Genomic DNA, 57,671 nt, shown 5'->3' on the forward strand with positions numbered 1-57,671 from the left:
CTCAACCCACGTGGAGGTGCCATCGCGCTCGGTCATCCGCTCGGCGGATCCGGCGCCCGCATCGCGACCACGTTGATCCACCACATGCGCGACAACGGTATCCGCTACGGCCTGCAAACGATGTGCGAAGGGGGCGGTCAGGCCAATGCCACAATCTTCGAACTGCTGTGACGCCGCAGTATTCCGACGTAATCTCCCACGCTGCGCAGCCAACGGATTCCGAATTGCGCGCCGACCCTGCCACCAAGCTTTAATTGACGGTGATAGATTAATCTATATCTGCGTCTCTGACAGGGGGGGTTCCGGCAGTGAGCGAGGAAGCCAGAGCCGACGTGAGTCCCGCTCCGAACGCCGCTTCAGCACTGGCAGCACGAATCCGCAAGCAGATCGTAATGGGCGAGCTGGTCGAAGGCGACGCGCTACCGTCCGAGGTCGAGATGGTGAAGTCCCTCGCGGTGTCGCGCCCCACTCTGCGCCAAGCACTGAGGATTCTGGAGAACGAGCACCTGATCTCCGTCCAGCGTGGTGCCCGCGGCGGAACCACTGTGCGCGGTCCCTCGGTCCCGTTGGCCAGCCGCTATCTCGGGGATCTCCTGCGCTTCAGGAAGGTCACCTTCGGCGACGTCCTACAGGCTCGCCTGATGATCGAACCCGCGGCGGTCGGGTTGTTGGCGCGCCGCCATGACGACAAAGCACTCGACGAACTGCGGGCTGGCGTCGACGCGAGTCCCGTCGCAACATCGACGGCGCCGTGCTCGGATGACTTCCACGAGTTGGTGGTTCGGCTGGCGGGCAACGCGACGCTGGCGCAGTACACGATGCTGGTCCACCACTTGATTGGCGGGCACACCAAGCGCGGAGACGCTGCGCGGTCCGGCGGTGTCGCGCCGGAGAGCGATGGCTCGACCGATGCCCACGCCGCACTGGTCGACCTGATCCGGGCCGGTGCCGTCCACGCGGCAACCACGCTTTGGCGCGAGCACCTCGAGAACATCAACGAACAGTGGTCCCGGCAGTTCGATCTGCAGGGACTCCTCGAACAGCCCAGCTGACCGCAGCTCGGCTGACCAATTCCCAATAAGTGGACGTCCCAACCCTGTTGGGAGTACCGAGCGGCGCTGACACGCATGCCCGGCACAACTGAGAAGGCTGCCGCCGACTGCATTTCGCGTCGATGCACCCACGACCCTGCAGAGGACCAGACCGTGAACCATCCCCTGAAATCCGATGCCGAAGTTCTCGTCGAACAACGCGAGCATATTCTCGTGATCACCATCAATCGCCCCAGCGCACGTAACGCCGTCAACGCCGCCGTCAGCTGGGGCCTCGCCGACGCTATGGACTTCCTCGACAGCACCGCACAGCTCTACGTCGGGATCATCACCGGCGCTGGCGGAACATTCTGCGCAGGAATGGATCTCAAAGCATTCTCGCGCGGAGAACGTGTGGACGTGGAAGGTCGCGGCCTGGGCTTCACGCAGCGCCCTCCGGTCAAACCGCTGATCGCCGCGGTCGAAGGCCACGCACTGGCCGGCGGCGCCGAGATTGCCTTGGCCGCCGACCTCATCGTGGCCGCCGAGGACGCCTCGTTCGGCATTCCCGAGGTCAAACGAGGGCTCGTCGCCGGCGGTGGAGGACTGTTGCGGTTGCCTGAGCGGATCCCGCGTGCGGTGGCCATGGAGCTCGCTCTGACCGGTGCGAACCTTGCCGCACCGCGTGCCTACGAACTCGGCCTTGTCAACGCTGTGACCCCACGGGGGGAGGCGCTAACGACCGCCGTGGCGATGGCCCAGGGTATTACCGCCAATGGACCGCTGGCGGTCGCGGCCACCAAACGGATCATCGTCGAGGCGTCCGACTGGCCCGCCGACAGGCGTTGGGAACTGCAATCCCAGATCCTGGAACCGGTGTTCGCTTCGAACGACGCCCGCGAGGGCGCTGTGGCGTTCGCCGAGAAGCGCGCTCCGCATTGGACCGGAACGTGACGGCCCCTCGCGCGCCACGCGTCGACAACGACCCGTTGGCTCACCGCCAGCGACCGGTCCAGGACCCGCTCAGCGAATTCTTCTGGCGCAGCGGCGCCGACGGCGTTCTGCGCATCCAGACATGCGCGGACTGCGGGTACCGCACCCACCCCCCGGGCCCGGTCTGTGCTCGCTGCTTGAGCGCCGAATGCACCCCCTTGCCGGTCTCGGGCTACGCCACGATACTGACACTCACCGTGAACGTTCAGCCCTGGACGCCGGGTCTCGATCCCTACGTGATCGCCTTGGTCGGTCTCGACGAGCAGGACGACCTGCGGTTGACCACGAACATCGTTGACGGAGATCCCTGGTCGGTGAATGTCGGCGACCGCGTCCGTGTCACGTTCCTGGAACGTCACGGATTCTTCTATCCGCTCTTTGCGAGGAGCAGCTGACCATGGCGACACATCGTTTCGAACACGACAGCATCCTGTCCGGGGTCGGCCAGTCCGATGTCGGCCGCCGGCTGGGGCGTTCGTCCCTTGACCTCACCGTGGAGGCCGCACTGGCCGCCATCGCCGATTCTGGGCTCACCCGCGACGACATCGACGGCATTTCCACCTATCCCGGCGGAGATCCCGTGTCCACCCACGGTTACGGCGGACCGCCGAGCTTCGAGGTCCAGGAGGCGTTACGCCTGCAGCTGAACTGGTTTCAGGGCGCCGCCGAGCTTCCCGGACAGCTGGGAGCGGTCATTGCGGCTATGACGGCGGTCAGCGCCGGTCTGGCCCGCCATGTCCTCGTCTATCGCACCGTGGTGGAATCCAGCGCCCAGGGTTTGGGCGGCCGTGGGGCGGTCTTTGACGCCGACGGGCACGCCACACCGCTGGCCGGTTGGCTCACCCCCTTCGGAGCACCTTCGGCGGTCAACTGGCTGGCCCTGCTGGCGACACACCATTTCGCGGAATTCGGCACCACCCGAGAACAACTCGGCCAGATCGCGCTGACCTGCCGTCGTAATGCAGGGCTCAATCCGGCTGCGGTGTATCGCGATCCGATTGCCATGGCGGATTATTTGCAAGCCCGGATGATCTCGACTCCGCTGTGCCTGCTCGACTGCGACGTTCCCGTCGACGGGTCGACCGCGTTCATCGTCTCTCACGCTGACTACGCACCTGACGCGGCGGCCCCCCCGGTCTACGTCGAAGCCGTTGGTACTGCGATGAATCAGCGGTTCACCTGGGATCAGCAGCATGACCTGAGTGCGATGGCGGCCACCGGTGTCAGCGAACACCTATGGAGTCGCACGGCGCTGCGCCCGGCCGACGTCGACACGGCGCAACTCTATGACGGCTTTAGCATCCTGGCATTGGTGTGGCTAGAGGCGATGGGCTTCTGCCCACGTGGCGCAAGCGGAGAGTTCGTCGAAGGGGGACGTCGGATCGCCCTGGATGGCGAGCTGCCGATCAACACCGGCGGCGGTCAACTGTCCGGCGGACGTCTCCATGGATTTGGGCTTATCCATGAAGCGGCCCTGCAGCTGCGCCGACAGGCGGGCCACCGCCAGCTACCCAAGGCCGAGGTGGCAGCCGTGGGTAACGGCGGAGGACCGATTGCCGGGGCGATGCTTCTGACGTCGGCGCGGTACTGACGGGGCGCTATAGGCCGAGGTTACGGCCGATGAGTTCCTTCATGATCTCGGTGGTGCCGCCGTAGATAGTCTGGATTCGCACGTCGACATAGTCACGCGCCACCCGGTACTCGTTCATGTATCCGTACCCGCCGTGAAGTTGTACACACGCATCGACGGTCTTCTTGGCGAGTTCGGTGCACCACCATTTCGCCTTCGCAGCTTCCACCGCGGTGAGTTCACCGTCAACGACCGCGCGTAAACACCTGTCGATGTACTGCTCGGCGATATCAAGCTCGGTGTCGAGTTCGGCAAGAGTAAACCGGCTGTTTTGGAATGTGCCGATGGGTTGCCCAAAAGCAGTGCGGTCCTTGGAATACTGCAGCGTCTCGCGCCACGTAGCCCGGGCGCCGGAAATCGCGTGAATGGCGATTGACAGTCTCTCGGAGGGAAGGTTGTGCATCAGATGGTAGAAGCCCCTTCCCTCCTGCCCGAGAAGGTTGGCACCGGGTACTCGGACGTTCTCGAAACTCAGCTCGGCGGTGTCCTGGGAGTGCAGCCCCATCTTGTCGAGCTTGCGGCCGCGGGTGAAGCCCTCCATGCCGCGCTCGACGACGAAGAGCGAGAAGCCTTTGTGCCCGGCGCCGGGGTCAGTGCGGGCCACCACGATGACCAGATCGGAATTGATCCCCGCCGAGATGAAGGTTTTGGCGCCGTTGATGATCCAGTCTTGCCCGTCGCGCACAGCGGTGGTCCGAACGCCAGCCAGGTCACTTCCCGCACCCGGCTCGCTCATCGCGATCGCGCCGATGGTCTCGCCGGTGATGAAACCCGGAAGCCAGCGCTGCTTCTGCTCTTCGGTGGTCAGTGATTTCAGATAGGGGCCGACGATGTCGTTTTGCAGGCTCAGTGTCGGGGTGGCCGAACCGAACGCCGCAAGTTCTTCGACGATCACCGCGTTGAAGCGGAAATCGTCAGAGCCGCCGCCACCGTACTCTTCGGGCATGTTGAAGCCGATCAGACCGTACTTGCCGGCCGCGGCATACGCGGCACGGTCGATCAGCCGGTCGCTCTCCCATTTCTCGGTGTTCGGAGCGACTTCGCGTTCGATGTATTGACGTGTGGTTGCGCGCAGTTGCTCGTGCTCGTCTTCATAGGCCAAACGCTTCATTCTGGCGTCCCTTTCTTATTGTCGACAAGTTCGACCCACATCTCTGGAGTCTCGAAATCGATTGTCTAAGTGGATAATTCGATGATACAGTGGTTCAAGGTTCAACAGATTCGAGGCGACCGTCGTGAAGATCACTGTGGACAAGTCCAAGTGCCAAGGCCATATCCGATGCCATTCCCTTGCCCCGGAGGCCTTCGATATCGACGACGAGGGCTACCCTGTGGTAACCGCGGGAGCAGACGAGGCGCCCCTGGCGACATTGCGCGATGCCGAAGCGGCCTGCCCCGAGCAGGCGATCACGCTCACTCCCTGATCCCGCGATCGGCGAAACGCCCTGCCGCTCTGCGGTTTGCGCGCTCACCACTGGCGGATCAATCCCTCTTGGGCCACGCTCGCGACGAGCGTGCCCGCGCCGTCAAACAACGCGCCCCGGCACAGCGCGCGGGCACCACCGGTCCAGTCGGTGCGTTGCTCGTAGAGCAGCCAGTCGTTAGCACATAGTCGATCGTGGAACCACACCGCGTGATCGAGGCTGGCGAGTTGGAGCCCCGGCTGACCCAGGATCAGTCCATGGCGGGCTGCTGCGTTCGACAGCAACAGCAGGTCGGAAATATAGGCGACGGCGGCGGCGTGGACAAACTGGTTCGACGGCAGTATGTCTCGCGACCGCACCCAGTACCGAAAGGTACGTTCCGCCCCGGAGCGGCTGGCGGCGACCCGGGGCGGTGGGTCCACAAAGCGGACCTCAACGGGAAACTCTTCGGACAGACGGCTCAGCCAGCTTGCGTAGCCACCGTCGGCGTCGGCGAGTTCGCTGTCTGCGAGTGGAGGGGGATCAGGTGCCGGCGCCGTGGCGGTCAACGCCTGATAACGGGGGCCGTCCTCCTCGCGATGAAACGACGCCGTCATGGTCAGCAACTCGTCTCCGTGCTGGGTGGCGACGACTCGGCGAGCGGTGAAGCTCGTCCCCGACCGCAGGTCCTGCACCTGGTACAGCACGGGTACGGCTGGATCGCCGCGGCGGAGGAAGTAGGCATGGAGTGAGTGCACCAACCGGTCGGCGGTGACGTCCGTACCGGCGGCCAGCAGGGCTTGCGCGACTACTTCTCCGCCGAAAATGCTGGGCCGCAGCGACATCGAACGTCGCGGCCACCCGCGAAACATTCTCTGCTCGATGCGCTCCAATTCCAGCGGAAGCCCAGGCGCGCCCGGCCCCTGCTCGCGTGTGGCCGTCATCTGGGGCCAAACCGCTGCCCGGCGTCCAGGCGGATGCATTGACCGTTGAGCATCGGATTCTCGATGATTGCTGCCGCCAACCGTGCATACTCGATCGGCTGGCCCATTCGATGCGGGAATGCTGCTCCCGCAACCAGTTTGGCCTTCTGCTCGTCAGGTATTCCTGTCAACGCTCCGGTGTCGAAGAGGCTCGGGGCGATCGCGCAGACCCGAATTCCCAGACCCCCGAGGTCGCGGGCCATGGTGAGACACATTCCGGCGATCGCCGCCTTGGCCGCACTGTAGGCGACCTGGCCGATCTGACCTTCGAACGCCGCGATCGATGAAGTGTTGACCAGCACGCCACGCTCGTCGTCGACCGCATCGTTGTCGGCCATCAGCGCCGCCGCGATACGGCAGATGTTGAATGTAGCAACGGCGTTGAGGTCCAGCACATCTCGAAAAGTCTGGAGGTCGTGAGGCCCGGACTTGGACAGCGTACGGGCGGCCACCCCGCCCCCGGCTGTGGTGACGACGATGTCGAGACCCTTCAGTCGGCCGTGTGCCGAGCGCAGTGCCCCTTCAGCCTCAATGAAGTCGGTGATGTCGACGGGCTCGAATAGGCCGGACAGTTGCGAGGCGATGTCCGACCCGGCGGAATCGACGCGATCGAGGACCGCGACCGATGCGCCGCGTTCGGCGAGCAACTGGGCGGTGGCGCGCCCCATGCCCGACGCTCCGCCGACAACTACAGCCTTTTTTCCGGCTATCTCCACTCAAAGGTCCCTTCAACTGGTTGAACTCAACACCTGACAGCCGGTACCGGCCGACGTTATTTGACGATTAATCTTATAGCGAATAATTTGATCCCAGAATGGAGGCGGTACGGTGCAGCTGTCAAGTGAGGAACAGGACCTGGTGACCACGGTCCGACATTTCGTCGACAAGGACGTCCGGCCCTCGGCCCGCGACCTCGACCACGCCAACACCTATCCCGAAACACTCATCGAGACGATGAAGGAGATCGGGATATTCGGACTCGCGATACCCGAGCCCTACGGGGTCGGAGCAGTATCGATGCCCTGCTACGTCGCCGTCACCGAGGAGCTGGCCCGCGGCTGGATGAGCCTGGCCGGCGCTATGGGCGGCCACACCGTCGTCAGCAAGCTGATCACCACGTTCGGCACCGATGACCAGAAGCAGCGCTACTTGCCGCGGATGGCCACCGGTGAGCTGCGTACCACGATGGCGCTCACTGAGCCCGGCGGCGGGTCGGACCTGCAGGCGATGCGCACCGTGGCCCGCCGCGTCGGCGACGACTACATCATCAACGGCAGCAAGACCTGGATCACCAACGCCCGCCGCGCCGGATTGATTGCGCTGCTATGTAAGACGGATCCCTCGGCGCAACCCGCGCACCGCGGAGTCTCGATTCTGCTTGTCGAAAAGGTTCCCGGCTTCGAGGTTTCCAAGGACCTGCCCAAGCTTGGCTACAAGGGCGTCGAAAGCTGCGAACTCACCTTCACCGACTGCCGTGTGCCGGCGAGCGCGCTGTTGGGCGAGGCCGAGGGCGGCGGCTTCGCTCAGATGATGAAGGGACTGGAAGTGGGACGGCTGCAGGTTGCTGCGCGCGCCACCGGGGTGGCCCGCGCAGCGTTCGACGACGCCCTTCGCTACGCCCAGGAACGAGAAAGCTTCGGAAAACCGATCTGGGAACACCAATCGGTCGGCAACATGCTCGCCGATATGGGAACGAAGCTGTCCGCTGCGCGCGCTCTACTGCACAGCGCCGCAGCGAAATTCGACACCGGCGCGCGCTGCGACATGGAAGCGGGCATGGCCAAACTCTTCGCCTCCGAAGTCGGTATGGAAATCGCCCTCGACGCCTTGCGGGTGCACGGGGGCTACGGCTACTCCACCGAGTACGACGTGGAGCGTTACTTCCGGGATGCCCCCTTGATGATCGTGGGCGAGGGGACCAACGAGATTCAACGCGGCGTCATCGCCAAACAGTTGGTAAAGCGGGGGGGCCTGGACCGATGACGTCCTCCACGTCGACCGACGCAGTGTTGTTCGACGACCTGAACCTCTGGCGGCCACCCTCGGTAACGTCCACCGATCTGGTCGACGCCGGGCGCCTGCAGGCGCTGGCCGCTGTGCTGGACCGCGAGGACCAGGCGATGACCAGCGTGCCGCCCTTGTGGCACTGGGTCTACTTCACCGAATGGCCCGCCTCCGCCAGCCTGGGCCCCGACGGGAATCCACGCACGGGTGACTTCCTGCCGCCGATCCCGCAGCGACGACAACGCCTTGCAGGCGCCCGGTTTACCATTATCGGCCCCCTGCTTCTCGGGCATCGCGCAGTCCGCGTGTCCGAGCTCGTCTCGGCCAGGGTGAAACACGGCCACACCGGACACACCCTCTACGTCACGGTGCGCCACACCCTCAGCCAGAGCTCTCAGATCAGAATCATCGAAGAGCACGATCTCGTGTATCGCAGCGCCACCACCCCATCGATGCCGTGCCCGCGGATCTCCGAACCGCTGAGGCCCTCACCTGCGCCGTGGACGTCCACACCCGTAACCCACCCCGCACTGCTATTCCGGTTCAGTGCCTTGACCGCGAACACCCATCGCATTCATTACGACCAGTCCTACGCACGCGACGTCGAAGGATTCCCGACACTCGTCGTGCACCAGCCACTACTGGCTCTTTACCTGGCCGAGCTTGCCCGCACGAACTCGGCGCGGCAGCTCTATCGTCTTGATATCCGCTTTCTCACAACAGTATTCGCAGGAGACCCGTTTCGCATCGACGGCACCCCGTCGCTCGACGGGGCCGCCGCCGAGCTGTCGGTGAATTCTGGTGTCGACACCGTGCACGCCATTGCGCGTGCCGAGTTCGCATGAATGCCATCGGGCTTAACGATGTTGCCGCGGCCCGCACCTTCCTGTTCGTCCCAGCAGATCGGCCCGACCGGTTCGCCAAGGCAGTAGCGACCGGCGCCGATGTCGTCGTGCTCGACCTCGAAGACGCCGTGGCGCCCATAAACAAAGACCTTGCCCGCGACCACGCGCGCACCTGGCTTGCGGCAGGGAACACCGCGATGGTGCGGATCAACTCGAGTCAGACGAGCTGGCACAACGCTGACGTCGAGCTCATCAAGGCCTGCGGCCCACCCGTCATGCTGCCCAAAGCTGAGCGGTCGGCACACGTCCGCCGACTACTCACCGCTGGCGCACCGGCGGTGGTGCCCCTCATCGAGACAGCGCTCGGCGTGCACCAGGCTCGCGCGCTGTGCGCCGTCGCGGGTGTGCCGCGCATCGCGTTCGGCAGCATCGACTTCGCTACACAGCTTGGCATTCGTCCCGACGATCAGGACGCGCTGCACACCTACCGGTCGCTGCTCGTCCTCGCCTCGGCTGCCGCCGGGCTGGCGCCGCCGATCGACGGAGTGACGACAGCATTCACTGACCCCGAGAAGCTGATCGCTGACGTCGCCTACGCGCGGCGACTGGGGATGACAGCGAAGCTGTGCGTCCATCCGGCACAGGTGAGTATCGTCCACGCCGCCAGCGTGCCGTCTGAAGACGAGATCCTGTGGGCGCAGGCCGTACTCGGCGCCGACACCGCCGACGGCCACGCTACGACGGTAGCGGGAGAGATGATCGACACCGCCGTGGTGGAACGGGCCCGCCGCATCGTCGCCGCCGCCGCACGCCGCGGCTAGCGTCCCCGACTCGCTAGCCGCAGCGCGGATCTTAGACCGCCGCCAGTTGCGTTGCCCGCGGGAAGCGCAGCATCCGTCGGGCGTTCTCCTCCACGATCAGGGTGCACTCGTCGTCGGGTACCTCAGCGAGCACCTCGGCGGCACGCTTGCGAGAGTTAGGCCAGTTCGAATCCGAGTGCGGGAAATCAATTTCGAGGGTTATCCGGTCGACGCCCACGATGTGGCGGTTGGCGAGCCCATGCTCGTCATCGATGAAGCATCCCCAGAAGTGCTTGCGGAAAAGATCCGACGGCCGGGTGTCGAAATCGATGGGCTGGTAATAACGATGGCGTTCCCACACGTAGTCCGTGCGCTCCAAAATGTAGGGCAACCAACCGATGCCGCCCTCGGCGAGAGAGAACTGCAGCTCGGGAAACTGCTGGAGCTTGCCCGAGAGCAGCAGGTCGACAGTCGACCACATCAGGTTCGTGGAGAACAGCGCAATCGCTACCGCGAACGGCGCGTCATTGACCGCGTCGGGCTTCGCGCTGGCCGCCAGCGAGGCGAAGGAGAAGCCCGGTACGTAAGAGCCAGAACCGAAATGCAAGGAGACCGGCATCTGCGCCTCTGAGCACACGCGCCACAATCCGTCCCAATGATCGGAGTGAAACGACGGCAACCCCAGGGGCACCGGACTGTCCGGGAACGACACTGTCCGGGCGCCTTTATCTGCGAGCCGTTCGGCTTCGGCGACCGACGCATCGATGTCCCACGTGGGCAGGATGCCTAGCGGGATATATCGATCCGGCGCGACCGCGCACCATTCGTCGATGTAGAAGTCGTTCCATGCCTTGACGCAGAGAAGCGCCAGGTCCTTGTCGGCGGCCCGGTGGAATGTGCCGCCGGCGAATCCGGGGAACGACGGGAAGCATAGAGCAGCCTGCACCCCGTCGAGGTCCATATCCGCGATGCGCGCGTGGGGGTCATAGCAGCCCGGGATCATGTCCTCGTAGCGCACTGGGTCCAAGCCCCATTCTTCCTGCGGCTTACCTGCTACAGCATTCAGCCCGATGGTCGGATACGTCTGACCGTCGTACACCCAAATGTGCTTGCCGTCCTCTTCGACGATGCGCGGACCGCGCTCTCGCAAGCTTGCGGGTAGGCGGTCCGACCACACCCTCGGATGCTCGACTAGGTGGTCGTCGACCGAAACGATCTGCATGTGGTCTTGCAGCGGCATTGCTGGCCTCCCTAAATCTGACGCTATGTCTTGATTTCTGACGATCAATCTCACACGATGGTAAAGACGAAAGACGAACCTGTCTATAAGGAGTTGTTGGACGATGAGCGCGAACGATCCCGGCGGAGATGCGATCGAACGTGGCAAGCTCGACGAGGATGATCATGATCTGTTGACGTTCGTCGAGGTGGCCGAGCGGTTGTCGGAGGAGGTGCGCGATGCCGAAAGGCGCGTAGCGCAATTGGAAGCAGAAGGCGGTGGGGCGCTCCAGCTGGCGCGCACCAGGCTGTCCGAGTTGCGTGCGGCAGCCGAACGAAACACGGCCAGCAACATCAACGACGCGAATTTTGAAAAGTTCTTCGGTTACCCTGGCAAGGCCAAGCGCAATTTGGCTACTCCGCCGACTGACCCGTAACCATGGAATGGCGCTGGGCGTGACGAGAATGCGATGACGAGCCCCAAAACACTGCGACGCGCCGGCTATGCGCCAGACACGACATCGGTCGGACGGCGGGGCCAGCACACCCGCGAGCGCATCCTCGCTCGCGCCGCCGACTTGTTCGTCGCGCACGGCTATCACGACACCTCGATCGAAAGCATCGCCAAAGCCGTCGGCGGTTCGCGCGCGGTGATCTACCAGTACTTCCCCAGCAAAGTGGAGATATTCAACGAGCTGGTGGCCGCCTCCGAACCCGCCGTTCTCGCGCACATCACGAGTCTGGACGGCCTAGGGCCCGACGAACGCGGGATCGATGCACTTCATCGCTGGCTGACCGGATGGGCGACGCTCTACGACCGGTACGCAGTCGTCTTCGCGGCCCTGCCCGGAGTGGGCACCGTCGAGAACAGCGCCGGATCCACGGCCGGAGTCGCACCGGGACGCCACACCGAGATCATCGCCGCCACACTGGCGCGTTCTGGGGTGCACGGCATGGAGCCCACCGACGCGGCAGCTGCACTCCTGCGTATCTGTCACATGCTGAACCTGGCGCGATTCCGGGCAATGTTCGGCCTGGACAACGCTTCTGGGGTTCCCGCATCGCTAACTGCGGCAATGCAGCGCCTGCTGTTCCCAGAGACGCCGGCTCCTGTCATAGCCAGGGTCGCCGAGCCCTCCCCCGTCCGTTCCTCGGGCGCGGGCACCGAGGATACGATGGCCGCCGAGTGGACTACCAGCGAACCGGACGACGCCGCCGTGTCGCCTATCCGCCAAGACATCCTTTCGGCAGCCTCTGTCGTGTTCGCTGAACGCGGGTACTTCGCCGCGTCCGTGGACGATATTGCCGCAGCTGCCGAGGTAAGCCGTGCCACCCTTTATCGGCATTTCCGCAGTAAGGCACTCATTCTCGATGAGCTGAGCACGTGGGCGGCCGTCGAATGCGCTCACTTAGGTGCTGATCTACGGGGGAGCGCACAGCACGCCGATGTCGATGAATTGCATTCGTGGCTCAGCCGATACGTTCGCTATCACCGTATGTACGCAGGCGTGATCCGCGCGTGGTATGACGGGGCGATCAGCGGACTACCCTCGGGCCCAGCCATTGTCGCGAGCATCAACGAGCTCCACCGAGCGGCGCAGTCGGTGTTCGACGCGTTCACTCCGCCACCGTCGATTAGACGCGAGGTGGCAGCAGCGATCTTCCTCGCCGTGCTCGGGCGGCTCTCGGAATACGCGGTGGCCGAGTACCCCAGCGATAATGATTACGACGCTGCGACTTTCATGCTGCTTGTCCTGCAGCGCGCGCTACTGACCTAGCGATACCTCACCCTGGGTCACACCAGTGTGAGGAAGCGTGCCAATCGGCCGTTGATGATGTCTTCTGCCTCGCCGACGATCCGCGCGACCAAGTCTGCGACCGTCGGAATGTCGTTGATCAGACCCATGGCCGTCCCGACCGTCCAGATCCCGGCGTCGATGTCGCCGTCGTCGAAGACCTTGCGGCCGCGCACACCGGCCACCAGATCCTTGACGTCCTCGAACTGACCGCCGCCCTTCAGGATGTCGACGACCTCACGCGACACCACGTTGGACGCCACCCGCGCCGTGTTGTGCAGGCTGCGGAAGATAAGTTCCGTGCCGCGCTCGTCACCGGCGACGATGGCTTCCTTGACGTTCTGATGAATGCAGGACTCCACGGTGCACATGAACCGCGACCCCATGTTGATGCCGTCGGCGCCCAGCGCCAGCGCCGCGACCAAACCGCGGCTGTCGGCGAACCCGCCCGAGGCGATCATCGGGATCTCTATCTTGTCGGCCGCCGCCGGGATCAGCACCAGGCCGGGAACGTCGTCCTCACCCGGATGACCCGCACACTCGAAGCCGTCGATGCTGATGCCGTCCACACCCAGGCTCTGCGCCTTGACCGCGTGACGCACCGAGGTGCACTTGTGCAGCACCTTGATTCCGTTGTCGTGGAACATCGGAAGGTGCGGCGCCGGGTTGGAGCCCGCTGTCTCGACGATCTTGATGCCGGCATCGACGATCACCTGGCGGTACTCGTCATAGGGCGGCGGGTTGATCGCGGGCAGGATCGTCAGGTTCACGCCGAACGGCTTGTCCGTCAGATCCCGCGTCTTGGCAATCTCGTTGGCCAGATCCGCAGGCGTCGGCTGCGTCAGCGCGGTAATAAAACCCAACGCGCCCGCATTCGCCACGGCCGCAACGAGTTCCGCGCGGCCCACCCACTGCATGCCACCCTGGGCGATCGGGTGCTCGACACCGAACGTCTCAGTGAACTTCGTCGCCAGCATGGATTCTCTACCTTCCGCTCTGATTGTGCCCGGGGCGTGCAGTCCGCGCCGACATAATTCGATAGACATTAGTATGCATTACCGGCTTGACTCCGCTCGCGGGGATACTGCGCCGGGCGTGTGATTCGACTATGCGGCCATCGCCACCACGGACCACCCGACGAGCCAGGGCGGGCGTCCCCAGCTGTGCCCTGAGGCTGAATAGGAGTACCCGCAAACGATTTCCGCGCGACGCCCGACCGCCCTCAATGATGGCATCTGGGAGGCTCGCCGTGGAACCGATGGGCCTGTTGTGACCGAGGGGAATCAAGCGTCGCGCAGGCACGTCCGTGTGGAAACCGACATAGGTTGATGTAGCCGTAAATTTTTTGGCAAACTGACCTCATCAATCGATTTAATCTGTAACGATTTATGCGTAAGAAGTTACACAACAGGTGAGGAGCCCGCATGACCCCCAGCAACAAGCAGTGCCAGGTAGTGGCGCCGGCACTGCGTGCGCCCGAATGCACCACCCGGCGCAAGCCCCGACGAACCCTGTTCGCAGGGCTGCAAAAGGCCGCCATCCTCGGCGCGGTCGCGGTCCTGCCCATTCCGGTGGTTGCCGGAACCGCCAACGCCCAGGCGGTGCAGGTGATCTCACAGATCCACTCTGTCTCCCAGGAGGTCGTGCTCGTAAACTCCTACCAGGACATCAGCAATCTGCATTACCGTTTCATCGAACTGCTCGACGCGCGCGATAACGCTGGCATGGCGGCACTGTTCGCAAATGGCACCTTCGAGCTGAACTTCCGCAACACGTTCACGGCCACCGGAGAGGAGGCCGTTTTCGCGCTGCTGCAGCGACTCTTCCCGACCAAGCCCACCGCCGAGGCGTGGAGCCGCCACTACGTGACAAACCTCATCATCGAAACTGATGACGAGCTAGGCACGGCGACGGACCGCCTGTACTCGTCTGCGTGGGGTGTGCGCGCCGGAAAACCCGCGCACTTCGTCGGCATGGGGCGACACGTCGGCGATTTTGAGCTCATCAACGGCGAATGGGTGTTCAAGAAGCTCGTAATCTACGCCGACGTCGACTATCCCTACCCTGTTGACCAGCCGGAAGAACCGCCGCAGATCAGCTTCGAAGAGGCATTGAACGCCTTCGTGCAAGCGGTGGCGGCAAAGGTGAGCACCTTCGTGTCCGCGGTCAGCGACGTCTTCAACGCCGTGGTTTCGACCGCGGTGCGAATCGTCAAGGCTGTGCTCAATGCGGTGTTCAACCCCGGACAGCAACCGCAGACCGCAACAGCCCTCGCAACCGTCGCGGACGACAGTCAATCCTCTGCCGACGCCTCGGCCGCAGATGCGACAGAGACCGAAGGCGAGGATGCCGCCGAAAGCATCGAAGACGGTGCAGCCGCGGATAGTGCGGACGTGCCCGAGAATGCCGAGCAGGTCGGTGAAGTCACTGACACGATCGAGGAAGCCGCAATCGTCGAGGAATCCGACGCGGCCGCCGTGTCTGCCGGGCAGTCCGAAGCCGAAAGCGCCGACGCTCCTGACATTTCTATCGACGCCGAGTCCACCGACGATGACTCGGCCAGCGACGCCGGTGCCGAGGCTGAAGACCAGGCTGCCGACACCGGAGATGCCGACGACACGGATTCTGCTGACACTAAGTCAACCGATGCCGGTACGGACGACAACGGATCGGACGACTCCACCAACGCCGAGTAACTGCAGTAGGGCAGTCCGGTAGGTCCCCTTCCCCGTCATGGTGGAGGGGACCTACTGGCGTTTACCTCCATCATCTGGAATCCCGTGTATCCCGGTAGCGACACCTGAGACGTGCTCATGACGGTGCAGGTCGTATGTGAAGTCGCCGCAACGTTCCGACCAACCGGAGTCAAGTCTGCGCCCCTCCATGGGCATCGCCGATGCGATCAGCGCCATCCTGCCGTCGATTCTCTTCAACGGTGTGACGGCGGCAGGGATCGCTCAACCGATTGGTAACTAGCAGACCTCGGTCACCGCGCACGGCTCGCAGCTCGCGATACGTGCGCACCGACCAGTATCGGACGATCGAGCGGTGATGAGGTGTAACAGTCTCGCTGACGGGCGTACCCTGACCGCTTCGTCAGTCCGAGGTCATGGAAGTGCCGTCCTTGGAGGGGTTTTCGCGCCACACCACGCGCAAGTAGTTAAGCTGCGTGATCACATTTGAAGACTGCGGGCTCGCGTGCTCGCGTTGCTTGAGTGCCGCCTTGTGCCAGGGCGATGCCAAGTGGCTGCTGCCCTGGTCAGCGACGTGTTGTCCTTGAAAGCAATCATTGCTCACGCAACTATGCGGGGTGCGCGCGCCGAGAGCTCGCAGTCTGCCCCGACAGCGGAGGTCGAGCCTCGTGCAGCAACGATCATCGCCCGTAAGCCGGATGCTAAGAAGTCAGCCAACCGGAATCGTCAGCTTGCTCGGAGGTGACAATTGCGAGCGTTACCAAACACTGTCATGGATATTGACTTATCCATCGCTCATAGGGCAGCGCCGGCTGACTGCAACCGTCAGTGCAAACACGACACCTTCACAGGGACAGCGTCGGACCGCAGCTGTGGCATTGAGATTGGGAGTTCGCATTCTCCGACTGACAAGATGACGACTAGGAAGCCCCTCGGGCGCTCGCTGCCGGTGCTGTGGTGGGATCGGCTGAGGACGAAACTTATGCGCGGTTGCGTTGTCGATCAGTTGTTGTGGAGTGAGGCGGCGATTCCGAAGTCGTCAACCGTTGGCCACGGCCAACGCTTGCAGCGGACGGGGTGACGGTTCAGGAATATGCAGGAATGGAATATGCAATGTTACCAGTACAACTTAGATCGCATGTCTCCCAACGGATTTGTTGATGGTTGTTGTTGTCGTTCCTGTTCCCCTCTTGTTGTTGGTTGGTGTCTACCGATGTCTTCGTCATCGTTGTCCCTGCTTCATCATCCGGCTATTGTCTGTTATGGATCGGCTGCATCAATATGGTACGACGATCTCGGTCGGCATCGAAGGCACGGCGCCCGCAGCCGTCACCTATGCCGGCCCCGCATCAACTCCGTCGAATTGCCTTGCCCGAACCGCAAACTCTGCAGAAACAACGGCGAGAGCGACCCCGCCGAAGCCGCCGCACGCGCCGTCCCGGCACGTCACCAACTCAGCGACCTCAAGCACGGTGGCGGCCCCATCGAATCAATTCGGGCGCTCAGGGTCGCCAGAGAAGGCGCCGTCAAACAATTCAGACCAATTAGTTCAGCCGAATAGGAAAGCGTCGAATCGACCGTGCCGCGAAGTCATTGGCGTAGGAGAGCTCACCGTTCAGCTTGGGTAAGCGAGGAAATCGCGCGATCATCTGACGGAAGAACACATCAGCCTCGAGCCGCGACAATGGCGCCCCGATGCAGTAGTGCACCCCTGCCCCGAACGCCAGATGTTGATTGTTGGTACGCAGGATATTGAATCGATCAGCATCGTCGAATCGGCGAGGATCACGGTTGGCCGCGGCAATACCGAGCATCACGAAAGTACCCGGAGCAAACTCGTGGTTGCCGACCTGATCGCGCTCCGTCACCACGCGGACGTCCCACTTCAAAGAAGGCTCGAAACGCAGGACCTCTTCGATCGCCGCATTCACCAGGTCGGGATTCTCGACGAGCATCTCGTACTGATCGGGATGGTCAAGGAACAATTTCATTCCGTTGCTCAACAAGTCGGCGGTCGTAATGTTTCCTGCTGCCAAGAGCACCACGATGGTGCCCACAAGCGCTGCCTGGCTCTCGAGTTCTCCATTACCTTGCGCGGCGACAAGGATGCTAATGAGGTCGTCGCCAAGGTCTCGCCGCCGGTTCGCGACGAGATCCTCGAGATAGTCTATAAATTCGGCCGTGCCGCGCAACGCGTCACGCCGCTGCGCCCCGGTAACAGCGGGGTCGAGCGCAGTACCCACAGCCATTGTCCATAGTCGTAACTGCTGCCGGTCGGCGACTGGAAATCCCATCGCGTGTGCGATGATCCAGACTGGTAGCTTCTCCGCAATATCGGTAACGAAGTCGAGCTCTTGTCCGTGGTCAAGTTTGGTGAATATCTCCTCAGTGACCGTATCGACGGCTTCCCTTAGCCGCCCGATGGAGCGCGGTGTGAATGTGTGCCGTGCGAGGTTCCTCAGACGCGTATGCACAGGAGGATCCTGGAACTGGGGGAAGCGTCGGATGTGCTCGAATGCTTTGAGTTGCGCCGGGTCGTTGGGGTCGTGCTCCACGAGCGGTGTAGGTGGAACGAGTACTTTGCTGGAGTACGTTCCAGCATCTTTGAGGATGCGCGACACGTCGGCGTACCGAGTGACAAAGGCTACTCCGGTGTCGGCGTCTATGTCCGTACCGTCGCCCGATTCACGCAAATGACCATAGGCCTGATGCACGAAGTCTGGTGGGGTTGCCAGCAGCTCGTTAAATGTCACGGTCATGTTCCGACTCCGTTCGCTCGGTGGTAGGTCCGACTGTGTTCATCCGTGATGGATGTTCAAGGGAAATGGATGTCACGGTCGACAACTGCCAGCCTTCGCCGATCGCAAGGGCCAAGAGACAGTTGGGTTGTTCTGTGTTGAAAGGTATAGAGCACGTGCTGCATCGAGGCGTGTCAACGGTGGGTGATGGCACCAGATCTCGGCGAAGATGTCTGCTGGTCACCTAGGGCACGTGCGCACCCTCTCCCGATTCGACCACAGAGCTAGACCTACGGGCGTGTCCGCGGAAATGCCTCCTGCACCGAAGGTTTCGGCATCACCCTCGTTGTCGCCAAGACAAGATCGCTGGATCCGGCAGGCAAGCCCCTCCCATCGGCGGCATCGGGTGGGCGGCGTTGCCCGCGAGACGCGCACGCTCGTAAACGAAGTCGAGGTCCAATAGCAAGCAATGCTGACCGCACGAGCCGACACGACACGGACCTCAAAGTCGAAATTAAAGCGCCTATTCCGACACAGCACCTCCCGCGCATTCTGCCAGCCGGCGGCATGCCCTGACGTAGGCAAGGACATGCCTGGCTCGCAGAAGGTGCACATGCGGAGTGGCCCGCCGGCAGCGTTCACTATCGAATGAGTATTGCCCTGAGTCACTGAACGCCCCTCTCCGCCAGTGCCCCGACCTGAGCAGTAAACAACATCTGTTGTTGGTTAGTGAAGCACAACACATGTTGTACGGCAAGAAGCCACGGACTTCAGATGAACCGAAATCTGGCGGACCCGAGGTGCGGGCAGGGCGAACATCAGCGAGGAGCGGGCGGTTCGGGCAGGCTGCGTTCATCGGCCGCGTGACGCGTCCGGCCTCGGGCATCGTGCGCACTGGATCGCGACCCCTTGGGCTGTTGCAGGTGCGAATGTGCCTTTAGCTCAATGAGACTGGTACCAATGAAAGCGGTGATCCGGTAATCAATGTTCCTCTTGTCTGCGGTGACCGCGGCAGCAGAATGGTGTCGGCCGCAGAAGATTCGTGGGGCTTGCCCATCACGCACTCGGGGCGGCTGGAAAGGAGCTCGATGACGTCGACGCGTGACCTCTATATGAGGGATGAGCCTGAGGGACTCCGCCTGAGTGCGAGAGAATCTGCGCACCGGGACACCCCGCACCCGTCAGCACTGCGCGAGACAGCGCCTGACCTGGCTGGTGAGCTTCCGGAGATCGACGGGGCCGTCGTTATAGAGCAATTGGTTAAGGAGTAGGCCCTCCATCATGGCGAGCAGATCGTGTGCGTGCGACTTTGCCTTCTTGCAACCCACATCGGTCAGTACTCGCGCGACGATATCGACGAAACGTTGTCGTGCGTGGTCGATTTCGAGGCGCAACTGTTGATCGCGAGCCGACTGAAGCAGTACCTCGTGGTGCGCGATATAACGGTGCCTCGCACCGTTGACAACTGACGCCGCTATGCGTTCGGCCAGTAAGGTTGCTGCGCGAGCTCTGCTCAACCGTTGGTGTGGAATCGATTCCCACAAGGCAATTTCGATTTCGAGGAGGCGTAGATTCACGGCGCGTAGCAAGGCCGTACGCGTACTGAAATAGTTGGCTGTTGATCCAAGAGGTAATTCGAGGTGGCGGTCAATTGCGCGATGGGTCAGCCCACGTCCACCCTCAGCCGCCAAAACCTCAATCGCAGCGTCGGCGATGGCAACCACGCGCGGCGCCGGCGTCGAAGGCTTAACTTCCACGGTCTTAGGCTACGCAACACAGTCCGGCACGAACAACACCTGCTGTGTCGCACTGCACGTCTCCAGTGCAAATGACCTAACCGCAAGGCTCCGGCTGCCTGTTCGGCATCAAGGGCGGCGATCATGCGGCTCTGGAGGCTTCAGTGTCCACTCCCGCCGGTTGCGGCTTGTTCGATGGCGGCGATCAGCAGCGGCGCTTTCCCTCCTTTGATTGCGAGAAAAGTGATACCCGATCCTGGCTGTTGTCACCCGCGGACTTCTACTATCTGGAAGGCTCCTTCGGCGTGTTGCGACCGAAGCGCACGCTTGTCGAACTTGCCCACAGACGTCCTGGGCACCGCCTCCACAAACGCCCACCTTTCAGGCACCCACCACTTCGCAACCTTGTCGCTCAGAAACTCTCGAAGGTGTTCCGGCGTGACCGTGTGGTTCTCCTTAATGACAACAATCGCCAGAGGCCGCTCTTGCCACCGGTCATCATGTACGCCAATAACACTGGCTTCCGTGACGTCAGGATGGCTGGCGATCAGAAGCTCAAGTTCGACTGAGGATATCCATTCGCCGCCCGACTTGATGACATCCTTGATGCGGTCGGTGAGCGTCAGGTATTGGTTCTCGTCGATGCTGCCTGCATCCCCTGTGCGGAGCCATCCGTCGTGGAATCGGGCCGGTTCGTCATCGCCGAAATACGAACCGGTGATCCACGGTCCCCTCACCTCAACTTCCCCGACTGCGACCCCATCGTGAGGCAGCGAGTCCCCTACTTCATCGACGATGCGAGTTTCGACTCCAGGCACGGGTCTGCCTTGTGTGATGCGAATCGTCCAGCGGTCCTCCCCTTCCAGGATGGACGAGGGACGCGCAATCGCCGCCAATGGCGACGTTTCGGTCATTCCCCAAGCCTGAGTCAGGGTGACACCGTGTTTCTCCAGTTCCTCCATGAGGTGTCGCGACGCAGCCGATCCGCCGACAGCGACGAATTCGAGCGATGAGATGTCGAACTCCGTGTGCGTCTCAAGATAATTCGCAATATCGGCCCAGATGGTCGGGACGCCGATTGCGATACTCGGACGGTAATTGTGGATTGCTCGGACCAGCGATTCGGAGTGCAGGTAACGGTCCGGCAACAGCAGCTCTGAACCGGCCATATATGCCGCGTAGATAGATCCCCACGCGTTGGCGTGGAACTGCGGGACGAGCGCGAGCACGGTGTCGTTGGCGCCAAACTGAAATCCGTCCTTGGCCATCACGGCCATGGAGTGCAGGAACGTGGACCGGTGACTGAATGCGACACCCTTGGGGTTGCCTGTCGTGCCTGAGGTGTAGCACAGAGCTGCGGCGCTTGATTCGTCGATCTCGGGCCACTCGAAGTCTGCGGGCCTGTCTTCCAGGAGCGTGCGGTATCGATACACCGTCTTCCCGGAGCCTTCGAGCGCTCTCGTGTCCCCTTCGCCCGTGACAATGACGGCCCTGACGCTCTGCAACTTCGGGAGGATCGGGGCGAACTGTTCGGTGAGGGAGCCGTCCACGAGGATGATCTGGTCCTGAGCATGATTTGCGATGTAGGACACCTGATCAGCGCTGAGCCGGAGGTTGAGCGTATGAAGCACCGCACCGATCGACGGGATGGCGAGGTACGCCTCGACGTGTTCTTGATTGTTCCACATGTAGGTACCGACGCGGCCGTCACCGTTGACTCCAAGCTCGAGGAGAGCGTGCGCCAACTGAGCTGCACGGTGCCCGACTTCGGCGAACGTTGCGCTGCGCGCTATACCGTCAGCATCCAGGGTCAAGACGCGGCGAGCGCCGTGGACCTGTAGGCCATGACGAAGGATCGCAGGGATTGTGAGCGGGAAGTCCTGCATTGTGCTTTTCACCATGAATCTCCTTACCTTGCTTCCGAGCGTTTTGATGCCAACAGGTCGTCGGTAATGGGGCTCGGTGTGGTCGACTGTCAGGAATGTGTTTAGCGGTCTGGCCGAGCTACCCCGCCGGGTTCCGCTGCCGACGGAATCAGGTGCGAGCCCGCGCAGTTGGGCGCGGGGGCCACATGCCACGACCACAACTGGCGCCGAACCGATCGAGCGTGCAAACCGCGATGCGCTGATTCAGCGCGTCGGCTAGGCGAACCGCAATACTCATGACGTCCATTCAGTCTGACAGTCTCGTCAATGGCCCAACTGCACGGCTGCAAGGGAGATTAGGCCAGAAGCGGGCTCCTTTTCTTGCGTCCATACAGCACTAATCGACATCCACGTTGAGCGCGTCGCGCAGTAGGCCTGCGTCGCGTTCGGTCGGGTGGAGCGACGTGTGGCTCCCGTCCGGAGATACGTAGACCATGGACTTACGCCTGCCGACGGCTTTAGTCGCCGAACCTCAGGACCTACACCATCGCCCTGGCGGCAACGCCCAGCGGCTACCGGCGCGATAGATCGGGACCGGATAGGGCTGCGGCACAAAGCTAATGCCGTACTCGATCACTGAACGTAACCTCCCAGCGGTGGTAGTGATAGACCCTGGAAGTTATCGGAGGACGAGTTCCACAAGCGAACGTCAGCAGCAAAGCCCAAGTCGATCAGCGGATGTCCTGCACACCCACGACGTTCTACTGCGAATTTTGTGAGGCGAGTCCACACCCAGAAACTGCCGGATCAGGTCGCGATACGCAGCGCACCGAGAAGCACGGGGGTGACCATACGGGAACGGGGTCATTCAGTTCCCCTGGCACTGGTCGCAGGGAAACATGTTTCTGTACAGCAGCTTCCGCTACCCGCTCCTGTTGGCCACGCGTACTACAGGAGGGAAGTTGTTGAGGTGGGGGCACGAGCCAATGTCGGGGCTGGCGATGTTGGTTCGAAGGTCGAAGCTGACCACTGAATTGGGTGATGGTCATATCAAAAGCTCAGGCACAGCACTAAACTGGACATCGTGACTGAAGTACCGTGCGGTGTTCTGCGCAAGGACGCCGAGCGCAATCGGCTGCGCATTATCGAAGCCGCTCGGGACCTGTGTGCGACACGCGGGTTGGAGGCGACGCTCAACGAGGTTGCGCACCACGCAAACCTGGGTGTGGGCACCGTGTATCGGCGATTCTCAACCAAAAGGGCGCTGTTCGAGGCCATCTTCGAGGACGGCATTTATCAGTTGGTGGCGCACGCCGAAACCGCGCTGAAGTCCGAAGATTCGTGGGAAGGGTTGTCCCAGTGGGTATGGCAGATGTGTGAGCTGACGGCGACCGACCGCGGTCTGCGTGAGATCGCCTTCAGCAGGACCGATTACGGGGCACGCGTGGACGCCGGGCGCACCCATTTGCAGCCCCGGATCAGAGAACTGGTGGATCGGGCCAAGCGTGACGGGCACCTGCGGCCCGAGGTTTCGGCCACGGATCTGCCGTTGTGCGGTCTGATGGCCGGTGCGGTCGTCGAGTACGCGGGCGGGGTATCGGGCGACCTGTGGCGCCGCTATGTGGCGGTGCTCTTGCAAGGTATGCGCCGCCAATCGGTTCAAAAGCCGCTCCCGGTGGGACCACTCAGCGAAGAGGAGATGGAAGCTGCGGTGTCCACGTGGCACCCGGGGCCGCGTTAGCCGAACGCTGGCATCACTCCACCCACGGGGTGAGATCCATCCGTCGACGTTATGTCCAACCCTCGTCCGATCAAGTTCACGGGTTCTGCCGCATGCGCCTTTGGGCACGCGAGGCGGCCCCTACTTGCCGGTCCCAGGCGACCCGAATGCCATACCGGGGCCTTCGCTGGCCAACACTCCACCTTGGCTGGAGTGGTGCGGCGCAATTTCGTACAGCTTGACTTTCACGACGTCAGGTTGGACACCAAGAGCATCGGCGACAGCGTCCGTCACCTTCGCTACGAGATCTGCTTTTTGGCTGTGGGTACGTCCAGGAAACATCTCGATCGACACAGTGGGCATCATGACCGCCGTGCGAGATGAATGTCGAAGCGGGCCTCTCGGTGCGGATTCGGAAGCCCTTTCTCCGCTGCAGATGTTTGGTCATCGACCCACGAGAATGGCACCACGAGGCTGCGCTTTGTGGCGAACACGGCATCGGCCTCGATCCAGTCGCTGCCTTCTACGAACATGTGGGTCGTCAGTGAGTGGTAACCCTGGGCCTCGGCGATGAAGTGGATATGCGCGGGCCGGTTGGGGTGTCGGTTAGTGGCCATGAGTAGCTCGCCGACCGGGCCGTCGGTCGGAATTGGATAAGGGGCGGGCACGACAGTGCGGAAGTAGAAGCTTCCTTGTTCATCAGCGGTGAACAATCCCCTGCCCACTCCGACGTCGACCTCGTCGAGTATTTGTACGTCATAGAAACCTTGGTCATCGGCCTGCCAAACATCGATGGTGGCACCGGGAATCGGCGTTCCGTCGATGTTGAGCACGCGGCCTGCAACCCAACACGGGTCACCCACCTTCGGGGACATGATCGCTGCGCCGAGTTCACGCCGAGGGCTTTCCACCATGTGGAAGGGTCCCAGCACAGTCGTCTCTGTAGCGCCTTCGTTAGCGTGCCGAGATTCCAGTTGATCGACGAGATTGGTCACCCCGAATACGTCAGACAGCAGCATGAACTCTTGGCGTTTGTCGTCGCACATGTGCCCGGTCCGGGTGAGGTAGTCGATGGCGACGTTCCATTCGTCCATGGTGGGGTCGATCTCTCGGACCCAATCATGCAGGTGGCGGGTCAAGGAAATCAGTGCCTCGCGGAGGCGAAGATTCGGCGTGTTGGCGAATGCCTCGACGACAATGTCGGTGGCTTGGTCTAACGAGTTGTCCATAGTCGCCTTCTTTTCGTCAAGCGGTTCTATATCTGCGTTTGCGGTATCCGAATATCGGACTGCCGCACCGATCCAGCCTTCTCGGCGAGCTCCGGTGCGAACGCCACCGGAGCACCGGTCGCTTCGATGACGGTTTGCGGGTCCACACCATCGGCCAGTTCGACGACGAGGAATCCGTTGTCGGTGACGTCGATGACGGCGAGGTCGGTGATGATGCGGTCCACGACGCGTGGACCGGTAAGCGGAAGGGAGCACTCGTTTTTAAGTTTCGGCGTGCCGTCTTTCGAGACGTGTGACATCAACACGAGCACGCGCTGGGCGCCAACCGCGAGATCCATCGCCCCGCCCATACCCTTCACGAGCTTTCCCGGCACCACCCAATTCGCGAGATCGCCGCGTGGCGAAACCTCCATGGCACCGAGGATGGCGAAGTCAAGATGGCCGCCACGGATCATCGCGAAACTAGCACTGGAGTCGAAGAAGGCGGCGCCGTCTCGCGCAGCTACCGTGTGCTTGGCTGCGTTGATGATGTCGGGGTCGTACTCTTCGAAGGTCGGATGCGTTCCTACGCCGAGGATTCCATTCTCGCAGTGGATGATCACATCGATATCGGGCGGCAGGTATTCGGGTACCAGGGTCGGTATGCCGATTCCGAGGTTCACGTAATCGCCGTCGCGAAGTTCGGCGGCGGCTCGGCGGGCGATGTCCTCACGGTTCCAGGTCATGCGATCATCTCCTCGCGGATCGTGCGATACTCAACGGGCTTCTCAGCAGCCTGTTCTGGGGTGAGCTCGACAACATGGTCGACATAGACCCCGGGGAGGTGGATTTCGTCGGGCGCCAACTCACCCGGTTCGCAAAGATCTTCGACCTCTGCGATCGTGATGCGCCCCGCCATTGCGCATAGCGGATTGAAGTTCATCGCGGTTCCGTGGAAGATCAGATTCCCGTGGCGGTCACCGCGCATGGCGCGCACGAGGGCGAAATCGGTCCGAATCGCGCGTTCCAGTACAAAACTCGCGACTCCCCCGTCGATGTCGAAACTGCGCACTTCCTTGGCCGGGGAGGCAACGGCGACGCTGCCGTCGCGACGATAGCGCCACGGCATTCCGCCCTCGGCGACGACGGTCCCAACGCCGGTAGGGGTGAAGAACGCCGGTATGCCGGCTCCACCGGCGCGTAAGCGCTCGGCCAGGGTGCCCTGCGGGGTGATCTCTACTTCGAGGTGGCCATCCAGATACTGGCGGGCGAAGTCCTCGTTGGTGCCGAAGAAGGAGGCAATTACTCGCCGAATGCGTCTGTCAGCCAGCAGCTTTGCCAGCCCCCATCCCTGTGCGCCGCAATTGTTCGAGACGATCTCGAGATCGTCGACGCCTGCGGCGCGTAGCGCGTTGATGAGGACCAGGGGTACGCCACACATTCCGAACCCACCGACGGCGATGCTGCTGCCCGAGTGGATCGCGCAAATTGCTACTGCAGCGTCTGAAATAGTCTTATCCAAGATTCGCGTCCTCGTCTTCAGAGTTGTCGGCTTCGTTCAAAACGTGTTCCCACACCTGCTTGGCTATTGGTTCGGTTTGCTCTTCGAGCAGGTGAGCGATCAGCCCTCCCGCGCGGGCGGCCAGGGCGATGCCTCTGCCCATCTCCGCTGGAAAACCCAGCGCGGCGATGGACGCCCCGATTGCGCCGGCGTTGTTGAGCGGAAGTGTTCGATGCTTTTGGCGCGCGAAGGCGTCTGGCAGGGCGTCGAGTAGACGCCAATGCAACTCGTAATATCCTTCGGCTCTTACGATGGCCCGCATGCGGTCCACCCGCGGGTCCGAGCCTGTATGGACATTGTGTCCAAGACCGGGAATCTTGCGCCCGTCCATGAGACGGCTGGTGACGAGATCATCAGCGGCTTGGGCGACCTCGGAGTTGGAGGCCGCTTCGTCAAGATCCGCTGCGCTTGCCCGCAAGAGGGTGGTAACCCCGGTCATACCGCCCAGAAAGGTGTTGCCCGCCCCGAGGAGTCCGGCCGCGACCGCGGCTTGAAACGACTCGGGAGCGCCGAGAAAGGTCAGCCGCGCGGCTAGCGAGCTCGGGGTCAGGCCGTGATCCATCACCGACACCGCGATGGCCTCGACGATGCGTTTCTCCGCTGTCGACGGCAGCCGACCCAGCGCAGTGAGCACGAGCATGTCGGTGTAGCCCACCTCGCCCATGAGATCCTTGGCCAAATTACGACCTCGAATAAGGATATCGTCGGCCCTCGTCGTGGCAATTCGGGTCCTCATAGGGTGCTCACTCGCTGCTTCGACGAACCTGGCCGAATTACTGGCGCCGTGCCGTTGGCGCGATGGGCCGCCCCAGCGAGTGCGCCACGCGCAATGGCCCGTGAATCCTCTTCAAGCCGGCCGCGCTCATCATCCGCGATGAGGGTGCCCGGGTGTCGCAGAATGATCGCGTCTACTCCAAGGTTCAGCAGCCGCTGATGGCTATGGCGCGGACCGGTGACCATCTCGCAGGCCCGCATGGCGATGGCCCTTATGCGAAATGAGTTGTGCCAAAACCTGTTACCACGCCTCGACACGTTCACGCTCCTGACTTCTCGTTGGGTGTTGACACGACCGCTGGGTGACTCGGTCCTGTGGGTGTGTCGGGTTCTTCCCATCGGGGGGTACGGGTTGTGGTCGGGTGGCTCACTCGACCGCGTGTCCCTCGTATGCGGCCTGCAGGAGTGACTCGACAGCCTCGTGATCTACCGGTCGCGGGTTGGAAGGGGGAATCGCCTCAAGGCAACGCCCCGCCGCCTCAACGATCTTGTCCCTCGGGAAGCCGATCTCGGCCAATGTCGATGGCGCGCCGGTAGCGGCGGCCAGCGACTTGAGTCCTGCTGCAGCACTTGTGGTGTGGAGTGTCTCGGCGATGCGCTGGGCGGCCGACGGTGCCGCGTGTGCGTTGAACGCGGTGACGTAGGGCAACATCACCGCGTGCAGTTCGGCGTGCGGGAGCAAGAACGCCCCACCCAAGACATGGCAGATCTTGTGGTGCATGCCCGAACCCGAGGAAGCAAACGCCACCGCAGCCAGGTAGGCCCCATACAGCGCGGATTCGCGCGGTTCCCCGGAGTTGGGCTGCTCCGCCATCTCCGTGATCGCGGGTATGAGAACCCGCAAACTTTCCGCTGCCAAGGCCCGATTGATCGGATCGGCACGTGGGGCCCAGAGCCCGTCGACAGCGTGGGCAATGGCGTTGAAGACCGACGAAATCGCGACTGACACAGGTAATCCAGCGAGAAGTGCAGCGTCATAGATCACCGTGCGGGGCAGCACCGCGAGGTCGGCGCCAGTGTGTTTGCGGCCTTCTACAGTCATTCCCCACATATCGGTGGCTTCCGAGCCGGAGAAGGTAGTGGGGATCGCCACGATCGGTAGACCGGTCATTAACGCAACCGCCTTGGCTAGCCCCGTGGCGGAGCCACCCCCCACACAGATGATCGAGTCGGCACTGCTGGCGACAGCTTCCCGCCGTGCAGCATCTGCCCGCTGCGTCGGCACGTGTTGCACGACACCGTCGATCCGTCTCGCGACGGGAGTTTCCATGGCAATGGCATCGGCCACTTCCGAAGCCGAATCGCTGGCAATCAGCAGGCTCGCACGAACGTCGAGTTGCTCGATTGCCTTGGCGGTATTGTCCACGACGCAGCCCGTGCCGAATATCACCCGCTGCCGATGTGTTTGATGATCGAACCGAATTACCACGGCTTGTCTGTCCTTTTCGAACGGGGCATCCTGTTCCCTCGTCGAGATCGCTGTTTGGTCGCGCACGTGGCGCGACCTCGACGTCGCGAAGGCGTGCACCTTAATCCACTGCCAGGCTTGGGATTCGATGAGGGTGGACGCTACGACTGGGCCGCTGGCTTCTGGGGCGGTTCATCAGGCCAGAAACCCAGCGACAAGACCGGACGTCACATCTTCGCGCTCCACCTGGGGCATGTGCCCGCAGTTGCCGATGGTTTCGCTGCGGCAGTTGGGGATGCGGCGTGCGAATTCTTGTGCGTACCCGTGCGGAATGAGCGAATCCTGTTGGCCCCAGATCACCAATGTGGACGCTGCGACACGGTGCAGGCGCCGCGAGAGGCCGCGGTCGGGTACCGGCCACGAGAACTTCGCTACGCATCCCAGTGCCCAGATCGACTGCACAGCAGCCTCAAGCGCCCGCTCCGGAGTGTCGAAGACCGGAAGCAGAGATCGCGCTGCCTCACCCTCGGGGTCGTTGAACAGATATCCCAGCATCTGGTCGGGGCGGGCGGTCATGAAGTTCAGACTCCACGGCATGGCCTCGGTCCATAGGCCACTTGGCGCCAAAAGAACCAGTTGCGAACAGATCTGAGGGAAATGCGCCGCCAGTTCTGCTGCCAACATGCCGCCGAATGAGTGGCCGATTATCGGGGCGCCAGTGATCTTCAGCGACCGCAGGGCCTGCTCGTAGGCCAAGACGACGTCGCTGACGTCGTCGAGTTCGTGTATCGCCATCGTGTCGGAAGGATCGAAGCCTGGAAAGACAGGCGCATACACCGTATAACGCTGAGCCAGGTCGCGGAGAAAGCCGTCCCAGACGAGTCCGCCGGCCGCGTGCAAAAAAACGAGTGGCGGTCCGGCACCTTCGATTTCGAATCGGAGGGTCACCCGGTCGCCCCATGTCTTGACTGTTGTCGATCGACTTTGCGTGGTGCTCGTCATACCAGATGTGCTCCAGCCATTTCTGAGTTCGTGTGCGATGTCGAGCGTCCGCCCAGACGCGCCGGCCACCAGCGATTACCGGACTCGTATTCCGACCACAGACTGCGTAATGGCGGTATCACCTTGGTGGTGAACAGATCGATGTTCGCCTTCGTCAGTTCTGTTGGCATGGAACCGATCATCAAGAACACAGTCATGTTTCCGACGCGCAATCTCGTTGCCATGTCTTCAAGTCTGTCGCGAACTGTGGCAGCACTGCCCGCCACGATCGCTCCCGATTCGACGAGTTCGCCGTAGGTTGGCGGCTCCGAAGGTCCGGCGGCACCGCCGTTTACTCCGCCCAGCAATGCGCGCAAACCCGGCGGGCTGATTCCTCCCGGTAGGAGAAGCCGCTCAATTCCTACGGTTCCGATGCCGCGCCGCACACTGTATGCGACGTGTTGGGAGTACAGCCGTTCAGCCTCGGCGTCGGTGTCGGCCACCAGTACTTGCTGCACGAAGTTGGCCCTGAACGGGTTGTCGTCGGCCCCCACTTCATCGGCGATCCGCCAGAAGTCACCGAAAATGCGTGGCGCCGCGCTCGGATCGCCACCGGTGGTGGTCAGGTTGAAGCCGAAGTCGCGCTGCAGCGCGAACCGGCTGGTGTTCGGATTGCCTGTGCCGGTGATGCTGACTGGCGGATGCGGTGCCTGATAGGCGCGCGGCCAGACGTTGACGTTTCCGTACTGCGCGAACTTGCCGTTCCAGGCGAAGGGTTCGTGCGCTGTCCACGCCTTCAGGATGAAGGATAGGTTCTCGTCGAAGCGCGGTCTCGTCTCGATCGGCGGAATGCCGGCGTTGATGTTGGCGTCGTAGGGCAGTCCAACCGGAAACCCGGTCATCAACCGACCTTCGCTGAGTGTGTCCAGCCAAGCCAGCTCTTCGGCTACTCGAAACGGTTCGCGTGTTTTTCCTAAGCTGCGACCCACCACCCATATCCCGCACTCAAGCCCCTCCGACACGAAGGCGTGCGCCATGATGGCGGCGCCCAAGTCGGGATTGGGGCTCATGTCGTAGGCGCTTTGGCCGTGTTCTGTGAGGGCAACTGCGTCGAACCCTGCTCGGGCGGCGTGAATCAACTCCTCAAACCCGGCCCGCAAGTCGGCGTGGGCGGACTGCGGGTCGACTAAGCCGAAGTACGGTGTTGAAACCACCGCCTCGGCCGCCTGCTCCTCGAAATCGTCACCGAAGTGGCGGTAGGGGAAGTGCTGCGCGTAGGTGAATCTCATTCGTTAACCCCAGTTTTCATTGACTGCGTGGTGACGATGGTCAGCGTGCTGCGGAGCCATCGAATGCGTCTACGGCGCCGCCGAGCAGCTTGAAGCTGCCCGATGCGAAGAGGAGGGGTTCATTCGGCGTGCTGGAGTGATCCACCACCCGCCCGACGACCAGGACGTGATCGCCTACCTCGACCTGCGAATGTGGATCGCAGGCGACCCACGCGACACTGCCCTGTAACCGAGGCACGGTGGGACTTGACGACCAGGCAACGTCGATGTCGTCTTGTCGTTTCCCGGCGAACTGCAGCGCCAACGGGAGCTGCTCAGAAGCCAATACGTTGACGACGAACGGAGCGTTGACAAGGCCGTCCATCGCCCTGGCTTTGCGTGAGATGGACACGAGAATAAGCGGGGGACTCAGAGAAACCGGTGTGAACGAGTTGACGGTGAGCCCGCGGGGCTGACCGTCAAGCAGATAGGTGACAACGGTTACCCCAGTAACGAATCGTCCGAGCGTATCCCTGAGGCGGCGCAGATCGAGTGCAGGGTGCGGTGAGTCGTCGCTGTTGACTAGCTCCTGCGCTTCTGTGCTCATGGCAGCCTTTCGGGGTGTCTGTGGCCGATCGAGTAGGTGTGTTTCTGAACCATTTGCTCACCGAAAGTGTCTCTTGGAATTAGCGATAGGGGCTTGCGCCGGATCGACAGCATCCCCCCGCTCAATTGGGCGGGGTGCGCAGAGCGCACGAGGATGTTGTCATTGAGTAGACGGGGAACGCAGAGCGCGCGCCAGAATGAGCGCGGCTCGCAGTTCGGGCTGCCGGACGTCGATGGGACGCCCTAGGTGCTCCGCGGCTCTGCGCAATCGGTAGGCGACAGTGTTGCGCGCGATGAACAACTGTTGCGCAACCATCAGCGGACTGTGGCAGTCCAGATACGCCTCGAGGGTTTCCCGCAACCGGCCGGTGCCATCATCGTGCTGGGCCAGTGATCCGAGTTCCCGCTCCACGAATTGCCTAGCGGCCTCGGTATCGGCGCTGAGCAGGCTGATCAAACTGACGTCTGAAAAGTGCACTGCTGTATCGCGTTGTAAAGCTGGAAACTTTGTGGCAAGGAATGCGGCCTGCCGCGCCTCGCGGGTGGTGGCGCGGAAGCCGGCGACGTCGGTGCCCGGCGTTCCGACAGCCAGGTGGACCCCCTCGCGGCGATTGAAGTCGGTGAGGGGCTCGGCGAGAGCTCCGCGCGCGTTACCCCAGACGGTCAGGGTCGAATTGGGATCGTGCAACACCATCGTTTGTGCGGCGCCGTTGTGTCGCAAGTAATCTAGGGCGGCGACCTCCAGGTCACCGGGGGCAACCGATGACGCTCGATCGGTCCAGGCGCACACGGCAAGGTGGTGGCGGTATCCGATCTCAAAATGCAATGTGGTTGAGCAGCCTGCAAGTGCGGCATCGTCTCCGGCCAGGATTCGGTTGACGAGGGCGACGCGCGCCGCCAACGGGTCGTTCAGCCACCGATGGCGCTCATTTTCGTAGAGTTGGGCGAATTGCGTGGCTAGTGCGTCGACGTGGGTGAAGCTCAGCTCTGATATGAGCTGGTATTGCGGGTACTGCTCGCCGATGTCGACCAAGGCACGGCACTGCTGCATCAAGCGTTCGACCATGACGCCTTGGCCGCGCCGTATAGCAGTGAACACCGACGTGAGTTCGATGCCGGTTCGGGCACAGACACCCATGATTTCAAGTTCAGCGTCGCCCATCGATGCAACGATTGCGCTGCCGCGCCTGAGCCCGACGAGAACCGAGAGCACGGACTTCTGCATGCTGGCCGGGAGAACGTTGGTAAGAGTGCCCTGCCCGAGCTGTGGAACATGTCGGCTGACGATATCCGCCACCTCGCAGCCGGTCGCCAGAGCCCAATTGACCGCCGACTCACCGATTTCTGAGGCGGCTTCTCGAAGCTCGGCGTCAGAAAGGGACCTCTGCACCCGACTCAGCGGAGCGGGACCGAGCCGCTCAACCCACTGTCCTGGCGCCGGCCCTACCGCCATGTGGGTCCACGGTAGCCATCGCTAGCTCGACGCGCGGCGCGGTTTGGCGTTCTGGCCGCCGTCGGGCGATTGGACCGTCCACAGCAGTTCATCGCAGCAGTGCGCGGGACATGACCACCCGCTGGATCTGGTTGGTCCCCTCGTAGATCTGGGTGATCTTGGCGTCGCGCATGAACCTTTCGACCGGGAAGTCGACGGTGTATCCGTACCCGCCGAACAACTGCACCGCGTTGGTGGTGACCTCCATGGCCACATCGGAGGCGAAGCACTTCGCGGCCGCCGAAATGAAGCCCAGGTTCGGTTCGATGCGCTCGGCGCGTGCCGCCGCTGAGTACACCATGAGACGTGCCGCCTCGATCTTCATCGCCATGTCGGCAAGCATGAACTGGGTGTTCTGGAAGTCGCTGATCGACTTGCCGAATTGTCTGCGCTCCCTGGTGTAGGCGATCGTCGCCTCAAGCGCGCCTTGGGCGATGCCCACCGCTTGCGCACCGATCGTCGGACGCGTGTGATCGAGCGTGGCCAGCGCGGTCTTGAAACCGGTGCCGGGCTCGCCGATGATGCGGTCGCCCGGGATGCGGCAGTCCTCAAAGTACAACTCGGTGGTCGGTGAACCTTTGATGCCGAGCTTTCGCTCCTTGGTGCCCACGGCAAAGCCGGGGTCGTCCGCGCGGACGACGAACGCCGAGATACCGTTGGCGCCCTTGTCTGGGTCAGTCACCGCCATCACCGTGTACCACTGCGAGTGGCCGCCGTTGGAGATCCAACATTTGGAGCCGTTGAGTACCCAGTCGTCGCCGTCGGCCTTGGCGCGCGTGCGCATCGAGCCGGCATCGCTGCCAGCCTCCCGTTCCGAGAGCGCGTACGACGCGGTGGCCTCCCCCGCCCCGATTGACGGCAGTACCTGTTTCTTCAGCTCCTCAGAGCCTTTCATCAACAGGCCCATCGTTCCGAGCTTGTTGCAGATGGGAATCAGCGACGACGACCCACAGACCCGCGCGACCTCCTCGACGACGATGCACGCGCTGATCGAGTCGCCGCCTTGCCCGCCATACTCCTCGGGGATGTGGATCGCCGAAAAGCCCGACGAAGTCAGCGCCGCCAGCGCCTCGTCGGTGTAGCGCGCCTTTTCATCGACGTCCGCCGCGTACGGCGCGATCTCTTTCTCGCACAGGCTGCGCAACACGGCGCGCAACTCCTCGTGCTCCTCGGACAACTTGAAGACATCGAAAGACGGTTTGTGTCCCAAGATTAGCCCCTTCCGTAGGCCTCTGTTTATGTGCAGGGAGCTGCCCAAGCTGTCGCTCGGTTAAAGGCGCAAGCGTTCTCATCGACGCGTTCGTGGCTTCAGAACCCGCATCTCGGCATTTCCAGGTGCCATGGGGTGCCCCGCGAGTCGCGCTGTTACCGATCCGGGGTCGGACGGGATCGATGGAGTTAGCTCGCGGTCCGAGGCAGAGGGTGCCGCCTAGAGGGCACTGAACTCACGTCGTCCATTGAAATGTTACTCGACTCTAGTGACATTTCAAATAGTCAGCCCAATAAAAGAGAGTCTCAGCCACAGAGACGACAGGTCTCGCCGGGCCCGGGGCCGATGTACGGCTGGATCTGTGAAGAAGTGGCCGAGTTCCGTTGTTACAAACCGAGATCGCGGCCGATGATCTCTTTCATGACTTCGGTGGTACCGCCGAAGATCGTCTGGATCCGCACGTCCACATAGTCGCGCGCAACCTTGTACTCGTTCATATAGCCGTAGCCACCGTGCAGCTGCACGCAATTGTCGACTACCCGCTTACCGAGCTCGGTGCACCACCACTTGGCCTTGGAAGCCTGCACCGCCGTCAACTCGCCGTCGACGACTGCCCGCAGGCAGCGGTCGATGTACTGCTCAGAGATCTCCAGCTCAGTGTCCATCTGCGCCATCAGGAACCTGTTGTGCTGAAAGGTTCCGATCGGCTGTCCAAAAGCTTTGCGGTCCTTCACATACTGCAGGGTGTCGGTCCACGTCTGCCGGGCGCCAGCGATCGCCGCGATGGCGATCGACAACCGCTCGGACGGCAGGTTGGCCATCAGGTGGTAGAAGCCGTGGCCCTCTTTGCCGAGCATATTGGTGCCGGGCACCCGGACATTTTCGAAGTGCAGCTCGGAGGTGTCCGCGGCGTGTAAACCCATTTTGTCGAGCTTGCGGCCGCGCTCGAATCCTTCCATCCCGCGCTCGACGACTAGCAGAGAAATCCCTCTGTGACCGGCCTCGGGACCGGTGCGGGCCACCACGATAACCAGATCGGAGTTGATCCCGGCACAGATGAACGTCTTGGAGCCGTTGAGGATCCACTCGTCGCCATCGCGGACCGCGGAGGTCTTGATGCCGGCTAGGTCACTACCCGCTCCGGGTTCGGTCATCGCGATTGCGCCGATCAGTTCGCCGGTGATGTAGCCGGGCAGCCAGCGCTGCTTCTGCTCATCGTTGGCCAGCTGCGCGAAATAAGGTCCGACGATATCGTTCTGCAGGTTCAGACCCGGCGCGGCCGGACCGAATTTAGCGAACTCCTCGACAATGACGGCGTTGAAGCGAAAGTCGTCGACACCACCGCCGCCGTACGCCTCGGGCAGGTTGAACCCGATCAGCCCAACTTTGCCCGCCGCGACGTAGGCTTCGCGGTCGACAAGGCGTTCGAACTCCCATCTCTTGACATGCGGCGAGCATTCCTTCTCCAGGAACTGCCGTGCCGTCAGCCGTAACTGCTCATGCTCGGCTTCGAAAACCAGACGCTTCATTGCGATTTCGTCCCTATCTTGCTCAATGGGCTCTCTATTGAAGAGCTCGGCTCTCGACGAGCGTCATCGGTTGCTGGCGAACATCACGATCCGTGGCTACGGATGATCTGGAGGTAGCCCTCCAGCGACACCCGATCTATCGGATGCTTCGGCCGAGGCCAACGGCTATCACTCACCGGTGACGTTTGCACCGACAGCGGGAGAGTCTTCGTGCAGCGTTGGGGTTCATTGAATTCCGCGGTGTGCACAATCAACGCGCAGTGCGTCGCCAAATGCGCTGCACGGGCGATCATCCGACGACGGCTGATCCGACGACCGCAATCGCGAGTAGGGCACAAACCGCGGCAGGCGCGACAGCCATTAAGCCATCATTCGCGCGCAAATGGGTGGCGGCTGCTCCGATCAGAAGCAGGGTTAGGCCCACGCCTGCTGCAATCGCTAACGGGGTCCACCACAGACCCAGAAGCAGAGCCGCCGACGCTGCCAGCTCTAGGACGCCGATGAGCCGAAAACTGCGCGTCGAAAACCCAAGATGCGCAGCAGTGTTCGTTACACCCTGAGGGGCGATGACCATGGCGAAGCCGGTCACGGCAATAATCGCCGCGAGGATCACCGATAGAATTAGATTGGCCTCGGCCAAGTTCCCTCCTGAAGTTGCATCTCCCGCACTGCGACCACCGCGGATGTCAGCACATCCCCCACGCTCAGTTGCTATGTGGGAGCCGTGCGATGGTTTGGCTCGCTTGTCAACGCCGATGAACGAAACCTGACACAGCGCCGGATCTAGATCTCGTTTCCAACATCGTCGCCACCGAATCGGCGTGCACCACGCCCCGGTGTGCCCGTGGCTAGCGAACTTTTCTGTGTGGTACGACGAGCTTTCAATGCGCAGCGCTCCATCGTGGCTCGTCCGATCCGGTGCGGACGCCACCACCTTAAGAGGCTCGTTGACTTTGTGTCAATGACTTTCAATCGCTGCGTGTTGGACGACGATCGTTCGTTCGGCGGTGCCGCTGGCCTCGGCGGTGCGATGGCGGGTTACCACCGTTTGCAGTTCGCTCGGGTGTTCTCGGGGGATCCCCCATGTCGTTTGCCGGCTGGTGCCTACCTAGAGGGCTCGCTGCGGAACCACTTCGCTCATCATCACCGAGGGCCACCTCATCAAGGTCTGGGCGACATGATCGTGGCAGGCGTTGATGTAATCGCGCGCTTTCTCAGACAGGCCCTCGCCATCGCGTTGGCGAAGAACTTCAGACCAGTCGCTCACTTTCCACAGCTTCTTTGGCGTCGTGAGATCGGCGTCGGTGATGAGGGTGAAAACCCGCAACATCTCGCCGGAAAGCTTCGCGTAGGCAGCGCTCAGGTACGCGTTGCCCGCGGCGTCGGCCAACCTGTTGAACAGATCCGCGCCGGCCTCGACGAATCGCTGCATCTCCACAGCGTTGACCTTGGCGGGTCCGGACCGCTCCATTTCCTCGAAGTCGGCGATGATTCGCCCAAGCTGCTCGTCGCTGGCCGCCACGATGCCGCGTTTGACGATTTCCGGGCCGAGGATGCTCCAGAACGCGAACAGATCGTCAACCGCTTTGAGCGTCAATGGCGCTACCTGGTAGCCCTTGCGAGGAATCGTCCGTACCAGGCCGTCATGGTCCAGCCGCGTCAGTGCATCCCGAATCGGAGCCACCCCGAACCCGAAGTCTCCTGCCAGTGCCCGCTCGGTGATCCGCTGGCCCGGCTGAAGCCGGCACGCGATGATCTCGTCCCGTAAGCACCGGTACGCGGCCTCTGCCAGTGGCACGGTAGGTTCAGCCACCACATTGACACTGTACTGCCACCCCGGTGCGATATCACAGTTGCCGAACGAGACGGGCGAAGCAGCCGCCCGCGACGTGCCGGCGGACATGATCAATATCGACCGGATCGATCGACATCCGTTGTCAGCCTTGTGAAATCCGATGCCGAGCCCGACATCTGCGATCGGATCGTGCTCGTGCACACGGCAGTGTTTACCACTGCCCGGCCTGTCGCGATGCGAGCGGCGGATCGCGTGGGTCGCCGCCGACGCCCATCGTAGGGAGTCGGACACACCACCCAACACTTACATTGAAATGTCAATTTGCTCTGGTGACATTTCACTGCTATTACTGAGGTCTCTGGAGACGCAGATCACAACGCTCGAATGAAGGAAGTCTCATGGTCCACAACTGGATGTTCTTTTACTTCTCCCAGCCAGCCCTGCAAGCCGATCACACGAACTCTGCGATCACCCAGGAGGTGTACGACCGCTACCTCGACCTGTGCGTTCGTGACGAGCAGCTGGGCTTCGACGGCGTTTTCTTTAGCGAGCATCACTTCAGCCCCCTCAATCTCTCACCGTCCCCCAACCTCATGGTGGCCGCCGCCGCGCAACTGACGAAAACGCTGCGACTTGGGGTCATGGGCAACGTGCTTCCCTTGCATGATCCGCGCAGACTCGCCGAGGAGTGCGGCATGCTGGATTACCTCACCCGAGGTCGCCTCGAGATCGGCCTGGGTCCCGGCGTCGGCGGCGAGCCCGTGAAAGCCGGCCTGGATGCCGACGAGATTCGGCCCCGGTATGCCAGCGGCGCCGCGGTGATCGGAAAGTACGTCAAAAATCATCGCGTCACCCATAACGATGCCTTCACCAAGCTCGACGACGTTCCCATCATTCCCGCGATGCGCCAGAGCGCACCCCCAGTGTGGGTGACTGCGATGTCCGAGTCGTCAGCAGCCTGGGCGGCCAGCCAGGGATTCAAAGTATGCACCGCATGGCTGTCCACCGACCAGGTGGCCGAACTGTGCCGGACATACCGTGTGGCGGCCGCGGGGGCGGAAATAGCAACGGGGGCAACTGGTTTCGGCATACGGCGGCGCGTGTTCGTCGCACCGACCGACGCCGAAGCGCTCGACCTCGCCGAGGCAGCGTTCGACCCGGTGTCGCTTGCGGTTCAAGGCGGCGCGTCCGGCCCCGCGCAGGCCACCGCGTTGGAAGCCTCTGATTCTCACGTCATGGCAATGTTCATGAATCCCGACGACATCATCATCGGGTCGCCCAAGACCGTGACGGAGCGACTGGTCGAGCAGGTACGCACGATCGGCGCCGACCATGTTATGTACTTCTCGGACTTCAAGATGTTCGACCCGGCTGATCTTGTGCGATGCCATGACCTCATTGGCGAGCAGGTGGCCCCAGTGTTGCGGTCGATCACCGTCGACGCCTCCACGACCGCCCCCGTCGGATGAGCGCCGTCGAGGAGTACACCTACGCCCACCGGGACACCGGAGCTCTGAAATTACGCATCCTGAGACCCATCGGCGAAACGCACCGTCAGACCGCCGTCCTTCACCTGCACGGAGGGGGATGGCGCTCCGGCGCTCCGGCCATGCTCGACCCCCGCTCCCGCGCGCTGTCCGCCCTCGGCTACACCGTGATCCAGGTGCAATACCGGCTACTTGACGACGTCGTCGCATGGCCGGCGCCAGTCACCGACCTTCGGTCAGCGGTGCGCTGGGTTGTCGGGCACGCCGTCGAACTCGGCGTGCGCCCCAGTGCCATTGCGCTATGGGGGCATAGCGCAGGTGCGCACATCTGCTTGATGACGGCGTGCACTGTGGCCAGCGGCGATCTGGATCACCCCGACGACGATCAGTCCATTGCGGTATCGATTGCGGCCGTCATCGACTGCTATGGGCCGACCAGCTTCCACTCCGGCGCCATCCCGCTGATCGCCGCGGGACCTGACGGACCAGACTTCGCCGCGATCGCAGCCAACCAGCGCGAGGACGGCGCCCTGCCGGGCATCGACCTGCTCGCAGAGCCATGCAACGAGGATCAGGCCGACGCCCTGAGCCCGTTGACGCAACTTACCGCTGATTTCCCACCCACCATGATCGTGCACGGCACCCACGACACCTTGATCCGGCCAGAAAACTCACGGCGCCTGACCGATGCCCTGAGCAGCCTGGGCGTAGTCAGTGAGCTCGTCACCTTCGCTGAGTGCGGTCACGAGTTCGACGCTGCGCCAAGCTATGCTGCCGTCCTCGCCGCCCACGTTGATCTTTTTCTTCGGCGAGTACTTCGAGATCCCGATCTCACCAACGAAATCTATGAGCACTCCATGTTCTGAAACCTCACCCCGCGGTAGCCGATAGCTGGTCGGCCGAGACCACTACTGGGGAGGCTGGGGTCTCACTGCGGGTTGCCGTATAAATCGGGTCATCGCCGGTAACGCCAACCGTGCTATAGCAGTGCCACTCACAGTGCGAGCCACTGTGGCGTTGTCGCAGCGTCATGCCACCCCTGCCACCTGCATACGCCTGGACCGGTGCGCGGTGTCGAAGCCGCGTTTAGCCTTCCGGGCGCCTGCGATGCATCAAAGTCGATGTCCACGTTACTGTTTCGCTCAGTCCTGCGACATCCCAGCGGAGGCGCCCCTTTCCAGTGGCGGCCCCACCGCGGGCGCCTGCACTGCGGCAAGTCGATTGTCCTTGGCGCACAATCCCCTCGGTGCGGACGCGCAGGGTCTTCGAATCAGGGCTTCGCAGCAGCCGCGAAAGTCGGTGTCCCGGCGAAACGTTGGGACATTGCGCAAACACTCGTCGCGGACATGCGTGCCGACGGCGGTGCCATCTTTGGCGCTCGCGGCAGGGCGCCAGATTGCTTAAATGCACTGCGCCAGAGGGGTATCGATTCCTGTTGCACTTCATCAAGACGTGCGAACAGCCCCAACCCAGTCGCTGACTTATTGTCATTGACACAGAGTCAACGAAACTTTAGGCTGTGAGGTAGAACACCCCAGCGGCACTCTGGCGCTTCGCCGGCGGTCCCGCGTTCACCGCTTCATTACCGGCAAGGAGGCCCACATGACTGTCATCGATGGACGCAAGAAGCTGGCACATCTCGTGCTGCAGACGACTCAGCTACCTGTGCTGCGTGACTGGTATTTGGAGGTGCTGGATGCGCACATCGTCTACGAGAATCAAGCGTTGGCGTTTCTGACCTTCGACGACGAGCATCATCGGTTGGCGATTGCTCAGATTCCGGGCCTATCCCCCCGCACGCCGACGACAGTCGGACTATCCCACTCGGCTTATACCTTCGACGACCTCGGCCAACTGCTCGAGAAGTTCGAGCGGCTCAGCCTCGCCGGCATCCAACCCCACGTACCGGTACAGCACGGCGTGACGACCTCCATCTACTACCGCGACCCCGACGGCAATCTCGTCGAGCTGCAGATCGACAATTTCGCTACCCCCGACGAGGCCACCGGGTACATGAACGGTCCCGAATACTGCGGAGACCCCATCGGCCCTTCCTTCGAACCCGACATCATGCTCACCGCATACCGCTCAGGTACGGCAGAGTCCGTGCTCCGGACGCGTGCCTGGGCACACGAATGCGATCAGCGCAACGTCATGCAACTGATGGTGACCTGAGATCTGACGGCAGACACCGTCGGACGGGACACGAACGAGGAGAAATAATGTTGGCTCACTTCAGGTCTGCGCTGGCGACGTGCGGACCACCCAACCGCATCGCGCTCGCCAGGGCCACCGATCGACAACACCGCACAGGCGCAGACATGCCCGTCAAAGGGTCCGGCGCTGCACATCCGGAGTCTGGCATATGACCCGCGAGATGATCGAAACAGGAATCAGTGCAGAGGATTTGGTGCCGTCAACTGACGACCAGAAGATGCTGCGACGCACGTTCGGCTGCTTTCCCAAAGGAGTGGCCGCAGTTTGCGCACACATCGACAACCAGCCAGTCGGACTGACGATAAGTTCCTTTTCCTCGGTGTCATTGGAGCCACCGCTTGTCTCGATCTGTGTGATGCGCAGTTCGCGCCGCTGGACACTTCTGCGCCAAGCCCAGCGGCTGGGATTGAGCTTCCTGGCCCGCGAGCATGAAGAACTGTGCCGGTCCCTGGCCTCTTCTGAGTCTGATGTGCTTGAGGGGCAGCACATTACACCCGAAGGTGCAGTGCTAGTCCCTGGCTCCACCGCATGGCTGGATTGCAGCCTGTACGCCGAACTGGATGCCGGTGACCACACCATCGCGCTGCTACGTGTGCATCGGCTCGGAGCGCGGCCAGCGCAGGCACCCCTGGTCTTTCACGCCTCGAAGTTTCACCAACTTGTTGCGACATAACAACTTTTCGCCTCACGAAAAGGAGAATCCGTGCGCATCGCCAATCTGGATGGCCGGCTGGTAATCGTGACTGACGCCGGCGTCATCGACGTCGAGGACGCCAGCTCGCATCGCTTCGAAGCCGAGCCGCAGAGCATCTACGCCCGGTGGGACGATTTCCGCGAGTGGGCCGCCAGCGCCGACCTATCCGATGCGCAGCCCGTGTTCGACACCGCCCTTCTGCGACCACCCGCGCCGCGACCGGCCCAGCTCTTCGCCGTCGGGCTGAACTACCGCGAGCACGCCGCCGAAACCGGGCTGCAATTGCCCCAACATCCCATGGTGTTCACCAAATTCGTCAGCTGCCTCACCGGCGCCTATAGTCCCATCGCGATCCCCGAAGCGGGCAATACCGACTGGGAAATCGAACTCGTCGTGGTGATCGGCCGGCGCGCCCATCGGGTCAGCGCCGAGCGTGGATGGGAGCACGTCGCTGGCCTGAGCGTCGGGCAGGATCTTTCCGAACGCATCACCCAGATCCGCGATCCCGCTCCCCAACAGATGAGCCTGGGCAAATCCTTGCCCGGTTACGGCCCCGTCGGCCCGTGGCTGGTCACGCCCGACGAACTTCCCGACCCTGACAACCTGCAGATGAGTTGCGCCGTCGACGGCGTGCAAATGCAGAAGGCCAGCACCGTGGACATGATCTTCCCCGTCGCGGAGTTGATCTCTCAGCTCTCGGAGATCCTTCCACTGCTGCCCGGGGACGTTCTGTTCACCGGCACGCCCTCGGGTGTCGGCTACGGGATGAAGCCACCCCGATACCTGCGTCCTGGCCAGACGCTGGTCAGCCGCATCGACGGCATCGGAGAGATGCGCAATCCGATTGTCGCAGAGCACAACACAATGAAAACGCGATCCGAAAGGGACCGATAGATGAGCAATGTCGCAGCGAACACGCTAAGCGGTGAGCAGATACTGCACAACATCTCGAATCTCGCGATCGCTATCGCCAGCCGAGCCGCTGAATCGGAGTCCAATCGTCGAGTCGGCGAGGACACCATCGAGGACCTCAAGTCCGCTGGTGCGTTCCGGGTGGCGTCCCCACGACGTCACGGAGGGCTTGAGTCAAGTTTGCGTTCCATGTTGGACACCTCGGCCGCCATCGCCGAAGCTGACGGCGGCGCCTCGTGGGTTGTCACGCTGTCCAACGTCACGTGCTGGGCGGCCTGCAGCATGTACAACCAGGAGGCGATCGACGAGGTGTTCGCCAACGGACCCGACGTCATCTTGTGCGGCGTCGTTGTCCCCACAGGTCAAGCACGTCGAGTTCCCGGCGGTTACCGCGTCTCGGGCAGCTGGGCGTATGCCTCCGCGAGCCTGCACGCTCAATGGGCGAGCTGCGGTGCGGTGGTCGTCGATGAGGACGGTCAACCCGTCGACCAACTGATGATGCTGATTCCGCGTGCAGATTTCCGCGTCGAAGACACCTGGTATGTCGCGGGCATGCGGTCCTCCGGCAGCAACACCATCGTCGTTGACGATGTCTTTGTCCCGGCTCATCGCGCGACACCGTTGGAGCCGACCCTCGCGGGCGCCAACGTCGCGGCGCACCCCGAATCGGCGCTCTACCGCAGCGCTGTCGGGCCGATGCTGGTCTTGGTCGTGATGGGTCCCCAACTGGGGCTGGGTCGCGCCGCACTGCGTATCGCCACCACGAAAGCGGCGTCGAAGCCGTTGGCCTACACCACTATCGGTCGGCAAGCCGATTCGGTGTCCTTCCAGCTGCTGATCGCCGAAGCCGCGGCCCGAATCGATACGGCTCATCTGCACGCCTACCGCGCCGCCGACGACGTTGACCGCCACGCACGCGACGCCACCATGCCCGATCTCCTGACCCGTGCCCGTATCCGCGCCGATTCGGCGGTCGCTCTGCAAAGCATCAACGGTGCCCTCAATACGCTCCTGAACGCGGCTGGCGCGTCCAGCTTCGCCGAGGTCAACCCGATGCAGCGAATCTGGCGCGACTCCAACGTAGCTGCGCGCCACGCCGTCACATTGCCGCAGGTGTCGATGGAGACCTACGGCAAAGCGCTGCTGGGAGCAACCGACAACATTACCGACATCATATGACGCAGACACCTACGAACGAATGGTGTGCGAGCGCACCGTATCTAGTCCCGGGCCCACTACCCGCACCCGGGAGCGCCCTGTCGCGTCGCCGAACTTCCCCTCACGCACTACCACGAATCCACCCCCACCCGGAGGCCCCATGACATCCACCGATCAGACGCTCGCCACGTCGTGGCCGAATTACTCTGGCCCGCAGGATATCCGCGCCATCGAGAAGACTCCGCTGCATGAGCGGGGGTTGCCGGCGACGACCTACTCGGCACTAGTCCGCGCTGCTGCGCTGTGGCCTGACCGCACCGCGATCACCGTGACGCCCGGAGGAGGTGACTGGGACCATGCCGTCGCACGCACCTGCGCCGACTTCCTGGCCACCGTGCATCGTTACGCCAACGTGCTGCACCGGTTCGGAGTACGGCGCAATGACGCTGTAGCCCTGATGTCCCCCAACACCATCGAACTGATCTCCGCCACGCTCGCCGCGCAGCTGGCCGGCATCGCGGCACCGATCAACGGATCGCTCACCGAGACGCAGGTCGCTCAACTAGTCGTGCGCTCCGGCGCGCGCGTCCTCATCGCCGCCGACCCAAATGTGGCACCCGAGATGTGGCATACCGCCGCCCGACTCGCCGCCGACGGCCAAGTCGACACCATCCTGCTGTTGCGCCCGACCGGCGCGTCCGCTGCCGAACACACTGCGCCGCCGAGCATCCCCGGGGTGGTAGTGGACTACCTTGACGACCTGGCCTCCGGCGAGGACGCCGAAACCTTTGCCGGCGAACCTCCCGAGGGCACCGACCTGGCTGCGTTTTTTCACACCGGAGGAACCACCGGGCTGCCCAAATTGGCGGCGCACACCCACGCCAACGAGGTGGCCGACGCCTGGATGCTCGCACTACCGCTCGGCGAACTCGGGGAACATGATTCGATCTTCGCCGCGCTGCCGCTATTTCACGTTAACGCGATGATCGTAACAGTGCTCTCACCTCTGCTTCGAGGCCGCCACGTCGTGTGGGCGGGACCGCTGGGTTACCGCGATCCCGTTCTGCTGCAACGGTTCTGGGATACCGTCGAGCGCCACCGGATCGGCGCCATGAGTGCGGTGCCGACGGTGTATGCGCAATTGGCGCGCATCCCGGTCAATGCCGACATCTCGAGCCTGCGCTATCCCATTGTGGGTGCATCACCCCTGCCCGAGGCCGTGCGCGAGTCGTTCCACGCCCGCACGGGGGTCGCTCTCCTAGAGGGTTACGGAATGACCGAAGCGACCTGCGCGAGCGCGCTCAATTTTCCCGCCGCACCACGGTCGGGGTCGGTGGGACATCGAATGCCCTATCAGGGCATCCAGGTGATCGCCGACGCCGCCGAACAGCCGTGGCGCCCGGTCGCTGCCGGCCAGACCGGTGTGCTGACCATCAGCGGCCCGACGGTATTCGCCGGTTACGTTGTCGGCCGCGACGAACACGGCCCCGTGCTCGACACATTGGGCAGCGTCGTCGACGGTTGGCTCAACACCGGTGATTTGGCCAGCATCGACGATGATGGGTTCATCCGATTACGTGGCCGGGTCAAGGATCTGATCATCCGCGGCGGACACAACATCGAACCGGGCATCATCGAAGATGCTCTCCTGTCCCATCCCAGTGTGGTCGCCGCGGCCGCCGTCGGCCGCCCCGACGCGCACTCCGGTGAGGTCCCGGTGGCCTATGTTGCGCTAGGCGAAGGCGAAGACGTCGATGCTGACCAACTCCGACAGTGGGCCGCCGCCCACGTGTCCGAACCCGCCGCAGCCCCCAAAGAGGTGACAATCCTCGGGGCCATACCCGTCACCGCGGTGGGGAAGCCGAACAAACTGAGTCTGCGCTGCGACGCCACCCGCGCGGCACTTCTTGAAGCGTTACGCGACGTCGCCGACGTTGAGACCATCACAACGGCAGTCGACGACGGCACGATCGTTGCGACGATAACTACCGACACCGTTGCGGCAAAGGCTGCGGCCAAAGCCATCGTGGGGCGGTATTCCGTCGAGGCGCGGGTCATCGCCAAGTGAAATCGGACCCGGTCGGCGTCCGGACCGGCCGCCGTGTCGGGGCTGAACAGTATCGGCGCCGACGACGCGCGAGATGTATCGACTGCCGTCAGCGGTCACATCGGCGCGATCCGCAGCATCTCACGACCGATCTCGTGCTGACCAGGTTGTCCCGCGTGATCGGCCCACGACGCCTCGCCGAACTGACCGCTTCGCCCCGTGTCGTCGAGCGGTCACCCGGCCGAATCCCGCCGCACGCTAGGGTGAGGAGTCATTGAATCGCGATCAACGATTCCTTGTCCGCATGGAATGGGTCATCACGACTCGTCACACCACACCTGTGGGAGGGGGCCTACCGTGACTGTCGCACCGACTCGCACGACCTCACGAGCAGCACAGGCTGCTCGGACGCGCCAACGGCTGATCGACGCGGCCGTTCAATTGTTTTCGGCGAACAACTACGACGACGTCGCTGTCGCCGACATCGCACGCGAGGCCAAAGTGGCCCATGGCTTGCTCTTTCACTACTTCGGAAGTAAGAGCCAGATCTACCTCGAAGCCATCCAGGCTGCCGCCGATGAGATCACCGGGTCGTTCACCGTGCAGGAAGGTCTCTCGCCGGGGCAACAGCTTCGCGAGGCTCTCGTACGGCACTTCCGATACCTGGCGAGCCACCGCGGTTTAGCGCTTCGGTTGGCGCTTGCCGGACCCGGCGCAGGGCAATCTGCATGGGAAATCTTCGAGTCGACGCGGCTGCACGCAGTGCAGTGGATAGCCGACATTCTCGACCTGCCGCCCCCGTCACCGGCAATGCAGATGATGTGGCGCGCGTGTATCGGTGCCATCGACGAGGCTGCCCTGTTCTGGCTGCGCCATGATGAGCCATTCACGGTTGAGGACATTGTCGACAGTGTTGTCGACATCATGGCGACGGCGATGCGAGCCGCCGCTCGACTTGATCCGACACTGGACGTCGAACCGGCCGTCGACAAGATGCTGCATCCATAGCACCAACGGAGAATGACCAATGGGGCGACGACGACGCCGTCGCTCGTTAGCCGCGCAGGCGGTTAGCATGTGAACAGTCGGCCGTATGGCGGGTCACGATGCCGCCGACGTACCGCGAGAGGTTCCAGGGGGCGCGCGCCTGCCCGCCGGCGCCAACCGCCCGCGGTTGGTGGACAGTCCGAAGCCGTGGCGCTCTCGCTACAGCAACGCCCATGATCGGCGGCCCGAACACTCGACTGTCCACGCGACCGCGCCTCTCACGAAGGGTCGCAGACCTCGTCGAAACAGGCGAGGTCGACCTTGACCCTTGTGCGGCGCGCTCAACCTGGCTGTCACGTGCTGGCGCTTGGGCGCAAGCGCGGATGCACCCTCCCGCTTCAACGTTGTAGCAGCCCAACAGCGTGGTCTGCGTAACACGTCGGCCGAAGGAGTGCCGTGCCTTGCAACTCATTTAGCCGTGGCGCTGTTAGGCACCGCCGCCGCGCGCCATCGGTTACCGCGAGATTCTCCCGGGGCCGCAACCAAGTCAGTCTGCATACCGTCTCAACCCGCTGCTGTATGCACCGCCCCAGCAGTGCATACAGCTAACTACGATTCTAGTTGACTTACAGTCATTGAAAATGAGTCAGCCACTTGATAGCGTGTGGTCCCGCGCACAGGGCAGCCCAGGCTGTGGCGTGGATCAACAGACCGAGGAGGTCGATATCGCGTGAGCGCCAGAATCATTGGGTCGAGCAGACGCTTCGGGCTGCCCCTGGGCGACGGCCACACGGTCAGCACCCTGTTATCGAGGTTCAAGCCCTGCCATGCGCAGAGTGATCTGCGAGCGCACGCCGCATAGCTCGCCGGTAGAGCGCCGGCACTGCAAGAGGCAATCGCCAGGCTCTGCGCAGCAATTCATTTGACGACATCGACAGTCGAGGAACGAAGCAAATGCCGATCTCCCCACACGCGACCCGGCCGCCTGCCGATGCCACGGAGGTCTCCTCTCTCGGCCTGATCGGGTCGACCGCAGCCCGCCCGCTGCGCGGCATCGGCGGATTCACCGTTTTGGCGCTGCAGACCGTGATCACGTCAGTAAACCGACGTTTCGCGTGGCACGAATTTCTCGAACAGATGTGGTTCCTGGCGCGGGTATCCGCGGTGCCCGCTCTGATGCTGTCGATCCCTTACGTAGTGATGGCCGCGTTCACCTTCAACATCCTGCTCATCGAATTTGGCGGGGCCGACTTTTCGGGAACCGGTGCCGCACTGAGCGCGGTCAACCAGATTGGGCCCCTGGTCACTGTGCTCGTCGTCACGGGCGCAGGAGCGTCGGCAATGTGTGCCGACCTGGGGGCACGAACCATTCGGGAAGAAATTGATGCACTCAAGGTGATGGGCATCGACCCCATCCAGGCGTTGATCGTGCCGCGCGTCGCGGCAGCCACGGTCACCGCACTGCTGTTATCGGCGGTCGTCACCCTGGTCGGTCTCATCGGCGCCTTCTTCTTCTCGGTGTACTTCCAGCACGTCACGCCGGGAGCGTTCGTTGCCAGCATGACGTTGATCACCGGAACCAGTGATGTGATCGTCTCGACGGTCAAAGCGGCATTGTTCGGGCTCACCGCCGGGCTCATCGCCTGCTACCAGGGGACCACGGTCAAGGGCGGTCCGGCCGGGGTCGGTAATGCCGTCAACGAGACCGTAGTGGTGTCGTTCGTCCTGCTTTTCGTCATCAACATCATCGTCACCGCAATCGGATTCAAGGTGACCGTGTGACCACGAATATCGCACTGCGACAACGCTATCCGCGCCTGACAGCACGCGCAATCGGGATCCGGACCCGGTGGCAGGTTCTGGGCGAACAGACCCGCTTCTACGGCGAGACGCTGTACTCGGTGCTGTTCGCGCTTGGACGCTACCGCGGCGAGATGTTGCGGCAGATCGCCGCAATGAGTATGGGAACGGGGGCATTGGCCGTCGTCGGCGGAACCGTAACCGTCGTCGCGTTCCTAACCATGTCCACCGGCGGAGTCGTTGCAGCCCAAGGCTATAACCAGTTCAGCCAGATCGGGGTGGAGGCCTTGACCGGATTCGGCTCGGCATTCCTCAACCCACGCCTGATCACCCCCACCACCGCAGCGATCGCTCTCGCCGCCACCGTCGGCGCAGGTGCCACCGCCCAGCTGGGCGCCATGCGCATCAATGAAGAGATCGACGCGCTGGAGGTCATGGGGATCCGCGCGGTGGCCTACCTCGCGTCCACCCGCGTCGCTGCCGGGATCATCGTCGTCATCCCGCTGTACTGCGTGGCGATCGTCCTGGCGTTCCTCGCCGCCCGGTTAGGCACCACCGCTTTCTACGGCCAGTCCACCGGCGTTTACGACCATTACTTCCACACCTTCCTAGTGCCAGGCGACGTGCTGCGCTCCTTCGTCGTGACGATCGTGGTGGCCGCTGTCGTCATGCTGATTCACACCTATTACGGATTCACCGCCCACGGCGGACCCGCCGGGGTCGGTGAGGCGGTCGGCCGCGCCACCCGCACATCGCTGGTCATCTCAGCCTTCGTGATCCTGCTGGTCACCATGGCCCTCTACGGCCAAACCGGAAACTTCAACTTCGCGGGATGAAAATGCGCAACACACCCGCCGGACACCACCGCGTCACCTCCGAATGGCTGGCCGCCGGACTAGTCGCGGTCATCGTCACCGCCGTCCTCGTCAGCATCGGAGCGTTCAACCGCAGCTTCACTCCCGCCGTGCGGGTCAGCGTCACTGCGGAACGCGCCGGGTTGGTGATGGAACCCAACGCGAAGGTCAAGATGCGCGGCGTGCAGGTCGGCCGAGTCGCCTCGATCCAGGGCGGGTCGACCCCCGTGTCCCTGGCACTGGACATCGATCCCGACCAGATCGCCCACATACCCGCCAATGTGGTGGCCCGCATCGACGCCACGTCGCTGTTCGGCGCCAAATTTGTCGACCTGGTCTACCCGGCCCAGCCCGAGGCGGCGCGGCTTCGCGCCGGCGCAGTGGTGCCCACCGAAAACGTCACCGCCGAAGTCAACACGGTTTTCGAGAACCTCGTCGCTCTGATCCAACAGATCGACCCCGCGAAACTGAACGCGATCGTCACCGCCATGGCCGAAGCGCTGCGCGGGCAGGGCCCCCGCATCGGTGAAGCCACCACGGCCGCCAACCAGGTCCTTACAGCGCTCAACGAGCGCACGGACACGCTCCGCGAGGACTGGCAAGCAGTCGCCGGCGCCGCCGACGTCTACAACGCGGCCGCCCACAACATCATCGACATCTTTGACGCCGCCGCAACCACCAGTACCACCGTCACCAGCAACGCCACCCAGCTGGACGCCTTCCTCGTCTCCGCTATCGGACTCGGTGACAGCGGGGTGCAGCTGCTGGCACCCAGCCGCGACAACCTGATCGCAGCGGTGCACAAACTCGAGCCGACCACCCAACTGCTCCTCACGTATAACCCGTCGCTGACCTGCATGCTCGTCGGTGCCCAGATCGCCCTCGACAGCGGTCTACGCGACGCGATGGGCGGCGCCGACGGCAAATCAGTGATCATGGACTCCGCCCTCCTGCTGGGCGCCGACCCGTACCGCTACCCCAGTAACCTGCCCATCAACGGAGCCAAAGGCGGCCCCGGCGGCAAACCGGGCTGCGGCTCCCTACCTGATGTCGCCAAAAACTGGCCCGTCCGCCAACTTATCGCCAACACCGGGTTCGGCACCGGGCTGGACTGGCGACCCAACCCTGGCATCGGGTTCCCCGGCTACGCCAACTACCTGCCGGTGACCCGTGCCGTGCCAGAACCCCCCAGCATCCGCTACCCGGGCGGCCCCGCACCAGGACCTATCCCCTACCCCGGAGCACCGCCGTACGGCGCCCCCCAATACGGACCCGACGGCACCCCGCTCTACCCCGGCGTGCCGCCCGCACCGCCTCAAACCTCACCCGCCCCACCCGACGGCGCACCGCCACCAAACCCCTGACCCACTCCCCACACCCTGACCAGTCAAGAACGTCGCAGAAAGGCCGCAAACCGTGCGAGGGAAGAAGCTGACACCGCTGCTACTGCGGCTGGCTGCGTTCGTCACCGTATGCCTGATCGGCACATTCGCCGTCATCGCCATCTTCTCGCAGCTGCGTTTTGAGAACTACGTCTCCTACCACGCGGTGTTCGCCAACGGGTCGGGACTGCGGCCAGGCAACTTTGTGCGGATCGCGGGCGTGGAGGTCGGCAAGGTCAAAGATGTCTCCGTCCAGCACGATGCCACCGTGGCGGTGTCATTCACCACCGACAATTCCGTGGTTCTCACCGGCGGCACCCGCGCGGTCATCCGCTACGACGACCTGATCGGCGGGCGATTCCTCGAACTGGTCGACGGCGCAGGCGATCCCCGCAAAGTCGCGCCAGGAGAAACCATCCCCCTCGACCGGACCGCGCCCGCGCTAGACCTCGACGCCCTCATCGGCGGCTTTCGTCCTCTTTTCCGCGCTCTTGATCCCGACCAGGTCAACGCGTTGAGCGGACAATTGATCGCCGCGCTGCAAGGCCAAGGACCCACCATCGGATCGATCCTGACGCAAACCGCGGCTCTGACCTCCACGCTCGCCGACCGCGACGAGCTCATCGGGCAAGTCATCACCAACCTCAACATCGTGCTGGGGTCACTTGCCGACCACAGCCACGAGTTCGGCCAAGCCGTCGACTCATTAGCCGAACTCACCGGTGCGCTCGCCGACCGCGATCAAGATCTGGTCAACGGCCTGGCCTACAGCAACGCCGCGGCCCAATCCATCACCGACCTGCTCGCGCAGGCCCGCCCGCCTCTGCAGCAGGCTCTGCCCCAGACTGACCGCGTCGCCACCAACGTGCTGGCCGACCACGACTATTTCGACAATCTGCTGGCCACCTTGCCCGACACCTACCGGATGCTGAACCGGCAGGCCCTCGGCGGCGACTTCTTCAGCTTCTACCTCTGCGATCTGGTTCTCAAAGTCAACGGCAAGGGTGGCCAACCCGTGTACATCAAGGTCGCCGGCCAATCCTCAGGCAGGTGCACCCCCAAATGAAATCGCTGCAGGAACGCAATGTGGCCGTCATCGGCGGCCTCGGCGTCGTCGTCGCCGTCGCCGTCACCGTCGCGGCCTACAACTTCAACAACCTGCCGGGGATCTCCTCGGCGGCCAGCTACTCGGCCCTCTTCGACGAAGCCGGCGGGCTGACCGCCGATGCTCCCGTCGAGGTGTCCGGGGTACGTGCCGGCCGCGTGGAGAGCATCAGCCTGCAACCCGAAGGCGTGCTTGTCACCTTCAGCGTCGATGAGGACATCCACCTCGGAGACCGCAGCGAGGCGGCCATCAAGACAGTCAGCCTGTTGGGCAACAAAATCCTCGAAGTCGCCCCCCGCGGGGAGGAAAGCCTGGCCGCCACCATCCCCTTGGACCGCACCACCTCGCCCTACCAACTACCCGATGCCGTCGGCGATCTGACCGCCACCATCAGCGGCCTGCAAACCGATCAGCTGTCGGATTCACTGCGCACGCTCAGCCAAACGCTTCAGGACACCCCACCACAATTGCGCGCCGCCGTCGACGGCGTCACCCGCTTCTCTGAAGCCATCAACCAACGCGACACCGAGCTGCGGTCGCTGTTGCAAAACGCCGGCCGCGCCACCACCGTCCTGGGACAACGCACCACCGAAATCGTCGACCTGGTGCACGACACCAACACAGTCCTGGCCGCCCTACAAACTCAACGCGACGCTGTAGACCAGATTTCGGCCAACCTCACCGCGCTTACCCAACAGCTGCGCGGATTCGTCGCCGATAACCGCAGCACCCTCAAACCCACCCTCGACAAACTCAACGGGGTCCTAGCCACACTCGACAACCGCAAGACCGAACTGCAGAAGTCGATTAAAGGATTCGGCGACTACGCCATGGGCCTCGGGGAGGCCCTCAGCTCGGGCCCATTCTTCAAGGCCTATCTGTCCAATCTGATGCCGGGCCAATTCCTGCAACCCTTCGTCGACGCCGCATTCTCCGACCTGGGACTAGATCCCAATGTATTGCTTCCCTCCCAACGCACCGACCCCCAGGTCGGCCAACCCGGCACTCCGGCACTGCCGATCCCCTACCCGCGAACCGGACAGGGCGGCGACCCGCGCCTCACCCTTCCCGACGCCATCACCGGCAACCCCGACGACCCGGGCTGCGGGCCACCCGGCATCCCGCTGCCGGGTCCCACCGGTTGCTACCCCTACCGGGAGCCGCTGCCCGCCCCGGCCCCAGGTGGACCGCCACCGGGACCGCCGGCGAACCCATCACCAAACCCTTCGCCGAGTCCTCCCATCGGGCCTATCAGCGACCCGCTGACGCCGTCGGGAGCCGAGCAATGAGCACCTTCACCGTGCGGCGTACGGTGCGCGCCGCCATCGCCACCCTTCTGGTCGCCGTCATCGCCGGCGCGTCGTGGCAGTTGATGCGGCACATCGATACCCAGCAAAGAAACTATGTGACGGCCTACTTCGACAACAGCAAAGGCATCTTCGCCGGCGACGACGTCCGCATCCGCGGCGTCAACGTCGGCAAGATCGACACCATCGAACCTCAAGGCACCCGGGTCAAAATCAGCTTCTGGTTCGACGCCCACTACCCGGTGCCCGCCGATGCCAAAGCTGTCATCCTCTCGCCCACCCTGGTCACCTCACGCGCCATTCAACTCACCCCGCCCTATCACGGCGGCGCCACCATGACCACCGGTGCCGCTATCCCGCAAGCGCGTACCGCAGTGCCCGTGGAATTCGACGATTTCCGGGTCCAATTGGAAAAGCTCACCGCTGCCCTGCAGCCCACCGAACCCGGCAACGTCAGCACGCTAGGCGCACTAGTCAACACCGCCGCTGACAACCTCCGTGGACAAGGCCCCGCTATCCGCAAGTCCATCATTGAACTCTCCCAAGCTCTTTCAGCACTCGGCGACAACACTGGCGACGTCTTCGCCAGCGTCAAGAACCTCGCTGCGCTGGTCTCTGCACTGCAGGGCAGCACCGACATCATCCGCGCACTGAACACCAACTTGGCCTCGGTCAGCTCCGAGCTGTCCGACTCCCCCGACGAAACCGGGAAAGCGGTGGAGGCGCTCAGTGAGGCCGCCAATGACGTCAGCTCGTTCGTGGCTGACAACCGCGAATCACTCGGCGTCACCTCCGACAAGCTGACATCGCTGTCCCAAGCGCTCAACGACAGCATCGGCGACATCAAACAGCTCCTGCATATCGGACCAACCACCCTGGAAAACTCCAACAACACCTACTTTCCCGCCCAGGGCACCGTCAGCGGCGTGCTGGCGGCCAACAACTTCAACAACCCGATCACATTCCTGTGCGGCGCCATCCAGGCCGCGTCTCGACTCAACGCCGAACAGTCCTCGAAGCTCTGCGTCCAATATTTGGCGCCCATCATCAAGAACCGCCAATACAACTTCCCGCCACTGGGAATGAACCCGATTGTCGGCGCTACCGCACGCCCCAATGAAGTCACCTACAGCGAAGACTGGATGCGACCCGACTACATCCCACCGCAGCCCCCTGTCGCCGAGGCATCCCCGCAGAATGGCGACCTGACGCCCGGTGCCCTGCCTGCAGAAGCCCCACTGCACACCACGCCCCACCCTCAGCCCACCGACCCCAGCGCCGGACTACCGGGCATGATGCTGCCTCCGCAGGGACCGCCACGATGAACCGACGACCCACCACCGCGTTCGCCGCCATCACCGTCGTCGCCCTCAGCCTGCTCACCGGCTGCGGATGGAAAGGCCTGAACTCACTTCCGCTTCCGGGCACCCAAGGCGACGGACCCGGCTCGTTCACCATCGAGGCGCAGTTGCCCAATGTCAACAACCTGCAACCGAATTCGCGGGTGCGTGTCGGCGACGTCAACGTTGGCACCGTCACCAAGATAGAACGCCAGGACTGGCACGCCCTGTTGACGATTCGCCTCAACGGCGACGTGATCCTGCCGGCCAACGCGACCGTCACTCTGGGGCAGACAAGCCTGCTGGGCTCCCAGCACATCGAACTGGCAGCACCGGCCGATGAGGCATCGCCGTCGCGACTGCGCCAGGGTTCGCTGATTCCGCTGGATCGCGGCGGCTCCTACCCAACCACCGAACAAACTCTGGCCGCGGCCTCCCTGCTGCTCAATGGTGGCGGACTCGGCCAAGTCCAGGACATCACCACCGCGCTGAGCACCGCGTTCGACGGGCGCGAAAACGACCTGCGCGACCTGCTATCCAACCTCGACGTGTTCATCGGCCGCCTCAATGACCAGACCAGTGACATCATCGCCGCCACCGACGCCGTCAATCGGGTCGCCGAACAGTTCGCCGCCCAGAGACCCATCGTCGACAAGGCGCTGCAGACCCTGCCGGCCGCACTGGCCGTCCTCAACAAACAGCGCCAACATCTTCTCGACGCAGTGGAGCAGCTCGGAAAGTTCAGTGCGTTGGCCGCCGACTCGGTTAATCAGACCAAGGATTCCCTGGTGCGCCAGCTCAAAGCCCTAGTGCCCGTGCTCACATCGCTGGCTGACGCCGGACCCGCGCTGACACGTTCGTTAGGGCTGTTCACCACCTTCCCCTTCGCTAAAGACAACCTGGGCAGGGTTTTTCGCGGCGATTACGCCAACATCACCGCGGTCATCGACCTGACTCTGAGCCGTCTCGACGCGGGCCTGTTCACCGGCACGCGCTTCGAAGGCAATCTCACCGAACTGGAGATGCAGTGGGGCCGCACCATCGGCACAATGCCCAGCCCCTACACCGCAGGAAACCCCTTGGTTGCGCCGTACCGCTTCGATCAGGGGCCGTAACCAATGCAGCCGACTACACGTCGAGCCTCCACCTGCAGCGCCCACCGGCCAGTGAACGCCTCGGCCCCGCCCACCAAGACATCGACGACAAGGAGGTGACCGTGACGGCAATCGCAGCGGCCGTGGCGCACCCATGCGCGGAAGCCGCAGCGCGCTGGAATGACCGGGCGCCCAAGACTTTATCGCCGCACCGAGATCAAGTGCTGATGCGGAACAGAAGCAGACAAAGCGGTCGGGGACCGTACCGGGCAGTGATGCGATGAACCTGTCCAGGCGAGTGCGAGTGCAGCTCGCGTTCTTCGTGACGATGTCGGTCATCGCCGCCAGCGCACTGGGGTTCGGCTTCCTCGATGTGCCCGGAACGTACTTCGGCGTCGGGCAGTACCGCGTGCTCATCGACCTGCCGCGCGCGGCGGGCCTGTACCCGAATGCCAACGTCACCTATCGAGGCACCGAAGTCGGGCGCGTCCAGAGTATTTCGCTCACCGATGACGGGGTGAGGGCAGTTCTGTCACTGCGCTCCGACGTCGCCGTCCCCGCCGACCTGCAGGCCCAGGTGCACAGCCAAACCGCCGTCGGCGAGCAGTTTGTCGAATTGGTTCCGCGCACCGACAGTGGACCTCATCTCAGTGACGGCACCGTCATCCCCCGCGACCGCGTCCAAGTTCCCCCCGATGTCAACGCGCTGCTGACGGCCACCAACGAAGGGCTGCAGGCCATCCCGCACGACAATCTCAATACCGCTATCGACGAGGGCTTCACAGCGGTCGGCGGGCTGGGCCCCGAGCTGTCTCGGATCGTCAAAGGATCGACCAACCTGGCCATCGACGCACGCGCCAATCTCGATGCGCTGACCACGCTCATCGATCAGACCAAGCCGATCCTGGACACCCAGACTGACACCTCCGACGCCATCCAGAACTGGGCAGCCAATATCGACGCAATCACATCCTCACTGCGCCAGCACGATCCCGCGCTACAACGCGTGCTGCAGGACGGCCCGCCCCTGTTCGATGAGCTGCATCAACTCAATGACCGACTCCGCCCTACACTGCCGATCCTGCTGAGCAACCTGGTCAACCTTGCCGACGTCGGCATCGTCTACCAGCCCAACATTGAACAACTGCTCGTGCTGCTTCCCGAAGCCGTCGCCACCATCCAGGGCGCCACACTGGCCAACCGCGACACCAAACAGGACTACAAGGGTGTGTATCTGTCGTTTGCGCTGAACCTCAACGTGCCCCCGCCCTGTAACACCGGATACCTTCCCCCCCAACAACTACGACCCCCGAGCGAAGTCGATTTCCCGGACCGGCCCGCCGGCGACATGTACTGCCGGGTCCCGCAAGACTCGATGCTCAACGTCCGCGGGGCCCGCAACCTGCCCTGTGCAACCCGCCCCGGTAAACGCGCGCCGACCGTCGCGATGTGCGAGAGCGACGAGCAGTACGTGCCACTCAACGACGGCTACAACTGGAAGGGCGATGCAAACGCCACCACCACCGGCCAATCGGTCCCCCAACCGCGGCCTCAGGCCGCGCCGCCTCCGGTCGCTGTCGCCCCATACGATCCCGCCACCGGCAGCTACCTCGGCCCTGACGGCCAGCGATACACCCAGACCAACATGGCCGACGGCCAGACCGATCCGCCGAGCCTGCACGACCTGATGGTGCCTCCAGGAGGACCGCAACCGTGACCACCCACACCACCAATCAGTCCGCCCCGACACACCACGCACTGCAACGGGCAACCGACACAACGGCACCGCCCGCCGACTTAACCGACAGTGAGGATGGCGCCACCAACGAAGCCGCCGATGACGCCGGCGATCATGTCCTCGACCCGGCCGCGGCGACCGGTGGCCCACCGGAAGCGGCCGAACCGCACGGCGACGCCGAAACCGCTGCTGCAGCAAACGATGTCGACACCACGGGTCGCAGCCCGCTACGGCTGCGATGGTCAATGCCACCGCATCGAAT

51 protein-coding genes (2 of these 51 cut by a window edge) are annotated in these 57,671 nt (G+C 63.0%); 30 read left to right on the forward strand and 21 right to left on the reverse strand.

The window, feature by feature from the left end; genetic code table 11:
* The 5 genes from P9A17_RS26090 to P9A17_RS26110 all read left to right on the forward strand — a co-directional run.
* On the forward strand, window positions 1–171 hold the 3' end of the coding sequence (locus P9A17_RS26090; RefSeq protein WP_278041653.1) for a thiolase family protein. It extends 975 nt beyond the left edge of the window; the window shows 171 of its 1,146 coding nt (coding positions 976–1,146); its start codon lies off the left edge, out of view; its stop codon occupies window positions 169–171.
* Between the two features lie 161 nt (window positions 172–332).
* Window positions 333–1,052, forward strand: coding sequence for an FCD domain-containing protein (locus P9A17_RS26095; RefSeq protein WP_278041759.1), 720 nt, complete (start codon window positions 333–335; stop codon window positions 1,050–1,052).
* 153 nt (window positions 1,053–1,205) lie between these two features.
* A complete protein-coding gene (locus tag P9A17_RS26100) occupies window positions 1,206–1,985 on the forward strand; it encodes a crotonase/enoyl-CoA hydratase family protein (protein ID WP_278041654.1) in 780 nt (259 codons plus the stop codon).
* Complete coding sequence (locus tag P9A17_RS26105) at window positions 1,982–2,419, forward strand: OB-fold domain-containing protein (protein ID WP_278041655.1); 438 nt, start codon at window positions 1,982–1,984, stop codon at window positions 2,417–2,419. The genes P9A17_RS26100 and P9A17_RS26105 overlap by 4 nt, the downstream gene beginning before the upstream one ends.
* A 2-nt stretch (window positions 2,420–2,421) precedes the next feature.
* Complete coding sequence (locus tag P9A17_RS26110; protein ID WP_278041656.1) at window positions 2,422–3,615, forward strand: thiolase family protein; 1,194 nt, start codon at window positions 2,422–2,424, stop codon at window positions 3,613–3,615.
* A 7-nt stretch (window positions 3,616–3,622) separates the two neighbouring features.
* Here P9A17_RS26110 and P9A17_RS26115 read toward each other — a convergent pair whose 3' ends face one another.
* Window positions 3,623–4,765 (reverse strand): acyl-CoA dehydrogenase family protein, encoded by a 1,143-nt coding sequence (locus P9A17_RS26115; protein WP_278041657.1) that lies wholly within the window; start codon window positions 4,763–4,765, stop codon window positions 3,623–3,625.
* Window positions 4,766–4,889: 124 nt separating this feature from the next.
* On the opposite strand from P9A17_RS26115, the gene P9A17_RS26120 reads away from it, so the two are divergent.
* On the forward strand, window positions 4,890–5,078 hold the full coding sequence (locus P9A17_RS26120; RefSeq protein WP_278041658.1) for a ferredoxin: 189 nt from the start codon (window positions 4,890–4,892) through the stop codon (window positions 5,076–5,078).
* 44 nt (window positions 5,079–5,122) lie between these two features.
* On the opposite strand, the gene P9A17_RS26125 is transcribed toward P9A17_RS26120, so the two are convergent.
* Both P9A17_RS26125 and P9A17_RS26130 read right to left on the reverse strand, forming a co-directional pair.
* Window positions 5,123–6,001, reverse strand: coding sequence for an acyl-CoA thioesterase domain-containing protein (locus P9A17_RS26125; RefSeq protein ID WP_278041659.1), 879 nt, complete (start codon window positions 5,999–6,001; stop codon window positions 5,123–5,125).
* Window positions 5,998–6,756 (reverse strand): SDR family NAD(P)-dependent oxidoreductase, encoded by a 759-nt coding sequence (locus tag P9A17_RS26130; RefSeq protein WP_278041660.1) that lies wholly within the window; start codon window positions 6,754–6,756, stop codon window positions 5,998–6,000. The genes P9A17_RS26125 and P9A17_RS26130 overlap by 4 nt, the downstream gene beginning before the upstream one ends.
* 112 nt (window positions 6,757–6,868) lie before the next feature.
* Here P9A17_RS26130 and P9A17_RS26135 point away from each other — a divergent pair, with 112 nt between their 5' ends.
* Genes P9A17_RS26135 through P9A17_RS26145 form a run of 3 tightly spaced genes read left to right on the forward strand, consistent with a single transcriptional unit; the run spans window position 6,869 to window position 9,710 of the window.
* On the forward strand, window positions 6,869–8,023 hold the full coding sequence (locus P9A17_RS26135) for an acyl-CoA dehydrogenase family protein (protein WP_278041661.1): 1,155 nt from the start codon (window positions 6,869–6,871) through the stop codon (window positions 8,021–8,023).
* Window positions 8,020–8,889: a hypothetical protein gene (locus P9A17_RS26140; protein WP_278041662.1), complete on the forward strand. Its 870-nt coding sequence runs from the start codon at window positions 8,020–8,022 to the stop codon at window positions 8,887–8,889. The genes P9A17_RS26135 and P9A17_RS26140 overlap by 4 nt, the downstream gene beginning before the upstream one ends.
* Entirely contained in the window at window positions 8,886–9,710 is an 825-nt protein-coding gene (locus P9A17_RS26145) for a CoA ester lyase (protein ID WP_278041663.1), read from the forward strand. Before P9A17_RS26140 ends, P9A17_RS26145 begins: the two co-directional genes overlap by 4 nt.
* A gap of 31 nt (window positions 9,711–9,741) precedes the next feature.
* Here the strand turns inward: P9A17_RS26145 and P9A17_RS26150 are convergent, their stop codons facing one another.
* Window positions 9,742–10,929, reverse strand: coding sequence for an amidohydrolase family protein (locus P9A17_RS26150; protein WP_278041664.1), 1,188 nt, complete (start codon window positions 10,927–10,929; stop codon window positions 9,742–9,744).
* Between the two features lie 103 nt (window positions 10,930–11,032).
* Here P9A17_RS26150 and P9A17_RS26155 point away from each other — a divergent pair, with 103 nt between their 5' ends.
* Together P9A17_RS26155 and P9A17_RS26160 are read left to right on the forward strand one after the other, a co-directional pair.
* A complete protein-coding gene (locus tag P9A17_RS26155; protein WP_278041665.1) occupies window positions 11,033–11,344 on the forward strand; it encodes an acyl-CoA synthetase in 312 nt (103 codons plus the stop codon).
* Between the two features lie 33 nt (window positions 11,345–11,377).
* On the forward strand, window positions 11,378–12,685 hold the full coding sequence (locus P9A17_RS26160) for a TetR/AcrR family transcriptional regulator (protein WP_278041666.1): 1,308 nt from the start codon (window positions 11,378–11,380) through the stop codon (window positions 12,683–12,685).
* A gap of 17 nt (window positions 12,686–12,702) precedes the next feature.
* On the opposite strand, the gene P9A17_RS26165 is transcribed toward P9A17_RS26160, so the two are convergent.
* On the reverse strand, window positions 12,703–13,680 hold the full coding sequence (locus P9A17_RS26165) for a nitronate monooxygenase family protein (protein WP_278041667.1): 978 nt from the start codon (window positions 13,678–13,680) through the stop codon (window positions 12,703–12,705).
* 447 nt (window positions 13,681–14,127) lie between these two features.
* On the opposite strand from P9A17_RS26165, the gene P9A17_RS26170 reads away from it, so the two are divergent.
* On the forward strand, window positions 14,128–15,399 hold the full coding sequence (locus P9A17_RS26170) for a nuclear transport factor 2 family protein (protein ID WP_278041668.1): 1,272 nt from the start codon (window positions 14,128–14,130) through the stop codon (window positions 15,397–15,399).
* Window positions 15,400–16,940: 1,541 nt separating this feature from the next.
* On the opposite strand, the gene P9A17_RS26175 is transcribed toward P9A17_RS26170, so the two are convergent.
* From P9A17_RS26175 to P9A17_RS26185, 3 genes are all read right to left on the reverse strand, one after another.
* Window positions 16,941–18,155, reverse strand: coding sequence for a cytochrome P450 (locus tag P9A17_RS26175; protein ID WP_278041669.1), 1,215 nt, complete (start codon window positions 18,153–18,155; stop codon window positions 16,941–16,943).
* 1,160 nt (window positions 18,156–19,315) lie between these two features.
* Window positions 19,316–19,891, reverse strand: a complete 576-nt coding sequence (locus tag P9A17_RS26180) for a hypothetical protein (RefSeq protein WP_278041670.1) — start codon at window positions 19,889–19,891, stop codon at window positions 19,316–19,318.
* 245 nt (window positions 19,892–20,136) lie between these two features.
* Entirely contained in the window at window positions 20,137–21,768 is a 1,632-nt protein-coding gene (locus P9A17_RS26185) for a fatty acid--CoA ligase (RefSeq protein WP_278041760.1), read from the reverse strand.
* Window positions 21,769–22,819: 1,051 nt separating this feature from the next.
* On the opposite strand from P9A17_RS26185, the gene P9A17_RS26190 reads away from it, so the two are divergent.
* Window positions 22,820–23,476: a TetR/AcrR family transcriptional regulator gene (locus tag P9A17_RS26190; RefSeq protein ID WP_278041671.1), complete on the forward strand. Its 657-nt coding sequence runs from the start codon at window positions 22,820–22,822 to the stop codon at window positions 23,474–23,476.
* Window positions 23,477–23,817: 341 nt separating this feature from the next.
* Here P9A17_RS26190 and P9A17_RS26195 read toward each other — a convergent pair whose 3' ends face one another.
* The 13 genes from P9A17_RS26195 to P9A17_RS26255 all read right to left on the reverse strand — a co-directional run bounded on the left by P9A17_RS26195 (window position 23,818) and on the right by P9A17_RS26255 (window position 37,578).
* The gene (locus P9A17_RS26195; protein ID WP_278041672.1) at window positions 23,818–24,684 is read right to left on the reverse strand and encodes a dioxygenase; all 867 of its coding nucleotides are present in this window, start codon (window positions 24,682–24,684) and stop codon (window positions 23,818–23,820) included.
* Between the two features lie 26 nt (window positions 24,685–24,710).
* A complete protein-coding gene (locus P9A17_RS26200) occupies window positions 24,711–25,409 on the reverse strand; it encodes a 3-oxoacid CoA-transferase subunit B (protein ID WP_278041673.1) in 699 nt (232 codons plus the stop codon).
* Window positions 25,406–26,185, reverse strand: a complete 780-nt coding sequence (locus P9A17_RS26205; protein ID WP_278041674.1) for a CoA transferase subunit A — start codon at window positions 26,183–26,185, stop codon at window positions 25,406–25,408. The genes P9A17_RS26200 and P9A17_RS26205 overlap by 4 nt, the downstream gene beginning before the upstream one ends.
* Window positions 26,178–26,960 carry a citryl-CoA lyase gene (locus tag P9A17_RS26210; RefSeq protein ID WP_278041675.1) on the reverse strand — a complete coding sequence of 261 codons (783 nt, stop codon included), beginning with the start codon at window positions 26,958–26,960 and terminating at the stop codon, window positions 26,178–26,180. Before P9A17_RS26210 ends, P9A17_RS26205 begins: the two co-directional genes overlap by 8 nt.
* A 405-nt stretch (window positions 26,961–27,365) precedes the next feature.
* Complete coding sequence (locus tag P9A17_RS26215) at window positions 27,366–28,493, reverse strand: maleylacetate reductase (protein ID WP_347403859.1); 1,128 nt, start codon at window positions 28,491–28,493, stop codon at window positions 27,366–27,368.
* A 108-nt stretch (window positions 28,494–28,601) separates the two neighbouring features.
* The gene (locus tag P9A17_RS26220; RefSeq protein WP_278041676.1) at window positions 28,602–29,408 is read right to left on the reverse strand and encodes an alpha/beta hydrolase; all 807 of its coding nucleotides are present in this window, start codon (window positions 29,406–29,408) and stop codon (window positions 28,602–28,604) included.
* The gene (locus P9A17_RS26225; RefSeq protein ID WP_278041677.1) at window positions 29,405–30,676 is read right to left on the reverse strand and encodes an LLM class flavin-dependent oxidoreductase; all 1,272 of its coding nucleotides are present in this window, start codon (window positions 30,674–30,676) and stop codon (window positions 29,405–29,407) included. The genes P9A17_RS26220 and P9A17_RS26225 overlap by 4 nt, the downstream gene beginning before the upstream one ends.
* A 40-nt stretch (window positions 30,677–30,716) precedes the next feature.
* Complete coding sequence (locus P9A17_RS26230; protein WP_278041678.1) at window positions 30,717–31,262, reverse strand: flavin reductase family protein; 546 nt, start codon at window positions 31,260–31,262, stop codon at window positions 30,717–30,719.
* 159 nt (window positions 31,263–31,421) lie between these two features.
* Window positions 31,422–32,558 carry a helix-turn-helix domain-containing protein gene (locus P9A17_RS26235; RefSeq protein WP_278041679.1) on the reverse strand — a complete coding sequence of 379 codons (1,137 nt, stop codon included), beginning with the start codon at window positions 32,556–32,558 and terminating at the stop codon, window positions 31,422–31,424.
* Window positions 32,559–32,802: 244 nt separating this feature from the next.
* Window positions 32,803–33,966, reverse strand: coding sequence for an acyl-CoA dehydrogenase (locus P9A17_RS26240; RefSeq protein WP_278041763.1), 1,164 nt, complete (start codon window positions 33,964–33,966; stop codon window positions 32,803–32,805).
* 383 nt (window positions 33,967–34,349) lie between these two features.
* Window positions 34,350–35,492 carry an acyl-CoA dehydrogenase family protein gene (locus tag P9A17_RS26245; RefSeq protein ID WP_278041680.1) on the reverse strand — a complete coding sequence of 381 codons (1,143 nt, stop codon included), beginning with the start codon at window positions 35,490–35,492 and terminating at the stop codon, window positions 34,350–34,352.
* A 289-nt stretch (window positions 35,493–35,781) separates the two neighbouring features.
* Complete coding sequence (locus tag P9A17_RS26250) at window positions 35,782–36,132, reverse strand: DoxX family protein (RefSeq protein WP_278041681.1); 351 nt, start codon at window positions 36,130–36,132, stop codon at window positions 35,782–35,784.
* Window positions 36,133–36,600: 468 nt separating this feature from the next.
* Window positions 36,601–37,578, reverse strand: coding sequence for a GntR family transcriptional regulator (locus tag P9A17_RS26255; RefSeq protein WP_278041764.1), 978 nt, complete (start codon window positions 37,576–37,578; stop codon window positions 36,601–36,603).
* A gap of 122 nt (window positions 37,579–37,700) precedes the next feature.
* On the opposite strand from P9A17_RS26255, the gene P9A17_RS26260 reads away from it, so the two are divergent.
* The 17 genes from P9A17_RS26260 to P9A17_RS26340 all read left to right on the forward strand — a co-directional run.
* Window positions 37,701–38,756 (forward strand): LLM class flavin-dependent oxidoreductase, encoded by a 1,056-nt coding sequence (locus P9A17_RS26260; RefSeq protein WP_278041765.1) that lies wholly within the window; start codon window positions 37,701–37,703, stop codon window positions 38,754–38,756.
* Window positions 38,753–39,640 (forward strand): alpha/beta hydrolase, encoded by an 888-nt coding sequence (locus tag P9A17_RS26265; protein WP_278041682.1) that lies wholly within the window; start codon window positions 38,753–38,755, stop codon window positions 39,638–39,640. Before P9A17_RS26260 ends, P9A17_RS26265 begins: the two co-directional genes overlap by 4 nt.
* A gap of 736 nt (window positions 39,641–40,376) precedes the next feature.
* A complete protein-coding gene (locus P9A17_RS26270) occupies window positions 40,377–40,949 on the forward strand; it encodes a VOC family protein (RefSeq protein ID WP_278041683.1) in 573 nt (190 codons plus the stop codon).
* Between the two features lie 202 nt (window positions 40,950–41,151).
* Window positions 41,152–41,664, forward strand: coding sequence for a flavin reductase family protein (locus P9A17_RS26275; RefSeq protein ID WP_278041766.1), 513 nt, complete (start codon window positions 41,152–41,154; stop codon window positions 41,662–41,664).
* A gap of 30 nt (window positions 41,665–41,694) precedes the next feature.
* Window positions 41,695–42,579 carry a fumarylacetoacetate hydrolase family protein gene (locus tag P9A17_RS26280; protein WP_278041684.1) on the forward strand — a complete coding sequence of 295 codons (885 nt, stop codon included), beginning with the start codon at window positions 41,695–41,697 and terminating at the stop codon, window positions 42,577–42,579.
* Entirely contained in the window at window positions 42,580–43,776 is a 1,197-nt protein-coding gene (locus P9A17_RS26285; protein ID WP_278041685.1) for an oxidoreductase, read from the forward strand. It begins immediately after the preceding gene.
* Window positions 43,777–43,915: 139 nt separating this feature from the next.
* Entirely contained in the window at window positions 43,916–45,823 is a 1,908-nt protein-coding gene (locus P9A17_RS26290) for an acyl-CoA synthetase (protein ID WP_278041686.1), read from the forward strand.
* 336 nt (window positions 45,824–46,159) lie between these two features.
* On the forward strand, window positions 46,160–46,810 hold the full coding sequence (locus tag P9A17_RS26295) for a TetR/AcrR family transcriptional regulator (RefSeq protein ID WP_278041687.1): 651 nt from the start codon (window positions 46,160–46,162) through the stop codon (window positions 46,808–46,810).
* A 933-nt stretch (window positions 46,811–47,743) separates the two neighbouring features.
* Window positions 47,744–48,571: an ABC transporter permease gene (locus P9A17_RS26300; RefSeq protein ID WP_278041688.1), complete on the forward strand. Its 828-nt coding sequence runs from the start codon at window positions 47,744–47,746 to the stop codon at window positions 48,569–48,571.
* A gap of 35 nt (window positions 48,572–48,606) precedes the next feature.
* Window positions 48,607–49,425 (forward strand): ABC transporter permease, encoded by an 819-nt coding sequence (locus tag P9A17_RS26305; protein ID WP_278041767.1) that lies wholly within the window; start codon window positions 48,607–48,609, stop codon window positions 49,423–49,425.
* A gap of 2 nt (window positions 49,426–49,427) precedes the next feature.
* On the forward strand, window positions 49,428–50,807 hold the full coding sequence (locus P9A17_RS26310; protein WP_278041689.1) for an MCE family protein: 1,380 nt from the start codon (window positions 49,428–49,430) through the stop codon (window positions 50,805–50,807).
* Between the two features lie 52 nt (window positions 50,808–50,859).
* The gene (locus tag P9A17_RS26315; RefSeq protein ID WP_278041690.1) at window positions 50,860–51,891 is read left to right on the forward strand and encodes a virulence factor Mce family protein; all 1,032 of its coding nucleotides are present in this window, start codon (window positions 50,860–50,862) and stop codon (window positions 51,889–51,891) included.
* Complete coding sequence (locus P9A17_RS26320) at window positions 51,888–53,219, forward strand: MCE family protein (protein ID WP_278041691.1); 1,332 nt, start codon at window positions 51,888–51,890, stop codon at window positions 53,217–53,219. The genes P9A17_RS26315 and P9A17_RS26320 overlap by 4 nt, the downstream gene beginning before the upstream one ends.
* Window positions 53,216–54,562, forward strand: a complete 1,347-nt coding sequence (locus tag P9A17_RS26325; protein ID WP_278041692.1) for an MCE family protein — start codon at window positions 53,216–53,218, stop codon at window positions 54,560–54,562. The genes P9A17_RS26320 and P9A17_RS26325 overlap by 4 nt, the downstream gene beginning before the upstream one ends.
* Entirely contained in the window at window positions 54,559–55,692 is a 1,134-nt protein-coding gene (locus P9A17_RS26330) for an MCE family protein (RefSeq protein WP_278041693.1), read from the forward strand. Before P9A17_RS26325 ends, P9A17_RS26330 begins: the two co-directional genes overlap by 4 nt.
* A 259-nt stretch (window positions 55,693–55,951) precedes the next feature.
* Window positions 55,952–57,388 (forward strand): MlaD family protein, encoded by a 1,437-nt coding sequence (locus P9A17_RS26335; RefSeq protein ID WP_278041694.1) that lies wholly within the window; start codon window positions 55,952–55,954, stop codon window positions 57,386–57,388.
* Window positions 57,385–57,671, forward strand: partial view of an Mce protein gene (locus tag P9A17_RS26340; protein WP_278041695.1) — the start only. 466 nt of this gene lie beyond the right edge of the window; only the first 287 of its 753 coding nucleotides appear in the window; the start codon lies at window positions 57,385–57,387; its stop codon lies off the right edge, out of view. Before P9A17_RS26335 ends, P9A17_RS26340 begins: the two co-directional genes overlap by 4 nt.

It is taken from the genome of Mycobacterium sp. 236(2023), assembly GCF_029623955.1.
GTDB lineage: Bacteria > Actinomycetota > Actinomycetes > Mycobacteriales > Mycobacteriaceae > Mycobacterium.

Coding starts and splice junctions, on each gene's coding strand:
- P9A17_RS26110 (WP_278041656.1), top strand. CDS start 2,422: ATGGCGACACATCGTTTCGAACACGACAGCATCCTGTCCGGGGTCGGC.
- P9A17_RS26115 (WP_278041657.1), bottom strand. CDS start 4,765: ATGAAGCGTTTGGCCTATGAAGACGAGCACGAGCAACTGCGCGCAACC.
- P9A17_RS26125 (WP_278041659.1), bottom strand. CDS start 6,001: ATGACGGCCACACGCGAGCAGGGGCCGGGCGCGCCTGGGCTTCCGCTG.
- P9A17_RS26140 (WP_278041662.1), top strand. CDS start 8,020: ATGACGTCCTCCACGTCGACCGACGCAGTGTTGTTCGACGACCTGAAC.
- P9A17_RS26145 (WP_278041663.1), top strand. CDS start 8,886: ATGAATGCCATCGGGCTTAACGATGTTGCCGCGGCCCGCACCTTCCTG.
- P9A17_RS26150 (WP_278041664.1), bottom strand. CDS start 10,929: ATGCCGCTGCAAGACCACATGCAGATCGTTTCGGTCGACGACCACCTA.
- P9A17_RS26155 (WP_278041665.1), top strand. CDS start 11,033: ATGAGCGCGAACGATCCCGGCGGAGATGCGATCGAACGTGGCAAGCTC.
- P9A17_RS26160 (WP_278041666.1), top strand. CDS start 11,378: ATGACGAGCCCCAAAACACTGCGACGCGCCGGCTATGCGCCAGACACG.
- P9A17_RS26165 (WP_278041667.1), bottom strand. CDS start 13,680: ATGCTGGCGACGAAGTTCACTGAGACGTTCGGTGTCGAGCACCCGATC.
- P9A17_RS26170 (WP_278041668.1), top strand. CDS start 14,128: ATGACCCCCAGCAACAAGCAGTGCCAGGTAGTGGCGCCGGCACTGCGT.
- P9A17_RS26175 (WP_278041669.1), bottom strand. CDS start 18,155: ATGACCGTGACATTTAACGAGCTGCTGGCAACCCCACCAGACTTCGTG.
- P9A17_RS26195 (WP_278041672.1), bottom strand. CDS start 24,684: ATGGACAACTCGTTAGACCAAGCCACCGACATTGTCGTCGAGGCATTC.
- P9A17_RS26200 (WP_278041673.1), bottom strand. CDS start 25,409: ATGACCTGGAACCGTGAGGACATCGCCCGCCGAGCCGCCGCCGAACTT.
- P9A17_RS26210 (WP_278041675.1), bottom strand. CDS start 26,960: ATGAGGACCCGAATTGCCACGACGAGGGCCGACGATATCCTTATTCGA.
- P9A17_RS26220 (WP_278041676.1), bottom strand. CDS start 29,408: ATGACGAGCACCACGCAAAGTCGATCGACAACAGTCAAGACATGGGGC.
- P9A17_RS26225 (WP_278041677.1), bottom strand. CDS start 30,676: ATGAGATTCACCTACGCGCAGCACTTCCCCTACCGCCACTTCGGTGAC.
- P9A17_RS26230 (WP_278041678.1), bottom strand. CDS start 31,262: ATGAGCACAGAAGCGCAGGAGCTAGTCAACAGCGACGACTCACCGCAC.
- P9A17_RS26245 (WP_278041680.1), bottom strand. CDS start 35,492: ATGAAGCGTCTGGTTTTCGAAGCCGAGCATGAGCAGTTACGGCTGACG.
- P9A17_RS26260 (WP_278041765.1), top strand. CDS start 37,701: ATGTTCTTTTACTTCTCCCAGCCAGCCCTGCAAGCCGATCACACGAAC.
- P9A17_RS26265 (WP_278041682.1), top strand. CDS start 38,753: ATGAGCGCCGTCGAGGAGTACACCTACGCCCACCGGGACACCGGAGCT.
- P9A17_RS26270 (WP_278041683.1), top strand. CDS start 40,377: ATGACTGTCATCGATGGACGCAAGAAGCTGGCACATCTCGTGCTGCAG.
- P9A17_RS26275 (WP_278041766.1), top strand. CDS start 41,152: ATGATCGAAACAGGAATCAGTGCAGAGGATTTGGTGCCGTCAACTGAC.
- P9A17_RS26285 (WP_278041685.1), top strand. CDS start 42,580: ATGAGCAATGTCGCAGCGAACACGCTAAGCGGTGAGCAGATACTGCAC.
- P9A17_RS26290 (WP_278041686.1), top strand. CDS start 43,916: ATGACATCCACCGATCAGACGCTCGCCACGTCGTGGCCGAATTACTCT.
- P9A17_RS26300 (WP_278041688.1), top strand. CDS start 47,744: ATGCCGATCTCCCCACACGCGACCCGGCCGCCTGCCGATGCCACGGAG.
- P9A17_RS26310 (WP_278041689.1), top strand. CDS start 49,428: ATGCGCAACACACCCGCCGGACACCACCGCGTCACCTCCGAATGGCTG.
- P9A17_RS26320 (WP_278041691.1), top strand. CDS start 51,888: ATGAAATCGCTGCAGGAACGCAATGTGGCCGTCATCGGCGGCCTCGGC.
- P9A17_RS26325 (WP_278041692.1), top strand. CDS start 53,216: ATGAGCACCTTCACCGTGCGGCGTACGGTGCGCGCCGCCATCGCCACC.
- P9A17_RS26330 (WP_278041693.1), top strand. CDS start 54,559: ATGAACCGACGACCCACCACCGCGTTCGCCGCCATCACCGTCGTCGCC.
- P9A17_RS26335 (WP_278041694.1), top strand. CDS start 55,952: ATGAACCTGTCCAGGCGAGTGCGAGTGCAGCTCGCGTTCTTCGTGACG.